Source organism: Roseateles sp., assembly GCF_036486225.1.
Classification (GTDB): domain Bacteria; phylum Pseudomonadota; class Gammaproteobacteria; order Burkholderiales; family Burkholderiaceae_C; genus Roseateles.
In genome coordinates this window covers 1-49,073 of record NZ_DASVNZ010000236.1, presented here as the reverse complement: position 1 = coordinate 49,073, position 49,073 = coordinate 1, and the positions used below count along the sequence as shown (strand labels likewise).

Genomic DNA, 49,073 nt, shown 5'->3' with positions numbered 1-49,073 from the left:
GTCGAGCCGGTGGACGCGGTCGTGGCGCCGCCGTTCTGGCGCGCCGCGCCGACCAGCGCGCCGGCGCCGTCGCTGCCGCCGCCGCAACCGGCGAGCACGCCGGCCATGACCAGGGACAGGGCCAGCGGGTGCAGGCGCAGGGCAGCGCCGGAGCGCGTCGTGGTGATCGTCATGGAATCCGTCCTTTAGACCTTTGGAGGTAGGCGGCGGATTATTCGAAGCGCTCCTCGCACGACCTGCAACCGGTGGCGCCGATTGGTAAGCGGGCGCAAGCAGGTTTCCAGGGTTTCGCGCTTTACACAGCGGACACGGGCCGCTCCGGTCGCCGGGTCGCACAACGCCTCGTTGCATTCGATACGGAACGAGCGTCGCCGATTCAGGGACAACCATGAAAGCGATTTCACCAAACGCCACAGAATCGCCGGCGATCGACCCGTGGCCGCGCGACGTCGCGCGGATCCCGGGACCGGTCCCTCAACCCCAAGGGAGCTTCCAATGACTCTGTCCGCATCGTTCCGTCGTCCGGTTCTCACCGGCCTGCTGGCCGCGCTCGCCCTGTGCGGCGTGGCGTCCAGCGCCCTCGCGCAGACCAAGGTGGTCGGCTACATCCCGGCGTGGAAGAACCTGCGCGCCGTCGCCGACCGCACCGATCTGAGCAAGCTCACCCACATCAACCTCGCCTTCGCGAATCCGTCGGCCAGCGGCGCCTTCCTCAGCAATGGCAATCCGACCTGCATGGACGCCTCCGGCGCCGACATCCAGTACGTGGTGCAGAAGGCCCGCGCGGCCGGCGCGAAGGTGCTGATCTCGGTGGCCGGCGGCGGGATCCCCGGCTGCTCCGGCAACTGGCAGACGCTGCTGCAGCCGGGCAACCGCGCGGCGACGGTCAACGGCCTGGCGCAGTTCGTCAACACCTACGGTCTGGACGGCGCCGACATCGACATCGAGGGCAGCCTGCTGACCGCCATCGACCGCGCCGGCAACTACACGCCCTTCATCCAGGCGCTGCGCGCCGCGCTGCCCGGCAAGCTGGTCACCGCGGCCACGGCGAGCTACGAAGGCGGGATGGTGCCCGTGTCCTCGATTCCGCACTTCGACTTCGTGACCATCATGTCCTACGACAACGTGGGACCGAGCTGGGGTCAGGTCGGTCAGGAGCACTCGTCCTACGCGCAGGCGCAGCGCGACGTCGCGACCTGGCAGTCGCGCGGGTTGCCAAAGGAGAAGCTGGTGCTGGGCGTGCCGTTCTACGGCTACGGCTTCAACGGCTATGCGTCGGACTACGGCTTCAACGACATCCTCAACCAGTTCGGCGCGGCGGCGGCGCAGAAAGATCTGGTCGGCACGCTGTGCGCCAGCTGCGGCTACATCACCTACAACGGCATCCCGACGATCAAGGCCAAGACGCGCCTGGGGCTGCAGCAGGGCTCGGGCGTGATGATCTGGGAGCTGGCGCAGGACGCCAACGGCGCCAACAGCCTGCTGACGGCGATCCGCTCGGAGATCGGCGGCGGCACGACGCCCCCGCCGGCGACGGGCAAGCTGATCGAGGCTGAGAGCTTCACCAGCCAGAGCGGCGTGCAGACCGAGGCCTGCAGCGAAGGCGGACGCAACGTCGGCTGGATCGACGCCGGCGATTGGATGGCCTACGCGAACGTCAACTTCCCGACCAGCGGCAGCTATCGCGTCGAGTACCGCGTCGCCAGCCCGAGCGGCGCGCGGCTGTCGCTGGATCTGAACGCCGGCAGCATCCAGCTCGGCCAGGTCACGATCCCGGCGACCGGCGGATGGCAGAACTGGACGACGGTGTCGCACACGGTGAACGTGAACGCCGGCACCTACGCGCTCGGCGTCTATGCGCCGGCGAGCGGGTGGAACCTGAACTGGGTGCGGATCACGAAGCTGTGAGCGGGCGCTGAGCTCGACCCCTTCTCCCGCAGTGCGGGAGAAGGAGTAAGAGGCCGCATGACTGCCTGGATCCCGCGCGCTGCGCGCGCCCCTCACCCCTGCCCTCTCCCGCAAGCGGGAGAGGGAATCGGTGCAGCGTGGACTTCGTGTGGCTTCCTTACCCGCAAGCGGGAGACACGGAAAGATGAGCCGGCGCTGCGAGTGGAGGCGGCCGGACTCCCTCTCCCGCTTGCGGGAGAGGGTGGGGGTGAGGGCCAGCTGACTCGGCAGTCAGAGCGCGGCCTCAGGCGTCCCGGCCGTTGTAATGCGTGACCGGAACGCTCTCCAGATCGATGCCTTCAAGGCAGCGCACGTTGATCGCCGCCATCGCGTTGCCCTTGGGATCGGTGCCTTCGGCATACGGATGGATCCCGCACACCGCGCAGAAGCGATGCTTGATCGCGTGCTTGTTGAACAGGTAGGTGGACGCCGCCGCGTCGTCGGTCTTCAAACGGAACTGCGCGCGCGGCACGAACCACAGCAGCGAGCCCTTGCGCTGGCACATCGAGCAGTTGCAGGCCATCGCGCCGTCGATCTCGCCGTCCACCTCGTAAGCCACGCGTCCGCAGTGGCAGCTTCCCTGGTAGGTCGTCATGCTGTCTCCGATGCTCGTCTGGATCGTGAAACGGCTGACCTTACCTCAGCGCCGCCTCACTTGAGCATCAGCTCCACGTCCTGTCCCGGATCCCCGCAGCCGTCCAGGCGCAGGCGCAGGAAGTCGAGGTCCAGGTGGAGGTGCTCGACCAGTTCCGGCACCGCCGTCGTCAGCGCGGCGATGCGATCGGCGTTCTGGTCGCAGGCGTCGGCGATCACCTCCGAGAGATGCAGGATCGCGGCGAGCATCGAGAAGGGTTTGACCTCCAGCGGCACGTTCGCGTCCTTGAAGGCCTCGACCAGATCGGCCGGGAAGTGCCAGTGCGCCGCCAGCGCCGCCGTCACGTCCGCATGCGTGCAGCCGAAGCGGCTGGACTCCAGCGAGAAGCGGCTGCCCGGCTCGCCCGCGTGGGCCTCCACGTCCGCGACCTGGTCCGGCTCGGTCATCGCCATCATCAGCTGCCCGGTGCGCAGCATCAGGCCGGCGAGGTAGGCGGTGTCCGCGTCGCCCTGCAGCAGCTTGGCCAGCAGCCGCGCATACCCGGCCGTGCGCATGCTGTGGCGCCAGAAGCGCTGGCGGTCCAGGCCCTTCACATCGGGGAAGGTGCCCGTCAGGCTGGCCGCCATCGCGAGGTTGCGCAGCGTCTCCAGGCCCAGCGCCATCGCCGCGTCCTGCAAGGTGCTGATCGTGTGCGACGGGCTGTAGCGCGCCGAGTTGGCCAGCCGCAGCACCTTGGCCGCGAGCGTCGAGTCCTTGCCGATCAGCTCGGCGATCTGGCCGAGCGACACGCCGTCGTCGTCCAGGCTGCGCAGCAGCTTGCGTCCGACCTCGGGCATCACCGGAAGGCTGGCGTGCCCCCCGAAGAATCGTTCCGCGCTGGAAACGGTGGTGGTGGCGGGGGTCACGCTGGCGATCGTCACATTGGCCTCCTTGGGACGCAACGGAAAGTGTGGCGACGAGTCTAAGCCGCTCAGCGACCGCGCGCCAGCGCCAGCAGTTCGACCCGGTCCAGCAACCCGATGCGGTAGCCCCGGACCGCCACGACGCCACGATCGGCGAGCTGGCGCAGCGTGCGCGACAGCGTCTCCGGCGAGATCGACAGCTGCGCCGCCACGTCCCGCTTGCGCTCGGCGAGCTGCAGCTCCTGCGCGGCCCCCGCCTGCGCGAGCAGCCAGGCGGCCACCCGACCGGTGGCGTCCTTCATCGTCAGGCCGCGGATCGCGTCCTGCGCGTCCCGCATCTGCGCGGACGAGACCCGCACCAGCGCCTCCAGCACCAGCGGCTGCGAGCGCAGCCACATCGTCGCCACCGACATCGGCCAGACCATCACCAGTGCCGAGGCGGAGACGACGCCGACGTCCTCCTCGTAGCGGCCCTCCAGCCAGGCGGTGTGCAGGTCCAGCCAGTGCGGCCCGGTCAGCGGCCCGCGCGCGGCGACCTTGCCCTCGCACAGCGCCAGCATGGCCACGGCGGCGTCGCCGCGACGGATGGCCAGCTCCCCGGCCTGGCAGCGGCGCACCTGGGTCATGCCGGCCAGCGCGGACCAGCTGTCGCCGTCCAGCAGCACGTCGCCGAGCAAAGCGCGCCAGGGGATCGGATGCGCGGGGCCGGGGATCAGGCCGGCGCTGGCGGCAGGAGAAGGGTCGGAGGTCAGAGGGGCGATCACGGGCATGCTCGGCAATTCTCGGAAAACGGGAATGCCGGACTGTCCTCGCCCTCGACGGAAATTGCCTTGAGGCGCGTCAACTTCTGATCAATCTCCCCCTCGATTCGCTCGATGGGGGGATATCTGTGAAATGCCTCGGCGGCCCTTCCGGCCTCATGGGCCTCAGCGGATCAGCAGCGCGCGGAAGTCGTTGACGTTGGTCTGCGTCGGCCCGGTGATCAGGAGATCGCCGAGCGCCTCGAACAGCGCGTAGCCGTTGTTGGCCGCCAGCAGGTCCGCCGGCTTCAGACCCAGCGCGCGAGCCCGCTCCAGGGTGCTCGGGCTGAGGAAGGCGCCGGCGTTGTCCTCGACGCCGTCGATGCCGTCGGTGTCCGCGGCCAGGCCCCAGACCTCCGGCTGCCCGTCCAGCGCGATCGCGCAGCCGAGCACGAACTCCCCGGCACGGCCGCCGCGTCCCGGCTGGGGCACCAGCGTCACCGTGGTCTCGCCGCCGGACAGGATCAGGCAGGGCTTGGCGAAGGGCTCGCCATGCCGCGCCACCGATCGCGCCAGCGCCGCGTGCACGCGACCGACCTCGCGGGACTCGCCCTCGATCTCGTCGGACAGCACGTGCGCGGTGATGCCCAGCGCGCGCGCCGCCTCGGCGGCCGCGAGCAGGCTCTGGCGCGGCGCCGCGATGATGCGCTGCTCATGGCCGTCGAAGCACTTGTCGCCGGGCTTGGGCGTTTCCCAGTCGCCGCGTTCCAGCGCGTCGACCGCGACCTGCGGCAAGGTGATGCGGTAGCGCCAGCAGATCGCCAGCGCCTCGGCGCAGGTGCTCGCGTCGGGCACCGTCGGGCCGGAGGCGATCACCTGCGGATCGTCGCCGGGCACGTCGGAGATCATCAGCGTCAGCACCTTGGCCGGCGCGCAGGCGGCGGCCAGCCGCCCGCCCTTGATCCCGCTGAGGTGCTTGCGCACGCAGTTCATCTCAACGATGTTGGCGCCGCTGGCCAGCAGCGCGCGGTTGACCGCCTGCTTGTCGGCCAGCGTCAGTCCCGGGGCCGGCAGCGGCATCAGCGCCGAACCGCCGCCCGAGATCAGGCAGATCACCTGATCGTCGGCGGTCGGGTTGAAATCCCGCACCATCTGCATCATCCGGGCCGCGGCGCGCTCGCCGGCGGCGTCGGGCACCGGGTGCGCGGCCTCGACGATCTCGATGCGGCGCGGCCGGTAGTCCGGCGGGATGTGGCCGTAGCGCGTGATCACCAGCCCGGTCGTGGGCGCGCTGGCCGGCCAGGCGGCCTCGAAGGCCTGCGCCATCGACCCGCCGCCCTTGCCCGCGCCGATCACCAGCGTCCGCCCCTTCGGAGGCGGCGGCAGGTGGCTGGCCAGGATCTTCCCCGGCAGCGCACGGTCCACCGCGACGCGGTAGAGGTGCTTCAGCAGGGCGCGGGGATCAGCGACCAGGTCGGCCGGCGAGGCGGAAGCGGCGGAAGCGTCGATGGGCTGGCTCATGACCGTCGATTGTGGAGACCTGTCCCCTCAGCCGGCGTCCGTAGTGCTACCGACCTCGTGGTTGGCCAGCACTTCCAGCGCCCGCACCAGCGCCGAGTGGTCGAGCTGGTCCCAGCCCTGCGCCGCGGCGGCCTGCATCAGCTGCGCGGTGCTGGCCGTGTTGGGCAGCGCCAGGCTCATCGCCTTGGCGCTCTGCAGCGCCAGGTTCAGGTCCTTCTGGTGCAGCGCGATCCGGAAGCCCGGGTTGAAGGTGCGCTTGATCATGCGCTCGCCGTGGACTTCGAGGATGCGGCTGGAGGCGAAGCCGCCCATCAGCGCCTCGCGCACCTTGGCCGGATCGGCGCCGGCCTTGGATGCGAAGACCAGCGCCTCGCTCACGGCGGCGATGTTCAGCGCCACGATGATCTGGTTGGCGACCTTGGTGACCTGGCCCGCGCTCGCACCGCCGACCAGCGTGATGTTCTTGCCCATCAACTCGAACAGCGGCTTGATGCGCGCGAAGGTGGCTTCCTTGCCGCCGACCATGATGGACAGCGTGCCGGCCTTGGCGCCGACCTCGCCGCCGGAGACCGGCGCGTCCAGCCACTCGGCGCCGAGTGCCTCGATGCGGGCCGCGAAGTCCTTGGTCGCGATCGGCGAGATCGAGCTCATGTCCACGACCGTCTTGCCCGCGCCCTTGCCGCCGGCGAACGCGGCGGCGATGCCGCCTTCGCCGAACAGCACGCGCTCGACGTCCGGCGTGTCCGGGACCATCGTGAAGATCACGTCGGCCTTCTCGGCCACTTCCGTCGCGCTGGCGCAGACGGTGGCGCCGGCGGCGGCCACTTCCTCACGGACCTTGCTGCGCGTCTGGACGAACAGCGGATGCCCGCCTTGCGCGAGACGCACCGCCATGGGCGCGCCCATGATGCCCAGGCCGATGAAACCGATCTTGATGCTCATTCGAATACTCCTGAATCAATCCTTGTACTTGTCGCGCAGGCCTTGCGTGGCTGAGCGGAAGAGGCCCAGGTCGCTGCCCACGGCGACGAACGTCGCGCCCATGTCGAGATAACGACGCGCATCCGCTTCGACCGGCGCGAGGATGCCGACCGGCTTCCCCGCCGCCTTGCACGCCGCGAAGATCGCGGCCATCGCCGCCTGCACGTCCGGGTGGCTCGGGTTGCCGAGATGGCCGTAGCCCGCGGCCAGGTCCTGCGGTCCGATGAAGACGCTGTCCACGCCGTCCACCGCGGCAATCTCCGCGACGGCCGCGACGCCGATGGGGCTCTCGATCTGGACGATCACGGCGATCTGCTCGTTGATGCCCTGGAAATAGCCCGGCACTGTGCCGTAGCGGTTGTTGCGCTGCGAGACCGACACGCCGCGGAAGCCCTGCGGCGGATACCGCGTGGCCTGCACCGCGTAGAGCGCCTGCTCGGCGGACTCGACGAAGGGGATCAGCAGGTTGGAGAAGCCGGCGTCCAGCAGCCGCTTGATCTCGACGGCGTGGTTGGTGCTCGGCCGCACGACCGGCGCGCTGACGCTGTCCTTGAGCGCCATCAGCTGCGGCACGAAGCTGGTGACGTCGTTGGGCGAATGCTCGCCGTCCAGCAGCAGCCAGTCGAAGCCGGCCAGGCCCAGCACCTCGGTGCTGATCGGGCTGGCCAGCGAGCACCAGCAGCCGATCAGGCGCTCGCCGGCGATCAGGCGCTGGCGCAGCGTGTTGGGGAAGGCGGAATAGGGCGTGGTCGGCGTCGGCATGACGGGCTCCTCAGGTCTGAATCAAAACGGGCATCCGCTGCCGCATCCACGCCCGCATCCCACGATGCGGCCGTCGATGCGGCCATCGGCGATCAATCGAGCTTCAGCCCGCTCTTGGCCACGACGCCCGCCCACTTCTTGCGCTCGGCGTTGAAGAAGGTGTCCATCTCGGTCGGGTTCATGGTGCTGACCTCGGCGCCCTGCGCGGCCAGGCGCGCGCGGACTTCCGGCGAGCGGATGATCGAAATCAGCGCGGCCGACAGCTTGTCGATGTTGGCCTTGGGCATGTTGGCCGGGGCGAGGATGCCCTGCCAGGTGCCGGACTCGAAGCCGGTGGCGCCCTGCTCGGCCAGCGTCGGCACGTTGGGCAGCAGCGGCACGCGGGTGGACTTGCTGACGCCGATGACCTTGAGCTTGTTCTGCTGCACGAAGGGCAGCGTCGCGAGCATGCCGTTCATCAGCACCTGCGTCTGACCGGCGATGGTGTCGGTGACGGCCTGCGAGCCGCCCTTGTACGGGATGTATTCCCACTTCGCGCCGGTCAGGCTGGCGACCTGGAAACCGGCCAGGTGCGGCGCGCTGCCCATCGCGGTGACGGCGAAGTCGATCTTGGACTTCTTGGACAGCTCGACCAGTTCCTTCAGGTTGTTGGCCGGCACCGACGGGTGGACGACCAGCATGTGCGGCGAGTAGGCCAGCATCGCCACGCCCTTCAGGTCCTTGGACGGATCGAAGTTGAGCTTGGTGTACAGCGACGGGCTGATGGCCAGCGCGCTGACGTCGCACAGCATGATGGTGTAGCCGTCGTTGGCCTTGGACGTCTGGTCGGCGCCCATGTTGCCGCTGGCGCCGGGCTTGTTCTCGACGATGACGGTCTGCTTGAGCGCTTCGCCCAGCATCGGAGAAATGATGCGGGCGATGATGTCCGAGGAACCGCCCGGGGTGTAGGGAACGATGATCTTCAGCGGCTTGCTGGGCCAGGCGGCCTGCGCGAAGGCGCTGGGGGCAACACCTGCCACCGCGGCGACGGCGGCGGCGGCGATGAGGGCACGGCGGGCGAATGTCTTGTCTTGCATGTTGTCTCTCTCCAGGTGTCGTTCGGGGGGATCGTTCAGCGGACCATGCAGGGCCGCTTGGGATCGAACTTCCAGTCGGGGATCAGGTGCTGCATGGCGATGGCGTCGTCGCGCGCGCCCAGGCCGTGCTGCAGGTAGAGCTGGTGGGCCGCTTCCACGGCCTTCATGTCGAGCGTCACGCCCAGGCCGGGCGCGGTCGGCACGGCAACCTCGCCTTCCACGATCTGCAGCGGCTTCTCGGTCAGGAACTGGCCGTCCTGCCAGATCCAGTGCGTGTCGATCGCGGTGAGCCGACCCGGCGCGGCGGCGGCGGCGTGGGTGAACATCGCCAGCGACACGTCGAAGTGGTTGTTGGAATGCGAGCCCCAGGTCAGGCCGAAGTCGCGGCAGGTCTGCGCGACGCGGACCGCGCCGGACATCGTCCAGAAGTGGGGATCGGCCAGCGGGATGTCGACGGACTGCAGGCTGAGCGCGTGGGTGAACTGGCGCCAGTCGGTGGCCACCATGTTGGTGGCCGTCGGCAGGCCGGTGGCGCGGCGGAACTCGGCCATCACCTCGCGGCCCGAGAAGCCTTCCTCGGCGCCGCAAGGGTCCTCGGCGTAGGCGAGCACGCCGCCCAGGTCGCGCAACAGGCGGATCGCATCCTTCAGCAGCCAGCCGCCGTTGGGATCCAGCGTGACGCGCGCTTCGGGGAAACGCGCCTTCAGCGCCTTGATCGCCTCGACCTCTTCCTCGCCGCGCAGCACGCCGCCCTTGAGCTTGAAGTCCTTGAAGCCGTAGCGCGCCTGCGCGGCGGCGGCCTGCTCGACGATGGTCTCCGGCGTCATCGCGACGTGGTGGCGGACCTTGAGCCAGGCGTCGGTCGTGGCGTCGCTGCCGGCCTCGTCCTCGGGCGTCTTGTAGGCCAGGCCCGTCTTCGTGCGGTCGCCGACGAAGAACAGGTAGCCCAGCATCGCGACGCTGTCGCGCTGCTTGCCTTCGCCGAGCAGCTCGCACACCGGCACGCCCAGGTGCTGGCCGAGCAGGTCCAGCAGCGCGCATTCGACGGCGGTGAGCACGTGGATGGTGGTCCGCAGGTCGAAGGTCTGCAGGCCGCGGCCGCCGCTGTCCAGGCCCTTGAACTTCTCGCGGACCTGCGCGAGCAGCGCGTTCCACTTCGCGACCGGCTGGCCGATCAGCAACTCGCCGGCTTGTTCGAGCGTCTTGCGGATGGGCTCGCCGCCGGGGATCTCGGCGATGCCGACGTGGCCGGCGTCGTCCTCGAGGATCAGCAGGTTGCGGGTGAAGAACGGCGCGTGCGCGCCGCTCAGGTTCATGAGCATGCCGTCGCGCCCGGCGACCGGGATCGCGCGGGCGGAGGTGACGATGGGACTGCTTGCGCTCACGAGAAGCTCCTGGTCAATCTGAATCAATCGGCGGTGATCTTGCGGGTCTCGATGAGCTGCTTCCAGCGCGCGAACTCGGTCTTCTGGAAGGCCTGCGCCTGGTCGGGCGTGTTGGCGACGGTCTCGATGCCGATGTCGGAGAACTTCTGCTTGACCGCCGGGTCGTGCAGCGCGGCGACGATGTCCTTCTGCAGCTGCGCGCGCACGGCGGGCGGCAGGCCCTTGGGCGCGGCGACACCTTGCCAGGAGTAGACGTCGGCGCCCTTGATGCCTGACTCGGACAGCGTGGGCACGTTGGGCAGCACGGCGGAGCGCTTGTCGCCGGTCACGGCCAGCGCGCGCAGCTTGCCGCCGAGGATGTGCGGCAGCACCGCGTTGACGTTCTGGAAGGAGGCGTCGATCTGCGCGCCCAGCAGGTCGCTGATCGCGGGGGCGCCGCCCTTGTACGGGACGTGCAGGCCGTTGGTGCCGGTCTGCAGCCAGAACAGCTCAGCGGTGAGGTGGTCGGAGGAACCGTTGCCCGACGAGGCGAAGCTCATCTTGCCGGGCTCCTTCTTGAGCGTGTCGATGACGTCCTTGACGCTCTTGAGCGGGGACGCGGCGGGCACGACCAGCACGTTGGGCGCCTGGATGGCAACGGTGAGCAGGTCGATGTCCTTGAGGGCGTCGTACTGGACGGCCTTGATCAGATGCGGCGCGATGACGAACGGGCCGAGGGAGGACACCAGCAGCGTGTAGCCGTCCGGCGCGGCGCGCTTGACCTGGGTGGTGCCCAGGGTGCCGGTGGCGCCGGGGCGGTTGTCGACGATGACGGTCTGGCCCCACTTCTTCTGCAGCTCGGCGCCCATGGCGCGGGCCAGCATGTCGGTGGAACCGCCGGCGGGGAACGGGACCACGATGGTCACCGGCCGCTCGGGGAAGCCGCTGGCGTGCGCCAGGCCGGCCGCGAAGGTGGACAGGACGGCGGCGCCGAGGGCGGCACCCACTTTGACGGCCAGGCGGCGGGTCGGAACGGTCATGGTTTGTCTCCGGGAAGGAACCGTGGAAACCGCTCTTGGTGCGCCTTCGGGACTCAGCCCGGCGGCGCCTTGGCGGCCTTGTTGTCAGTCATCATACAAGTTGAGTCGAGCGGATGACAAGGCGCGGAGTCCGCTCGGCGGATCGGGGAATACACGTATCGAAGCCAGTTCTTGGCTGCAATTTACCGAGTTGAACTATGGGGAGTTCGCGACACGCCTCGCGAGCGCCGCACCGGCGCAAGCCTACGATTTCCAGCCTGTCTGGGCCGAGGAACGGCCTGCTAGGGGATGCTGGAAATGACGATGTATCACTACACCGAATGCGGTCTCGACAACGTGTGGCTTGCCAACGGCTACAACGAAATCGACACCGCCTATGGAAAAGCCTACTCCGTGACCGCGGCGGACGAACTGCTGCGGGAGATTGCCGTCCAGGTGGCGCACAAACCCGGGCGACTCACCGGCAAGGAGTTCCGCTTCCTGCGCGTCCACCTGCGCCTGTCGCAGGCGGCAATGGCGAAGGTCCAAGGCGTCAGCGAGCAGAACGTGAGCCTGTGGGAACGGCACGGCAAGGTCCCGAGGGCGAACGACACGCTGTTGAGGTTCTACTTCTTCGCACACGCCGCCGGCGACGAAACGGTCAGGTCAGCCTTCGACCGGATCATGACCGTCGAACGGCTCGTGCGTCAGAAGATCGTGGCCACCTCAGGCCGCAAAGGCTGGAAGTTCAAGGTCGAAGAGACCAAGGAAGACTCGGGCGAACAGGCCGTCGAGGTCTGATCGCGCTGCGTCGCTCAGCGCTTGTCCTGCAGCGCAAGTGCCGCACGGCGGCGGCGCTCGCGGCTGTTGGCCAGGTGTGTCCGCATGGCGGCACGCGCGGCCTCGGTGTCGCGCGCGGCGATCGCGTCGAGGATGCTCTCGTGCTCCGCGTTCACGCGCAGCAGGTACTCGCGCTGCGCGAGCGGGTCCTCATCGCCGGCCGCCGCCAGGCTCGCGAGGCGTGCGCGGGGGATGCTCGGCGCCCCCAGCGTCGCCATCAGTTGCTCGAAGTGCGGGTTGCCGGTCGCGCGCGCGATCTCCAGGTGGAACTGGAAGTCCGCCGCCACCGCGTCGCGGCCCGCCTGCGCCGCCTCGGCGAAGGCCGACAGCGCCGCGCGCATGTTGTTCAGGTTCGCATCGCTGCGACGCTGCGCGGCCAGCGCGGCCGCCTCGGTCTCGATGCCGATGCGCAGCTCCAGCACCGCGACCACGTCGTGCAGCGTCGCCATCTGTTCGGCGCCGATCCGGAACGGACCACCCTCCCCCAGCCCCAGGACGAAGGTCCCGATGCCGTGCCGGGTCTCGACCAGCCCCGCCGCCTGCATCTTCGAGATCGCCTCCCGGACCACCGTCCGGCTGACCTCGAACTCGGCCATGATCGCCGCCTCGGTCGGCAGCTTGTCGCCGTTGGCGAGCGCACCCGCACGGATCCGGTCCTCCAGCGCGCGGACAAGGCCGAGCGCCAGCGATTTCGGACGGGAACGGGTCAACGAAGCATTCATCACGGGGTCAGTTGTACGACAACATCGACCCGGACGACAACCACGTTATCGCGGTGTCGCGCCGATGCTGCGCGTTTTCGGAAGGAAGCGGTGGGGAAGCGAAGGGGGCCGCGCTGAGTGCCTCAGGCGGCGACGTCCAGCGGGAACTTCGTGCAGCCCAGCCGTGCCGAGATGTCCCGGCTCGCCGCCTGCAGCATCGCCACGACCTCCGGCGCCTTGGCGTCGTCGTAACGGAAGGTCGGGAAGCTGACGCTCATGCCCGCGATCGGCTGGCCCAGCCGGTCGAAGATCGGCACGCCGATGCAGCGGATGTGATCGTCGAATTCCTCGCGGTCCTCGCCGAAGCCCTGCCCCTTCACCCGCTCCAGTTCGGCCTGGAAGGCCGCCGGCTCGGTGATGGTCTTGTCGCGGAAGCGCTGGAACTCGGCCCCGGCCAGCACGCGGGCGCGACGCTCCGGATGCTCCCAGGCCATCAGCACCTTGCCGATCGCCGTGCAATGCAGCGGCGCGCGCCGGCCGATGCGCGAGTACATGCCCAGCATGTGCTTCGAATCGACCTTGTGGACGTAGATGATCTCGCTGTCGATCAAGGTGCCCAGGTGCACCGTCTCGCCGGTGGCGTCGGCCAGCATCTGCATGTGGTGCTTGGACAGGTCGACCAGGTCCGGGTACTGCAGCGCCTTGGCGCCGATCTCGAAGACCTTCATCGCCAGACCGTAGCGCTCGCTGTCGGTCTCCTGGCGGACGTAGCCCAGCGTCTTCATCGTCTGCAGGAAGCGGTAGACCGTCGCCTTGGGCATGGCCAGCCGCACGGACAGTTCCGAGATACCGGTATCACTGCGTTCTGACAGGGCCTGCAGGATGGCGAACACCTTGAGCACCGCGGCCACGGATTCGGGCTGCTGCTTGCCATCGTTCAGATCGTCATCCATGCGCAAGGGTTTCCTGGAAAGGGGAGATTTCACCACAGCCGGCCCGTCCCCGCGCCCGCGCGAACCCGGGCGGGCACATCGGCCGCAACATCGATGGACAGCCGGTACGGCGGCGTCCAGCCGGACTCGCCGACGACAGCCTTGTCAGGGGTCGCGGCGCGCAGCAGGCGCACCGGATCGACGGGGTCGCCATTGAAGCGGGAGCCGCGATCCTCGAGGCGATCGCCCTTGAGCAGGCGCACGATGCGTTCGGGGCCAATACCCGGCGACGCCTCCCAGACGTTGTGCTCGCTCAACACCTGCGAGGCGATGCCTACCCCGATCGAGTAGCCGTAGGGATAGTCGCCGCCGGCCGTCGCGACGTAGAGGTTGTTGGCGACGTGCACCTGCCCGTAGCGCACGCGCGGCGTGCGTTCCTTGAGCTGCTCCCAGAGGTTGTGGTGCAGCGTCACGCGCAGGTGGCCGCGATCGTCGCGGTGCCCGTCGCTGCCGCCGATCAGCATCGTCTTGTCGTGCCGGCGGAAGAGGTTCCAGGACACGGTGACGAAGTCGGAGCGTCGGGTGATGTCGAGCAGCCCGTCGTGACGCTGCAGGCGCTGGCCCAGCGCCACCGGCTCGCGCGGATCCGGCCGCTCGCCATCGTCGAAGGCGCAGTGGTCGACCCACACCTGCGTGGCTTCGCGCAGCGAGACGGTGTCGTACTCGGAGTTCCACTCGCCGTGGCCGTTGTCGTTGGGATCCCAGGCGGGGAAGAAGTCGTAGGCATCGGAGAAACGCAGGTTGCGCAGGATCACCTGCGAGACCTTGTCCAGCATCAGCGAACCGCCGCCGAAGCCGGCGTCGGGCGTGATGCCGACGATCGTCGTGTTCGACGGCACCTTGACGACGACCTGCGCGGCCTGCTTCTTCGCCGAGCGCTTGCGCGCATCTTCGAGCGGCCCCGAGGGATCGCGGCGACCCCAGGTCGCCGGGTCGTATTGCCGGACGAAGGCGTCGAAGTCGAAGGCGGGATCGCGGAAGTCGTCCATGCCCAGGCGCCGTCCGGACGCGTCCGCGGCGAGGTCGATGCGCGCCGCGAGCGCGATCAGCTTGGGCGTGTCGCCGAGCGCGATCGCCGCGTCGAGGTCCGCGCGCGTGCGCACGACGCGGACCGCCTCCGGCTTCGCCTTCGCACCGCCGATCGTGCCGCCGTTCATCGACGCCCAGCCGTCGCCCGACGCGACCGCGTCGAATGCGGCGACCGGCACCGCGTCGGGCAGCGTGAGGTTGCGGTACTCGGCCATGCGGTTGGCGGAATCGCCGACGGCGTTGAAGGGACGTCGCGAGGTCGATGCCGACCAAGGCGCCAGATGCGGGCCGAAGAGGTTGCCACGCAGCAGCGCCTGCCCGTTCGGGATCGACGGCGACGCGCGCCATTCGCCGCGGGCGACGCCGCGGTCCCAGGCCCGGCCCAGGCTGATGCTCGCCGGCGCCACGCCGGGCTCTGCCAGCCAGCGCGAGTCCTGGATCAGGAAGCCGCGCGCCAGCGCGTTGGGCGTGCTGGGCGCGATCACGTGGCCCCCGTGGCCCGGGACTCGGCGACCGGCGCGACTGACGATGAGGCTGTGGTCGATGACCAGCGTCGCGCCGCCGAAGATGAAATCAACATCGCCGCGGATCTCCGAGCGCCGCGCGAGTACGCGCGCTTCGTCGGGTACGGCGTGCGGCCCGCGCCCGCCCGTGGATGCCGATGCGACGTTGCGCTCCGCATAGAACGTGTCTTGATGCCCGATGAGCCGGACCTGCTCCAGCTGGATCCGGTCGCCGCGCGTCATCAGCGCGACAGCCTGCGCGCCGCCGCTCTCCGCGACACCGGCCGGATAGCCCTGACCATCGCGGACGCGGTCCATCGCGTCGTTCGCGATGGTCAGGCGAGCGAGTTGAGCATCGTCGCTGAACAGCATCACACTGGCGCTTCCCGGCGTGCCATAGCTCTCGGCGTCGAGCAGCGGCATGCAACGGTGCGCCGACTCGCCTTTGGCCTTGGGCAGCGCGTTGTAGCGGCCTTCGACGATCACGACCTCGGAAGGTTCGCCCGCGCCGTACAGCGTGAACGGCGCCTTGTCCTGGATGCAGAGCGGCTCACGGTACGTGCCGGGCTTCACCAGCACGTATGCGCGCGACGGGGGCGACGTGGTCGACGTCGCCGCAGTCTTCGCGGGCAATGCATCGATCGCCGCCTGCACCGTGCGGTGCGTTCCACTCCCGTCAGCTGCGACGACGAAGGTCGGCGTCCAGCGCACCGGATCCAGCGGTGCCGGCTGCCAGTCGCCGAGGTAGCCCGCCATCGTCATCGTGGCCGCCTGTGCATCGCTGAGCTGCGGGCGTTCCTGTGCCGAAGCGCCGAGCAGCGTCATCGCGCCCACGACCGCCGCGACGACACGAGCCATCCGCATCACAGGTCCGCCAGATACAGCGCCGGTTCGCCCTCGGCGTCGGCGCTGAAGAGGACCTGCTTCTCATCCGGCGTGAAGGACGGATGCGGATGGGTGACCTGCCGGTTGCCCTTGTAGACGCGCCAGGAGCTGTCGTGCCGCGCGACGCGGCGTTCGGTGCCGGCCTTCAGGTCGAAGAGGTGCAGGAAGGGATCGGTCGCGATCTGGTGGCTGCCGGTGTCGGCAACGTCGGCCGGCGAATCGCAGCCGTCGCCGATCAGCAGCGTGCCGTCCTGGTTGCTCATCAGGTGCGAACACGGCGGCATGCGCGTCAATCGCTTCGATTCGAGCGTCACCGGATCGAGCGAGCAGATCCAGCGATCGCGCTGCCCCTTCAGGTAGGAGACGTAGATCATCGCGGAGCCGTCCGGCACCCAGAACTCGTGGGTGCAGCTCTCGCCCGGATCGTGGCGGCGGCCGCAGCGGACGTTGCGGCCATCCTCGTCGATGAACCACATGCGCGCGTCCACGAGGTCGTGCGGTCCTTCGTGGCAGTACGCAACGGTGTTGTCGTCGCCCGGCCGGTATTGCGGATGGCCCAGCCAGCCCTGCTGCTCGAGGATCACCTCGCGCGCGCCGGTCGCCAGGTCGATGCGGATCAGGCGGCAGCGCGGCTTCGCATGGAACATCTGGTGGAACTTCTGCCAGTCGCTGAGCGGGAACCAGTCGCTCGCCGCGATCTCGATGCCGACCATCTTCGTGCAGGCCGAATTCGCCACCCAGGTGCCGTAGCCGACCCAGCCCTCGGGCACGGTGTAGACGACCTCCTCGCCCAGATCCCGCATGGACAGGCGGATCAGCTGCCGCTCCGCGCGGACGAAGTAGAGATGACGATCGTCGGGGCTGAGGAAGCCGCCGAAGGTGTTCTCGCCCGGCTGGTCGGTGAGCTGCGTCGCGACCTGCGTCTTCAGGTCGAGCAGGTGGTAGTTCCAGCTCGTCCCCGGCCCGAACTCCGCGCCGAAGATCAGCTGGGATCCATCGTTGGTGAAACACTTCTGATAGAAGTAGTTGCGATGGCAGGTCACGTCGGTGGGCGTCAGCCGCGTGACGCGCGCGCCGGTGTCCGGATCCTCGCGAGTGACGAAATGGAGCTGTCGTTCGTTGGCTTTCATGATGGCTTTCACTTGATCCGTTGCAGCAAGGCCTGGCCTTCCGTGACCAAACGACGAGCGGCATCGACATCGCTGGTCTTGTTGTAGGCGACGGTCTCGAAGACCTCGCGCATGAACTTGTGCAGCCGCGCGTGCTCGAACAGCGGCGCGGGGCGCTTGAGTCGGCCCGACTCGCGCTGCACCTTGATCTGCTCGTGCGCGGCGACCTCCAGCGGCGGCAACTTGCCCGCCGCCTTCAACTGCTCGTAGGGCCCGCGCGCCGACGGCAGACCGCGCGTGCGGCCGAGCAGCGCCGCGGCCTCCGGATCCGTCAGCAGGAAGTTGACGAGCTTGGCCGCCATCTCCGCGCGGCCGTTCTTCTCCGCATGACGGCTCACCGCGTACATCACCGTGGGTCGCCCGAACATGCCGCTGTCGAGCGCGCCGGGCAGCGTCGGAAACTCGCCGAGCACCAGCTTCTGCTGCTTGTCCAGCGTGGACGCGCGCAGCGCGATGACCGAGTCCCAGGTGTAGTTGCCGGCCCAGCGGCCGACGACCCAGTCGGGCTGCTGCTCGGTCGGCTTCTCCGCGCCGCCGAGGCTGGCGCGCAGCGGCAGCGGCGTCGCGACGTGGTCGGTGACCAGCCGCTTGTAGGTGCGCACCCAGTCGAGCGCCGCCGCCTCGTTCATCGCCACGCGCGGCTGCGCGGGATCGACGTAGGCCATGCCGTGCCGCTGCTGCACCCAGGCCTGGGAGAGCAGCATCATGTCGTAGAGCTCGCCGTCGAGCGGATACGCGTTCTCGCCGAGGATCCGACGGAAAGCCGGTCCCGTGGCGAAGAGCTCGTCCCAGGTCCTGGGCAGCGCGAGGCCGGCGCGATCGAAGGCCGCCTGGTTCCACAGCATCACCCGCGCGCTGAACGAGACCGGCAGCGCGTTCAGCTTGCCGGCAACGTCGCCGTAGGCGAGGTCCTCGCGGTCGAACTGCGCGAGGTCCAGCAGGCGCCCGAACCGGTTCAGATCCGCGAAGCCGTTGCCCCGCTTGCTGAACATCGCCATCCACGCCCAGTTGATCTGCATCACCTCGGGCTCGGAGCCGCCGGCGATCTGCGTCGTCAGCCGCTCCAGGTAGCCGTTGAAGCCCATGTATTCGGCCTTCACGCGCACGCCGTGGCGGCGCTCGAAGAGCGCGAGCGCCTTCAGCGTCGCCTCGTGCCGGCCGGCGCCGCCCCACCAGGCGAAGCGCAGCACGGTGGGCTTGTCCTGCGCGCGCAGGCCCGAGGCGGTCAGCGCCGCCGTCACGCCCGCGGTCGCGGCGACCGCGGCCGATCCCGCGGCAATGCCCAGCAGCTGTCGTCGCGGCAGGCTCATGCGTAGGTCCCGGAAGTCGAGGTCGACGCCGCTGTCGACGACGTCGAGGATGCGGACGCGGCCGGCATCGTCAGCAGATTCAGCCCGCTCGTCGCGTCGAACAGATGGCACGCCGACATCTGCAGATGCAGCGTCACGGCGTCGCCTCGGGCGAGGCCGCTCAGCGCCACCGCCTGCTCGGCCGGAATGCGTGCGGAGATCGGCAGCGGGCCGAGATCCGCATGCAGATAGACCTCCGAGCCCATGTGTTCGGTGAAGCGCACCCGCGCGGAGACCGGCACGCTGTCGCCCTGTGCGCGCGGCACGAGGCCGATGTGCTCGGGCCGCAGACCGAAGGTCAACGCGGCGTCCGCCAGACGCGGCAGCGACGTGACGCCGGCCGTCTTCTCTGCGGGCAGCGGCAGCTTCGCCCCGCCGACCTCGACGGCCAGGCCGTTGTCGGTCGCGAGCAGCCGCGCCGCCAGCAGGTTCATCTCCGGCGATCCGATGAAGCCCGCCACGAAGGCATTCGCCGGCCGGTCGTACAGCGCCGTCGGCGTGTCGACCTGCTGTATCACGCCGTCCTTGAGCACGCAGATGCGCTCGCCCATCGTCATCGCCTCGACCTGGTCGTGGGTCACGTAGACCGTCGTCGCCGGCTGGCGGCTTTCGCGCAGCGTGCGGTGCAACTCGGTGAGTCGCACGCGCATCGCGGCGCGCAGCTTGGCGTCGAGGTTGGACAGCGGCTCGTCGAAGAGGAACACGTCCGGCTTCTTCACGATGGCCCGGCCCACCGCGACGCGCTGCGCCTGGCCGCCGGAGAGCTGCTTCGGATAACGGTCGAGCAGATGCTCCATCTCCAGCAGGCCCGCGGCGTGGCGCACGCGCTGGTCCAGTTCCGCCTTCGGCGTGCCGGCCAGCTTCAGGCCGAAGGCCAGGTTGTCGTAGACCTTCATGTGCGGGTACAGCGCGTAGTTCTGGAACACCATCGCGATGCCGCGCTGCTTGGGCGGCAGCGCGTTGACGGCGCGATCGCCGATGCGCAGCTCGCCGCCGGTGATGCTCTCCAGCCCCGCGATCATCCGCAGCAGCGTCGACTTCGCGCAGCCCGACGGGCCGACGAAGACCATGAACTCGCCGTCCCGCACTTCCAGGTCCACCCCGTGCACGGCCTTGAAGCCGTTGGGGTACACCTTCTCGATCTTGTTGAGGCTCAGTCTTGCCACGTCGTGTCTCCGGGTTCTCTTCTTGTGTGCGCTGGGGTCATCCCTTGACGCCGCTGGACGTCGCGCCTTCGATGAAGTGCTTCTGCGCCGCGAAGAACACCGCCACCGACGGGATCAGCGCCACCACCGAGATCGCGATCACGTTGGCCCACTCGACTTCCTCGGTCGCGCCGATGCTCATCTTCAGCGCGAGGGAGACGGGGTACTTCTCGACCGACGCGAGGTAGATCAGCGGGCCCATGAAGTCGTTCATCGTCCAGATGAACTGGAAGACGACCACGGAGATGATGGCCGGCTTAAGCAGCGGCACGATGATGTGCCAGAGCAGCTGCAGCGCGTTGCAGCCGTCGATCTGCGCGGCCTCTTCCATGTCGCGCGGGATGCCTCGCAGGAACTGCACCAGCATGAAGACGAAGAAGGTGTCCGTCGCGAAGGCCGAGGGCACGATCAGCGGCAGGTAGGAGTCCAGCCAGCCGATCTCGCGGAACACGAGGTACTGCGGCAGACGCAGCACGATCAGCGGCAGCATCATCGTGGCGATCATGATGCTGAAGAGCAGCTTGCGGCCCCAGAACTCGAAGCGCGCGAAGGCGTAGGCCACCAGCACGCAGGAGATCACCGTGACGATGATGCGCGGGATGGTGATCAGGAAGCTGTTGAGGAAGTAGGTGGCGAAGGTGTATTCGGTGCTGGTCTTCCAACCTTTGGCGTAGGCGCTGAAGTCGAGGCGGTCGGGCAGGAAACCGGCGGAGCTGAAGATCTCGGCGTTGCTCTTGAAGGAGGCGCCGATCAGCCACAGCAGCGGGTAGAGCATCACGATGGCCACCGCGCCCAGCGCGAGGTAGCGCAAGGTGCGGTTGCCGCGGTCGCGGCCGAGGATCAGGGCCGGCGCGGTGCCGCCACCGCTGCCCTCACCCCCGCCCTCTCCCGCAAGCGGGAGAGGGAGTGAAGGGGCACCGAGACCTTCGTCTCTGCGCTCTGATGCAAGCGGGAGAGGGAGTTCGGAAGAGCGGCGGCTCATCGCTTGGTCTCCTTCTCGCCGGAGTAGAAGACCCAGTACTTCGAGCTCCAGAAGGACAGCGCCGCGAGGCCGCCGACCAGCGCGAACAGCACCCACGACAGCGCCGCGCCGTAACCCAGGTTGAAGAAGCGGAAGCTCTGGTCGTAGATGTAGAGCGCCAGCACGTAGGTCGAGTGCAACGGACCGCCCTCGGTGATCATGTACGGGCCGTTGAACTCCTGGAACGCGTGCACCATCTGCATGATCACGTTGAAGAAGATCACCGGCGTGATCAGCGGGACGGTGATCTTCCAGAACTGCTGCATCTTGCTGGCGCCGTCGCACTCCGCCGCCTCGTAGAGCGAGATCGACACGTTCTGCAGCGCCGCCAGGAAGATCACCATCGCCGAGCCGAACTGCCAGGTGAACAGCAGCACGATGGTCCACATCGAGTAATGCTCGTCGGCCAGCCACGCGATCGGCTCGATGCCCAGCTTCATCAGCACCAGGTTCACCAGGCCGTTGCGCGCGAAGACGAAACGCCACAGCACCGCCACCGCGATCGAGCCGCCGAGGATGGACGGGATGTAGAACGCGGCGCGGAAGAAGTTGATGCCGCGCAGCTTGAAGTTCAGCACATGCGCGATGAACAGCGCGAAGCCCACGCGCAGCGGCACCGCCAGCAGCGCGAAGAGCAGCGTCACGCCCAGCGACTTTCGGAACAGCGGATCCGCGGTCGCGAGCTCCTCATAGTTCCGCAGTCCGACGAAGGTCGGCGGATCGATCAGGTCGTACTGCGTGAAGCTGAGCGCGAAGCTCATCACGAAGGGGAAAAGCTTGAACAGCAGCACGCCCAGCACGAATGGCAGGACGAACAGGAAGCCTAGCCTTTTGTTCTCATACATGTGCCGTGTCTCCGTCGGCGGGCGCGCGCGGTCTCTACGGACCGCGTCGCGCCGGAAGGGCGAGGTCGCGAGGCAGAGCCCTCAGCGGGCGAGCCATCCCCCGTCGACCGCGACGGTATAGCCGTTCACGTAGTCCGAGGCCTTGGAGGCGAGGAACACGACCGGTCCCGCGAGATCGTCCGGGCTGCCCCAGCGCCCGGCCGGGATGCGGTCGAGGATCGCGGCGTTGCGCGTCTCGTCCTGGCGCAGCGCGGCGGTGTTGTTGGTGGCCATGTAGCCGGGCGCGATCGCGTTGACGTTGATGCCATGCGACGCCCATTCGTTGGCCATCAGCCGGGTGATGCCCATCACGCCGCTCTTGCTGGCGGTGTACGACGGCACCCGCACGCCGCCCTGGAAGGACAGCATGGACGCGACGTTGATGATCTTGCCGCCGCCGCCCTGGGCCAGGTATTGCCGGGCCACCGCCTGCGAGAAGAAGAACACCGTCTTCAGGTTGAGGTCGACGACGTCGTCCCAGTCCTTCTCGCTGAAGCGGATGGCGTCCTCGCGGCGGATGATGCCGGCGTTGTTGACCAGGATGTCGACGCGGCCGGTCAGCGACTTGGCCTCGGCGACGAGGCCCTCGATGCAGCTGATGTCGCCCAGGTTGGCGCGCAGGTCGAGGAAGCGGCGACCCAGCCGCTCGACCTCGCTGCGCGTCTCCCCCGGATCGGACACGTTGACGCCGACGATGTGCGCGCCGGCCTGGGCCAGTGCGACCGCCATCCCCTGCCCCAGGCCGGTGTTGCAGCCCGAGACGATGGCCACGCGGCCGTCGAGTTGGAAGTTGTCCAGGATCATGTCTGTCGTTCCCTTGGTGGCGATGACGAGAGAGGCCGCGCTCAGCGCAGCGTCGTCATCGGCACGTGGTCCATGTCCTTGAACACCTGGTTCTCGCCCACCATGCCCCAGATGAAGGTGTAGGCCTGCGTGCCCACGCCCGAGTGGATGGACCAGCTCGGGCTGATGACCGCCTGCTCGTTGCGCACGACCAGGTGGCGGGTCTGCGTGGGCTCGCCCAGCATGTGGAAGACCACCGCGTCCGACTTCATGTCGAAGTAGAAGTACACCTCCATGCGGCGGTCGTGCTGGTGGCAGGGCATCGTGTTCCAGAGGCTGCCCGGCTCCAGCTGCGTCATGCCCATCAGCAGCTGGCAGGTCGGCAGCACGTCCGGCACCAGGAACTTGTGGATGGTCCGGCGGTTGCTGGTCTCGGCCGAGCCCAGCGTCTCCGGCGAGGCCTCGGCCAGCGTGACCTTGCGCGTCGGATACGCGGTGTGCGCCGGCGCGCAGTTGAAGTACAGCTTGGCGGGATTCGCGGCGTCGACGCTCTTGAACTCGACGATCTTGGCGCCCTGGCCGATGTAGAGCGCCTCGCGCGGGCCGACGTCGTACTGCGTGTCGTCGACGAAGACGCGCGCCGCGCCGCCGATGTTGATCAGGCCCAGCTCGCGCCGCTGCAGGAAGTAGTCGGTGCCGGTGTACCTGCCCAGCTCCGCCGAGAAGGTCACCGGTTTCGTCACCGGCATGATGCCGCCGACGATGATCCGGTCGATCTGGCTGTAGGTCAGCGTCGCCTCGTCGGGCTTGAACATCTCGTCGACCAGGAACTGGCGGCGCAGGCCTTCGGTGTCCAGCGTGCGGGCGTGTTCACTGTGGATGGGTTGGCGGATTTCCATGTCGTCTCCTGGCGGTTCCTGTGGCTTCACGAGCTCTGATGGGATCGCAGCGTACGGGCCTGCGGACTTTCCCGGAACTATGGTTTCCATCTAGTGAACCGCTGTTTCAATTTTTCGCGACGTCGCTATAGTTGCTCGCAACGACGGCCGAGAACCGTCCCGAATCCAGGAGACATCCCCGATGAGCAGCCCGTACTTCCTGAACGACGACGCGCCGTGGACCGAGCTCGGCGACGGCATCCGGCGCAAGATCGTCGGCCACACGCCGGAGCTGATGTCGGTGCTGGTGCAGTTCGACCGGGGCGCCATCGGCACCCCGCATGCGCACGACGCGCATGACCAGATCGCGTTCGTGATCAGCGGCTCGTTCGAATGCGACGTCGGCGGCGTGAAGCGCGTGCTCAAGCCGGGCGACGCCTTCGTCGCGCCGCGGCTGACCACGCACGGCGTCGTCGCGCTGGAGGCCGGCAGCACGCTGCTGGACCAGTTCTCGCCGCGGCGCGAGGACTACCTCTGACTTGATTCCCCAGGGTCCGCGCGCAACGCGGATCGCAGTCATCCAGCAGTACCGAGGCGGCGTCGCACTACAGCGCTTCCGTCCCCCACCCTGCCGGCGCCCTGCGTGCGCCTGCGACCGACCGATGCCGCGAGAGCGACGGGCCACGATCCCGCGCCCGCGGTCGCAGAAGAACCTTGGAGACAACGTCATGCCCCACCGTATTGGGACTCGCCTCGGGACGTCCGCAACGCTGCGTTCCACGCCTCGATTGACCCGCCTCGCCGCCTGCCTGCTCGGCACGGCCACGCTCTCGCTGCCCGCCTGGAGCCAGGACCAGGTCGCGCCCCCGGCCGCCGCCGCCTCGGCGGCCGACAAGTCGCTGGACACCGTGGTGGTCACGGGCATCCGCGCCTCGCTGGAGAGCGCGTTGAACGCCAAGCGCCAGGACAAGGGCATCGTCGACGTGATCAAGGCGGAGGACATCGCCAAGTTCCCCGACACCAACCTGGCCGAATCGCTGCAGCGCATCCCGGGCGTGGTGATCGACCGCGACGCCGGCGAGGGCCGCAACATCACCGTGCGCGGCCTGGGCGCGGACTTCACCCGCGTGCGCATCAACGGCATCGAGGCGCTGGCCACGACCGGCGGCACCGACAGCTCCGGCGGCGCGAACCGCTCGCGCGGTTTCGACTTCAACGTCTTCGCCGCCGAGCTCTTCAACACGATCACCGTGCGCAAGAGCAGCTCGGCCGAGGTGGACGAAGGCTCGCTCGGCGCGACCGTGGACCTGCAGGCCGCGCGGCCCTTCGACTTCAACAAGCGCGTGGTCGCCGCCTCGGTGAAGGCGCGCTACAACGACCTGGCGCGCGAGACCGACCCGCGCGCGGCCTTCCTGCTCAGCGACGTGTTCCTGGACAAGAAGCTCGGCGTGCTGGTCTCGGGCGCGTACTCGAAGCGGCGGCTCTTCGAGGAAGGCTTCTCGACGGTGCGCTGGGACAACGGTCCCTCGTCGGGCGGCTGGTGCTCGCCGCAAGGCGTGACCCCGGCGAATCCGACGACGACCGCCGCCAACTGCGGCCCCGCCGCGCAGGGCGTGCCGCGCCTGCCCGCCTCCGCGGGCGCGACCACCGCCTACAACGCGGCCAGCAGCGCCGACAACTTCCATCCGCGCCTGCCGCGCTACGGCCGGCTCACGCATGACCAGGACCGGCTCGGCCTGACCGGCTCGGTCCAGTTCAAGCCGACGGACAGCACGCTGCTGACCTTCGACATGCTGTACTCGAAGCTGGACGCGACGCGGCGCGAGGACTTCCTCGAAGCGATCTCGTTCAGCCGCACGGCGAGCCAGGGCGGCAAGCCGCAGACCAGCGTCGTCGAAGCGCAGTACGCGCCCAACGGCGCGCTGCAGTACGGCGTGTTCAACGGCGTCGACATCCGCGCCGAGTCGCGCTACGACGAGCTGACGACCACCTTCCGCCAACCGAGCCTGACGCTGGAACAGGACATCACCGACCACCTCAAGCTGAATGCGAAGGTGGGCCGGGCCGACTCCAAGTTCCGCAATCCGGTGCAGACGACGGTCACACTGGACGCGCTGAACGTCAACGGCTACACGCTGGACTTCCGCAACAACGACCGGCTGCCGGTGATCAAGTACCCCTTCGATCCGGCGGCGCAGAACGGCGCGCTGCAGATCGTCGGCGTGCCGCAGGTCACCACGGGCACGCAGCCGACGACGGTCACCAACACGACCACCAGCGAGATCCGCATCCGTCCGCAGGGCGCGAACAACGTCAACGACATCGCGCATCTGGACCTCGCCTGGGAAGTGATGCCGGACACGCTGACGCTGAAGGCGGGCTTCGACTACAAGAAATACAGCTTCGACACCTTCGAGTTCCGGCGCGTCAACCAGAACGACACGATCTTCTCGCCGGCGGCGGGTTCGGGCGTGCTGACCAAGATGCTGACCGGCTTCGGCCGCGGGCTCAGCCTGCCGCAAGGCACGCCGACCTCGTGGGTCATCCCCGACCTCAATGCAATCGCCTCGGCCTACGACATCTACTGCAACTGCATCAAGAGCGGTCCGGCGGGCGGCCCGGGCGACTACACGCTGTCATCGACCACCAACGGCAATGCGCGCGGCAACAACCGCGCGGTGGTGGAGAAGGACACCGGCGGCTTCCTGCAGGCGGACTTCGAAGGTCGCGTGCTGGGCCTGCGCATGCAGGGCAACGTCGGGGTGCGCTACGTCGTGACGGAACAGGACGCCACCGGCTACCTGGCCACCGGCGGCGGCACCGAGGTCGTGATCGGACAGAAGTACAAGGACTGGCTGCCGGCACTGAACGTCTCGGCCAACCTGACCAAGGACCTGATCGCGCGCTTCGCCGCGGCCAAGGTGATGGCGCGTCCGCAGCTGGGCAACCTGAACCCGGGCGGCACCATCAGCACGACGGGCACGCTGTCCATCACCACGGGCAATCCGTACCTGAAGCCCTTCCGCGCGAAGACCTTCGACGGCAGCCTGGAGTGGTACTTCGGCCGCAACGCCTTCATCGGCGTGGGTCTGTTCCAGAAGAACATCGACACCTACATCCAGAGCCTGCGCACCAACGCGCCGTACAACCAGACGGGACTGCCGATGTCGCTGCTGCCGTCCAACTTCACCGGCGAGGAAGTGTTCCAGCTCACGACGCCGATCAACACCCCCGGAGGCAAGCTGCGCGGCATCGAGCTGAACTACCAGCAGCCGTTCACCTTCCTGCCCAGCTGGGGCAAGAACTTCGGCACGGTGCTCAACTACACCTACGTGAAGTCCAAGATCACCTACCTGATCTCGCCGACCAGCAACTCCACCATCTCGGACGACCTGCTCAACATGTCGCCCAAGTCGTGGAACGCCACGCTGTACTACGACGACAACACCTTCAGCGCGCGGGTGTCGGCGTCCAAGCGCTCGTCGTTCCTGACGCGGGTGCCGGGGCAGAACAACAACGACGTCGAAGGGAAGAACGCCACGCTCAACGTGGACGCGTCGATCTCCTACAAGGTCAACGACAACCTCACCATCACCCTGGAAGGCGTCAACCTGACCAACGAGGCGAACGATCAGTTCATCTCGAGGGCGCGGAACAGCCCGGTCGTCTATCACGTGACGGGGCGGGAGTTCCTGCTGGGGGCGAGCTACAAGTTCTGAGTCTGCCTGCTTGACGGCGTGGGGTCGGGCGGTGACGCTCGACCCCATTTCCTTTCGCGGCATCGGGCAGCGCTCGCGAACGACTGCGCGAGGTCGAGCGCCGACTCTCCACGGGGCATGGGGCCTCCCTCCGGGAACCCCAAGCCCCATTCCGGTCGCATCACCACGGAGCACTCATGAAGACATCATGGCTCGCGGCGCTGGTCCTTGTGGCCGGCGCCGCACAGGCGCAGGAGACGGCATCGTCGTTGCGGGTGGTCCTCGTCGGCGATTCGACGATGGCCACGAAGAGCGGCTACGGCGATGCGCTCTGCGCGCGCTTCACACCCGAGGTCACCTGCCTCAACGTCGCCAAGGGCGGGCGCAGCACGAAGAGCTTCCGCGCCGAAGGCCTCTGGGGTCAGGTCATGACGCTGCTGCGCGATCGACCGGCCGGCCAGACCGACCTGGTGCTCATGCAGTTCGGCCACAACGACCAGCCCGGCAAGCCGGGCCGCTCCACCGACCTGCAGACGGAGTTCCCCGTCAACCTCGCCGGCTACATCACCGACGTGACGACGACCGGCGCGCGGCTGGTGATGATCACGCCGCTGACGCGCCGCAGCTTCGACGCGCAGGGCAAGCTCGAGAACAACCTGCGCCCCTGGGCCGACGCGACGATCCGTGTCAGCGCCGAGCACCAGATCCCGCTGCTCGACCTGAACGCGATCAGCCACGCGGCTGTCCAAGCGATGGGCGAGAACGAAGCCGACACGCTGGCGATGGCGCCGAAGCCGCTCGCCGCGCCCGCGCAGGCAGCGTCCGCACCGGACCGCGCCGGCGCTTCGAATCCGGTCTTCGACCGCACGCACCTCGGCGCCAAAGGCGCGCAGGTGTTCTCGGCGATGGTCGCCGAGCAACTGGTCGTCGTGATGCCCGAGCTCAAACGCTGGATGCGCTGAGCGTTCCCCTCAGAGCAGATCGGCCATCGCTTCGGCGGGAATGATCGCGCCGGGATATCCGATCACGCGTGCGGCGACTCGATTGCCATGCGTCGCCGCACTGACGGCATCGTGTCCCGAGAGCCGGCGCGCCAGGTATCCGCCGGCGAACGAGTCTCCCGCGGCCGTGGTGTCGACGACGCGCTCGACCCATTGCGTCGGCGCTTCGAGCCAACGTCCCTGGCCATCGGCCGCACGCACGAGCGTCGATGAAGCACCGCGTTTGATCAGCACCTCAGGCGCCGCCAAGGCTTTCGCATGCGCGATGGCCGCGTCGAGGTCTGGGAGATCCATGAGCGCTTGATGGTCGTCCGCCGTCACCAGCGCGATCGTGGCGAGCGAGAACACCCGCTCGAACTCGACTCGCGCCGCGTGCCGATCCGCCCACAAGCGAGGTCGGTAGTTGTTGTCGAAGACGACGTGGGCGCCGCGCTCGCGCATCGCGGCCATGAGCGCATAGAGGCGTTCACGCCCGGCGGGCGGCAGGATCGCGAGCGTGATACCGCTGAGATAAAGCGCGTCGAACTCATAGGCATGGACCTCCAGCGGCGTGCGCTCGACGTCGAAATACGCCTTCGCCGCGGCGGTGTCGCGCCAGTAGTGGAAGCTGCGCTCGCCGCGGCCGTCGACCTCGATCATGTACAGCCCCGGCATGCACCCCGCAAGGCGCCTCACCAGCCGCGTATCGACGCCCTGCTCGCGCCAACGATCGAGCAGACCGTTGCTGAGCCCGTCCTCGCCGACCGCGGTCGCGTACGCCACCTCCAGCCCTGCCGCCGCACCGCAACGGCGCAGATAGACGGCGGTGTTGAAGGTATCGCCGCCGTAGCCCAGCGTCATCGCGCCGAAGGCTTCGCCCTTGAGTTCCAGCATGCATTCGCCGATCACGGCCACGCGCTTGGTCATCGGAATCCTCTTCGCTTCTCAGTTTTGAAACGCTGTTTTGGATTCTGATTTCCAGAGGCGCCCAGCGCTACCGGAGTGACCCCTAGCGAGCCGTCATCGCGTCTTGGGCGGACGTCGCGGCAGCACCGACGCCGGCTCGACGAGCACCGTCGGCAGCACCGGCTTCACGATCTCCTTCAACTCGACCAGCACGGGCAGATCCTTCGCCTCGATCTGTACCGAATGCTCCGCAACGGGGCGTCGATCGACGACGGGTTTGGGGTGGCGGAAGAAGAACATGGCGCCCACATCGAGACGCGCCGCGAGGCTTCAACCGAGGGGTTTCCCTTGAGCGCCCAGATTCACCGCTGCTTGAACCACCGCCCCAACGCCGCCCGCTCCTCATCGGTGATGCCGGTCGCATTGTTCAGCGGCATGGTCTTCTGCACCACGACCTGCTGGTAGATCTCGGCCGCGTGCTGCTCGATCATCTGCGGCTCGTGGAACTGGACGCGCTTGGGCGCGAGCGCCGCGTTGTGGCACGCGAGGCAGCGCGCGTTGACGATGGTCTTGACCTGCTCGAAGGTCACGACGGTCGAATCGCCCAACGCCGCGGTCGCACCGGGGCCATGTGTTGCGGACGACGTAGCCGGAGCCATCGTGACGGGCACCGTCGTCGGTTGCGGCGCCAGCCACGCGACCAGGATCGCGAGCAGCATCACCACCGCCACCAGCAGCGGCCAGGCGTCGACGCCCTTGTGGCGCTTCACGAACCAGGTGCGCACCAGCGCGCCCGTGGCCATCAGCATCACCAGCACCAGCCAGTTGTGCGCGTGGCTGTAGAGCATGCCGTAGTGGTTGGACAGCATCGCGATCAGCACCGGCAGCGTGAAGTAGGTGTTGTGCACGCTGCGCTGCTTGCCGCGCTGGCCGTGGACCGGGTCCACCGGCCGCCCCGCCCGCATGTCGGCGATGACCTGCTTCTGGCCGGGGATGATCCAGAAGAAGACGTTCGCGCTCATCATCGTGGCGATCATCGCGCCCGTGATCAGGAAGGCCGCCCGACCCGCGAAGAGCTGACTCGCGCCCCATGCCGCCGCCACGACCGCCACCGCGATCAGGCCGAGCACCACGCCGTCGTTGCCGATCGAGCCGTCGGCCTTGCGGCCGAAGCGCCGGCAGATCTGGTCGTAGACGAGCCAGCCGCCAGCGAGGAAGCCGAGCGCTCCTGAGATCGCCGCCGGCGCGCTCCAGTCGAAGACGCGCTTGTCGATCAGGTAGGTGTCGGCGTTGAAGAGGTACAGCAGCGCGAAGAGCGCGAAGCCGCTCATCCACGTCCAGTAGCTCTCCCAGTAGAACCAGTGCAGGTGCTGCGGCAGGTTGGCCGGCGCGACCATGTACTTCTGCGGGTTGTAGAAGCCGCCGCCGTGCACCGCCCAGAGTTCTCCGTCCACGCCCTTGGACTTCAGGTCCTCGGCCTGCGGCTTCACCAGGTGGTTGTCCAGCCAGACGAAATAGAAGGAGGCGCCTATCCAGGCGATGGCCACGATCACGTGCAGCCAGCGCAGCAGCAGATTGGCCCAGTCAAGCAGGTAGCTGTCCATCAACGAACGTCGTGCAAGATCCGGACCACCACTGCGGGCGCTGTGAACCGGCAAGCGTCGCGCTGAGAAGATCGGGGCGCCGCGGCGACGTTGAGGGCTGAAGTGTATACAGTTTGGCCGGTGGACTGCGACGGCCGCTGGCCCTCACCCCTGCCCTCTCCCGCAAGCGGGAGAGGGCGCAAGAAGGGAGGCGCTCTTCGGTCGGCTCGGTGCATTCTCACTCCCTCTCCCGCTTGCGGGAGAGGGCGGGGGTGAGGGCCAGCAGCGGTGGAAGTACTGAAGGCGCGCTCAACTCGGCTCGGTCGGTTCTTGCATCGCCTGCGCCACCACCGACAGCGCCACCATCTCGGGTTGCTTGCCCGGAATATTGGGAATGCCGATCGGACAGGTCACATGCGCCAGCTCGGCGGGCGTGAAGCCCCGCGCTTCCAGCCGGTGCCGGAACGTCGCCCACTTGCTCTTGCTGCCGATCAGCCCGATGTACGGCAGATCCCCCGATTCACGCTGGCGTTTCAGGCAAGTGGCCAGGATGTCGAGATCCTCCGCGTGGCTAAAACTCATGATCAGCACGTGCGATCCGGCCGCCAGCGTCGGCACCGCGCCCTGCACGGGCTCGGACTGCTCCGCGCGGACGTTGTCCGGCAGCGGCTCCGGGAACATGCCTTCGCGGCTGTCGATCCAGTGCACCGTCGCCGGCAGCTTCGCCAGCAGGTCGACGATCGCCCGCCCCACGTGGCCGCCGCCGAACAGCGCGATGCGCCGCCATTCGCGCTGGTCACCGAGGCGCTCAGCCAGGCCGGCGATCGCCTGCGCATCCAGCCACTCGAAGTTCAACCACACTACGCCGCCACAGCACTGACCGAGCGATGGCCCGAGCGCGAAGCGCTGGCGCGCCTCCATGACACGCCCCGCCGCGAGCGCGGCGCGCGCCTTCGCGATCGAGTCGAATTCGAGCTGCCCGCCGCCGATCGTGTTCACGACGTCGGACGCAGTGACTGCCATCCAGGCGCCAACTTCCCGCGGACCGCTGCCCTGCAGTTCATCGACGCGCACCAGCACTGCCGGCTCGCGCGCGAGTCTCAATGCCAGCGTCTGCCAGGACCGCATGCGAGGACCTCAACTGCCCCGGTAGGTCGAATACGACCAGGGACTCGCCAGCAGCGGCACGTGATAGTGCGCGCCCGGATCGGCGATGCCGAAATCCAGCGGCACCTCGTCGAGGAAGGCCGGCTCCGGCAGCGTCACGCGCCGGCTGCGGAAATACTCGGCCACGGCGAAGACCAGCCGGTAGCGCCCGACCTGCAGCGTCTCCCCCTCGAGCAGCGGACCGTCCGCCCGCCCGTCGGCGTTCAGCGTCAGCGCCTGCAGCAGACGCGGCTCGCCGGACTCGATCCGGTACAGCCGCACGGCCATGCCGGCCGCGGGACTGCCGTGCATGGTGTCGAGGACGTGAGTCGTGAGCTTGCCCATGGTCGCCATCGGTGAAAGGAAAACTGGAGATCCAAAGTGTATACACTTCAGGACACACCGCACACCGAACGATCTTCCGATCACGACCGACCGTCTGCCCATGAACGCCCGCCCATGAACGCCCGGGACCTCGACGCCAGCGCCTCCGTCACCGGACGCATCACCGCGGCCATCACGCAGGCGATCGTCGAGCGCCGGCTGATGCCGGGCACCAAGCTGGTGGAACAGCAGCTGGCGGACATCTTCGAGTGCTCACGCACGCTGGTACGGCAGGCGTTGAACCAGCTCAGCCGCGACCGCCTCGTGCGGCTGGAGCCGGCGCGCGGCGCCTTCGTCGCGCAGCCCAGCGTCGAGGAAGCGCGACAGGTCTTCGAGGTGCGCAAGATGCTCGAAGCCGCGATGCTCGCCGACCTCTGCCAACGCATCACCCCGGCGCAGATCAAGCAGCTGCGCGCCCATCTGAAGCAGGAGCGCGAGGCCGTCGCCCGGACCGACGTCCCCGGCCGCACACGACTGCTGGCCGACTTCCACGTCGTGCTCGCCCGCATGCAAGGCAACGAGGTGCTTGCGCAGCTGCTGACCGACCTGCTCTCGCGCAGCTCGCTGATCGCGCTGATGTACCAGAGCTCCCATTCCGCCGCCGAGTCCCAGGCCGAGCACGATGCCATCGTCGACGCGCTGGAAGCCCGCGACAAGCGCGCGGCGCTGAAGCTGCTCGACGCCCACCTCGGCAACGTCGAGGCCAACCTGCGGCTCGATCCGCGCGTGCAGGACCTGAAGTCGGTCCTGCAACGCTGATCCCCTGCCCTCCTCCGGCACGTCCACCCGACACCTCCATGAAGTTCCTCCCATGAAGCCCGTCGTCTCCCCCGGTTACCCCCGCGACCTCGTCGGCTATGGCGAACACCCGCCGCATGCGCAGTGGCCCGGCCAGGCGCGCATCGCCGTGCAGTTCGTCCTCAACTACGAGGAAGGCGGCGAGAACGCCGTGCTGCACGGCGACGCCGGCAGCGAGCAGTTCCTGTCCGAGATGTTCAACCCACCGGCCTTCCCCGCGCGCCACCTGAGCATGGAAGGCATCTACGAATACGGCTCGCGCGCCGGCGTATGGCGGCTGCTGCGCGAATTCGAGAAACGCGCGCTGCCGCTGACCGTCTTCGGCGTGTCGATGGCGCTGGAGCGGCATCCGGAACTGACGAAGGCCTTCGTCGAGCTGAACCATGAGATCGCCTGTCACGGCTGGCGATGGATCCATTACCAGGGCGTCGACGAAGCCGTCGAGCGCCAGCACATGGACATCGGCATGGACATCATCCAGCAGCTGACCGGCGAACGCCCGTCGGGCTGGTACACCGGCCGCGACAGCCCGCACACGCGCCGGCTGGTGGCCGACTTCGGCGGCTTCGAGTACGACAGCGACTATTACGGCGACGACCTGCCGTTCTGGCTCAACGTCCGCAAGACCGACGGCGCGCTGACGCCGCACCTGGTCGTGCCGTACACGCTGGACTGCAACGACATGCGCTTCGCGCTGCCGCAGGGCTTCAGCCATGGGGACGAGTTCTTCGAATACCTGCGCGACACCTTCGACGTGCTCTACGCCGAGGGCGCCGAGGCGCCCAAGATGATGAGCATCGGCATGCACTGCCGGCTGCTCGGCCGGCCAGGCCGCATGCGGGCGCTGCAGCGCTTCCTCGACCACGTCGAGAAACACGACCGCGTCTGGATCGCCCGCCGCGTCGACATCGCCCGCCACTGGCGCGCCACGCATCCGTTCGATGCGGACAAGGCCTTCGTCTGGGGCTGAAACGCTGGACTTCCGATGAGCCACTCCTCCCCCACCCTGGCGCCCTCGCCGACCTTGTCCCTCGCCACGCTGAACGGCGCGAGCGAGGACGGATTCATCTCGCTGCTGGACGGCGTCTATGAACACTCGCCGTGGATCGCGCAGCGCGCCTTCGCCGTGCGCCCCGCGGGCGGCTTCGCGAGCCTCGCCGCGCTGAAGCATGCAATGGCCACCGTCGTGCGCGAGGCCGCGCTCGACGAGCAGCTCGGCCTGATCCGCGCGCACCCGGAACTCGCCGGCAAGGCGATGGTCGCGAAGTCGCTCACCGCGGAATCGACGAACGAGCAGAGCCAGGCCGGCCTCACCAGTTGCACGCCGGAAGAGTTCGCGCGGCTGCAGCAGCTGAACGCCGATTACAACGCGCGCTTCGGCTGGCCCTTCATCCTCGCGGTGCGCGGCCCGCGCGGCGACGGCCTGTCGCGGCAGCAGATCATCGACACCTTCGCGCGGCGTCTGAACGGACACCCGGACATCGAGCGCGCCGAGTGCCTGCGCAACATCCACCGCATCGCGGAGATCCGGCTCAACGACAAGTTCGGCATCGTGCCGACGCTCGGCAACCAGGTCTGGGACTGGGCGGAGTCGCTCGCGCGGTTCTCCGATCCCGGCTTCGCGGAGAACGGTCAGCTCACCGTTCTCTACCTGACCGAGGCCCACCGCGCCGCGGCGGCGCAACTCGCGGACTGGATGCGCGAGTGCGGGTTCGACGAGGTCGGCATCGATGCCGTCGGGAACGTCGTCGGCGTGTATCACGGCGAGGCTGATGGCCAGACTGAGGAGCCGCCGCGGCTCCTCACCGGCAGCCACTACGACACCGTCCGCAACGGCGGCAAGTACGACGGGCGGCTCGGCATCCTTGTGCCGATGGCCTGCGTGCGCGAGCTCAAGCGGCAAGGTCGCCGGCTCAAGCACGGCATCGAGGTGATCGGCTTCTCCGAAGAGGAAGGCCAGCGCTACAAGGCGACCTTCCTCGGCTCCAGCGCGCTGGTGGGGCGCTTCGATCCAGCGTGGCTCGATCAGGCCGACGCGGACGGCGTCGTGCTGCGCGACCTGATGCGCGACGCCGGACTGCCCGGCACGATGGAGGCGATCCAGGCGCTCAAGCGGGATCCCGCGCGTTATCTCGGCTTCGTCGAGGTCCACATCGAGCAGGGGCCGGTGCTCAACGAGCTCGACCTGCCGCTGGGCATCGTCACCTCGATCAACGGCAGCCTGCGCTACGTCGGCGAAGTGCGCGGGCTCGCCTCGCACGCCGGCACGACGCCGATGGACCGTCGGCGCGACGCCGCCGCTGCGGTGGCGGAGTTGATCCTCTACGTCGAGGAACGCGCGGGCGCGGTGCCCGAGGTCGTCGGCACCGTCGGACAGTTGCAGGTGCCCAATGGATCGATCAACGTGATCCCGGGCCGATGCCGATTCAGCCTCGACCTGCGCGCGACCACCGACGCCGCGCGCGATGCGCTCGACGCGGACGTGCGCGCGCGTCTCGCCGAGATCTGCGAGCGCCGCGGCGTCAGCTTCACGCTGGAGCGCACCGAAGCCGCCGCCGCCGCGCCCAGCGATGCGGCGTGGCAGTCGCGCTGGGAATCAGCTGTCGACGCGCTCGGCCTGCCGGTGCACCGGATGCCCTCCGGCGCCGGCCACGACGCGATGAAGCTCCATCAGGCGATGCCCCAGGCCATGCTGTTCCAACGCGGACTGAACCTGGGCATCAGCCACAACCCGCTCGAAGCGATCAGCAACGACGACACCGAACTCTGCGTGCAGGCCTTCCTCGCGCTGCTCGACGGACTCTGAACTCCGCCCGATCTTCCGGACCCGACACTTCATGACCGCTTCCTCCCAACCCGCGCCGCAGACCGCGTTCCAGACCTCGTACGACGCGCTCGACGCGTGGATCGACGCCCACTTCGACGAACAGGTCCGCTATCTCCAGGCGCTGGTGCGCGTGCCCACGGACACGCCGCCGGGCAACAACGCGCCGCATGCCGAGCGCACGTCCGAGCTGCTCGCCGAGATGGGCTACGTCGCGGAGAAGCACGCCGTGCCGCAGGCGCAGGTGCGCGAGTACGGCCTTGAATCGCTGACCAACCTGATCGTGCGCCGTCGCTTCGGCGCGGATGACGGCGGCTCCAGCACTGGCAGTGCGGGTCCCGTGATCGCGCTGAATGCGCACGGCGACGTGGTCCCGCCCGGCGACGGCTGGACGCACAATCCCTACGGCGGCGAAGTCGTCGGTGGCCAGCTCTTCGGGCGCGCGTCCGCCGTCAGCAAGAGCGACTTCTCGACCTACACCTTCGCGCTGCGCGCGTTGGAGGCGCTGGCCGCGCAAGGCGCCGCGCTGAAGGGCGGCGTCGAGCTGCATTTCACCTACGACGAGGAATTCGGCGGAGAGCTCGGCCCTGGCTGGTTGCTGCAGCAAGGGCTGACCAAGCCCGATCTGCTGCTGGCCGCCGGCTTCAGCTACCAGGTCGTCACCGCGCACAACGGCTGCCTGCAGATGGAGGTGACGGTCCACGGCAAGATGGCGCATGCCGCCATCCCCGACACCGGCATCGACGCGCTGCAGGGCGCGGTCGTGATCCTGAACGCGCTGTATGCCCGCAACCTCGCCTATCGCGAGGTCACCTCGAAGGTCGAGGGCATCAAGCATCCGTACCTGAACGTCGGCCGCATCGAGGGCGGCACCAACACCAACGTCGTGCCGGGCAAGGTCACGCTGAAGCTGGATCGCCGGATGATCCCGGAAGAGGATCCCGTCGTCGTCGAGGCGGAGATCCGCGACACGATCGCGAAGGCGGCGGCCTCGTTCCCGGGGATCACGGTCGACGTGAAGCGCTTGCTGCTCGCGCGCGCGCTCCAGCCGCTGCCGGGCAACCGGCCGCTGGTCGAGGCGCTGCAGCGGCACGGCGAGGCGGTGTTCGGCGAGCCGATCCCGACCTCGGGCACGCCGCTCTACACCGACGTGCGTCTCTACGGCGAGCACGGCATCCCCGCAGCGATCTACGGTGCCGGACCACGCACCGTGCTGGAATCGCATGCCAAGCGCTCGGACGAGCGCGTCGAGCTGGAGGATCTGCGCCGGGCGACGAAGGTCGTCGCGCGCGCGCTGTTCGATCTGTTGCAGCCCCGCTGAGGACCCGCCGGCGCGGCGCGCCTAGAATCCGCCGCGTCATGCGTCTGCATTCCCCCACCGCCTTCATCCGCTGGATGACCGTCCTGGTCTTCTGGCTGGCGGCGCTGCTGCCGGCGGCGTCCATGGCGGCGCAGGCCTTGAACGGGGATCTGGCGCCGTGGACGCAGATCTGCCGGTCCAGCGTGGTGGGCCCGCGCGCCGCCGAGCTGCGTGCGGGGTTGGCGGACAGTGGCGTTGATGATCAGGACCACGCGCTGTTCCAGCACTGTGCGTTCTGCCACTTGCACCAGGATGCGGTGCCGCTGCCACCGGTGCCTGCGGTGCTGCCGCTGCGCACCGAGCTGCGTCACGGCCTGCCGGAGCGTTTCTACAGCGCGACGGTCACGGCCCATGCCTGGCGCAGCGCGCCCGCGAGAGCGCCTCCTCTGACGGTCTGAAGCCTGTCGCACCGGCCTGACGCCGGTGCTCCTTCATTTCCGTTGGAGTTCCTTTCCATGCACAGCATTTCCCGTGCGCGTCGGCTTCGAGCCGGCGCGCTGACGGTGATCGCGTCCGCTTGCGCGGCCGCCTTCACCACCGTGTCCGCCGCCGAGGATGTCGCCAAGGACGCCGCCGTCGACACCGCCGTCCTCTCCCCGGCCCTGCCTCCCGCTCGCGCCCAGTCCCTGGGCATCGTCCGTGTCGACGGCGCCGCGCCGACCTCGCTGCCGAGCCGCATTCCCACCACGATGGAGGGCGTCACCGGCGAGGCGATCGCCCGCGACATCAACGCCACCGACGCCGAGGACGCGCTCAAGTACCTGCCCAGCCTGCTGGTGCGCAAGCGCTACATCGGCGACTACAACCACGCCGTGCTGTCGACACGCGCCTCCGGCACCGGCAACAGCGCGCGGTCGCTGGTCTACGCGGACGGCATCCTGCTGTCCAACCTGCTCGGCAACGGCGCGACCTTCGCGCCGCGCTGGGGACTCGTTTCGCCGGAAGAGATCGCGCGTGTCGACGTGATGTACGGGCCGTTCTCGGCGGCGTACTCGGGCAATGCGGTCGGAGCCGTCGTCGACTACCAGACGCGGATGCCGACCCGGTTCGAAGCGCATGCGCGGGTGGGCTACAGCCATCAGCCCAATGACCTCTACGGCCACAAGCGCGACTACGACGCGAAGCAGGCCAGCGCGTCGATCGGCAGCGCGGAAGGGGCGTTCTCGTGGTGGCTGCACGCCGGCCGCACCGACAGCGAAGGACAGCCTCAGACCTTTGCGACACGGACTTTGAGTTCGTCGGCCCCCGTGGCTGGCGCCGTGCCGGTCACCGGCGCGGTCGCGGGCCTCAACCGGAGCAACCAGCCGTGGCTGCTGCTCGGCAGCGGCACGCAGTACGACACGGTGCAGGACCAGGCGAAGCTGAAGCTCGCCTACGACATCGATCCCGGGCTGCGCGCCATGTACGTCTTCGGGCTGTGGAGCAACGACTCGGACGGGCGCTCGCAGAGCTTCCTGACCGATGCCAACGGGCGGACGATCGACCATCGCTCCGGCGGCGGCATCACGCAGCCGGTCAGCATTGGCGGCAAGGGCTACTCGCTCAGCGCGAGCGACTTCCCGCAAACGCGCGATGAACTCGAGCACCGCATGCATGCGGTCTCGCTGAAGCGCCGCGTGCGCGACGGGCTCGGCTGGGAGGTGTCGGGCAGCTTGTACGACTACCTCGCCGACCGTTCGCGCGCCTACGCGCCGACGAGCGCCGCGCCCAACGCGGGTCGGCTCACCGATCAGGCGGGCACCGGCTGGAACACCTTGTCCGGCAAGCTCACCTGGACACCGGACGGCAGCGATCACACGATCGACGCGGGCGTGTCGCAGGAGCGCTATCGGCTGCGCACGCGTGTCTCCGCGCTCACGGACTGGCGGTCGGGCGATGCCAGCGCCTTGACCTCGCGCTTCGACGGCGAGACGCGGGTGCGCGCCGTCTTCGCGCAGGACGCCTGGGCCTTCGCCCCCGACTGGACGGCGGTGCTCGGCCTGCGCGGCGAGCACTGGCAATCGTTCGACGGCGTCACGCAGTCCACCACGAACCTGCAGAACCATCCGTCACGCGCGCAGACCGCGTGGTCGCCGAAGGCGGCGTTGTCGTACGGGTTGAGCGAGCAGTGGGTCATCAAGGCCAGCACCGGCCGCGCGATGCGCTTCCCGACGGTCAGCGAGCTGTTCCAGGGCGGCTTCAACGCGGCGGGGCAGTTCATCAACAACGACCCCAACCTGAAGGCGGAGCGCAGCTGGACCAGCGAACTCAGCGCCGAATGGACCGGGCAGGATCGCGATGCGCTGCGGGTGACGCTCTTCCACGAGGACAGCCGCGATGCGCTGTACTCGCAGCTGAACGTCGCGACCAATGCGAACACGGTACAGAACATCGATCGCATCCGGACGCGCGGGGTCGAGCTCAGCGGCACCGCAGGTCTGCCCCAGCGCGTGAGCCTGACCGGCAGCGTGACCTTCGCCGATTCGATCATCCTGGCCAACGCCGGCTACGCGACGGTGCCGGGCGACACGATCGGCAAGTGGCAGCCGCGCGTGCCGCGCTGGCGCGCCACGATGCTCGCGCAGTGGCAGGCCCGCGACGACCTGAGCCTGAGCCTGGGCGCGCGCTACAGCGGCAAGCAGTTCAGCACGCTCGACAACAGCGACGTCAACGGCTTCGCCTACATGGCGGCGAGCAAGTACTTCACTGTCGACGTGCGGGCGCAGTGGAAGATCGACCGGCAGTGGACCCTCGCCGCCGGCGTCGACAACCTCAACAACTACCAGTACTGGAACTTCCACCCGTATCCGGGGAGGACGTTCCAGGTGGAGGCGAGGTGGGACTATTGAGTCCGCCTCTCCGGCAGTTCGGCCTCGGGCCACTGCCGTGCCGCATGGATCACACGACGAATGATCAGATGCGGCGGCGGTGACTGGTAGAGCACCTTGTAACTGCGCTTGATCGGTAAGACCCGCACGTTCTGATTCCTCGTGCGGGTACCGATACCCGGCTGGCTGGACAGCAGCCTGAACTTGCGGATGAACTCCTTGGCCATCTTTTCGGCGGCAAAGGGGTCGTCCGCCTTGATACGACTGAGGATCTCAAACAGGTCTTGACGCGCCTGCCTCGTGATCGCCGCGCTCAAGACCGCGCCGGAAGATCTTGCGACCCGTCCGTTCCGAATTGGTCCTCGATCTCCCGTTCCACCTGTACCAGGGGCAGGTCATGCCCAAGGAAAGTGGACGCCAGCGACTCGCGCACGAGGCGATATTCGTGCGCTTCCACGTTGTCGGGATCGAAGAACTCCGGGCTATTGATGAAGATCGCTTCTTCGAGCAGCCATGCCACGTGCTCGTCCATCGAGAGGTTCGACGCTGCCGCTCCTGCCTCGAGCTTTTGCATCAACTCAGCAGTGATGCTCACCGTCAACGGGATGGTCTCGGAATCAGGCTCGGACTCGGACATAGGAGGCGTGAAGTAGATCGGATCCACGAGGGCATTCATTCTGCACCTGCACTTTCCAATGAAGGGGGATGCAGGATTCTGAGAAGCAGTTGGACCCGCCGGAATCGAGCCAGAGCCCAAAACGACTCGGACAAGTCGGTCGATCGCGAAAGACGATCACTTTGAGCCAGCCCCGGCGGCGACACGGCGTCGCGGTTCGTCCACCCCGTAGTTCCCCGCCCTGACCAAAGGCACCCCACGGACCGCGGGGCACAATCCCCGCGCACCGCCCCGCACGGCCACGAGCCGCGCGGGCGGCTTCCCGACTCCAGGAGCACATCGCATGCATACCCGCCTCTCGTTGACCGCCGCGCTGGCGGTCGGGCTCGTCGCCGGCACGGCCGCCACCGCACAGACCGCCACGGCCCCTGCTGCCGCCGCCGCGACCACCGCGTCTCCCTCGACCTCGCAAGGCCTGACCTACCCGGTCACCCGCAAGGTCGACCAGACCGACAACTACCACGGCACCACCGTCGCCGACCCGTACCGTTGGCTCGAGGACGACAACAGCGCCGACACCAAGGCCTGGGTCCAGGCCGAGAACGCGGTCACCGACAAGTTCCTCGCCGCGATGCCGCAGCGCCTGCCCGCGCGCAAGCTCTACACCGACCTCTACAACTTCGAGAAGTTCGGCGTCCCCTACAAGGAAGGCGGCCGCTACTTCTGGACCCGCAACAACGGCCTGCAGCAGCAGGCGGTGCTCTACACCGCCCGCAGCCTGAAGGACACGCCCCAGATCGCGCTCGACCCCAACACCCTGTCCAAGGACGGCACCGTCGCCCTGACCGGCAGCGTCGTGTCCCGCGACGGCCGCCTGATGGCCTACGGCACCGCCGGCGCCGGCTCCGACTGGCAGACCTGGAAGGTCCGCGACCTCGACGCCGGCAAGGACCTGGACGACACCATCGAATGGGTGAAGTTCTCCGGCGCGTCCTGGACGCCCGACGGCAAGGGCTTCTTCTACTCGCGCTACGACGCGCCCAAGGAAGGCGCGGCGCTCACCGGCGCCAACTACTTCCAGAAGGTCTACTACCACCGCCTGGGCACGCCGCAGTCCGCCGACACCTTGGTGATCGAGAACCCCGCCGAGAAGGAATGGGGCTTCAACGTCGACGTCACCGACGACGGCCGCCTGGCGCTGATCAACGTCTGGAAGGGGTCCGCCCGCAAGAACGGGCTGATGGTGCTGCCGCTGGACGGCAAGGGCGACAAGAGCGGTTACAGCGGCGCCAAGCCGGTGCCGCTGACCGTCAGCTTCGACGCCGAGTACGCGCCCGTCGTGCTCGACGGCCAGCGCCTGATCGTCAAGACCGACAAGGACGCGCCGCGCGGCCGCCTGATCGCGATCGACCTCGACAAGGACTGGCAGGCCAAGGACCAGAAGACGTGGACCACGCTGGTGCCCGAGACCAAGGACGCGCTGACCGCCGCCAGCGGCGTCGGCGGCCAGCTGGTGCTGAGCTACCTGCAGGACGCCGCCACGCTGGTGCGCGTGCACGCCCCGAGCGGCAAGCATGTGCGCGACATCGCGTTGCCCGGCGTCGGCACCGCCGCCGGCTTCGGCGGCAAGTGGAACGACCCCGAGACCTTCTTCAGCTACACCAGCCTGACCACCCCGGGCGAGATCTGGCGCCTGGATGCGAAGACCGGCAAGGCCGAGCTGTTCAAGCGCACGCAGACCGCGTTCGAGGCCGACCAGTTCGAGAGCAAGCGCGTCTTCGTCACCAGCAAGGACGGCACCAAGCTGCCGATCTTCATCGCCCACCGCAAGGGCCTGAAGCTGGACGGCACCAATCCGACGCTGCTCTACGGCTACGGCGGCTTCAACGTGCCGATGACGCCGGGCTACGGCGTCACCGCCGCGACCTGGATGAAGATGGGCGGCGTGTATGTGCTGGCCGTGCTGCGCGGCGGCGGCGAGTACGGCGCCGCCTGGCACGAGGCCGGCACCAAGGGCAAGAAGCAGAACGTCTTCGACGACTTCATCGCCGCCGGCGAGTACCTCGTGGCCAGCAAGTACACGCAGCCCGCGAAGCTCGCCATCAACGGCGGCTCCAACGGCGGCCTGCTGGTCGGCGCGGTCGTGAACCAGCGCCCGGACCTGTTCGGCGCCGCGGTGCCGCAGGTCGGCGTGATGGACATGCTGCGCTTCCACAAGTTCACCATCGGCTGGGCGTGGACCTCGGACTACGGCAGCTCGGAGAACGCCGCCGACTTCCAGTGGCTCAAGGCCTACTCGCCGCTGCACACGATCAAGAGCGGCGCGCGTTACCCGGCCATCCTGGTGACCACCGGCGACCATGACGACCGCGTCGTTCCGGCCCACAGCTTCAAGTACACCGCGACGTTGCAGGCCGCCGACACCGGCCCCGCGCCCAAGCTGATCCGCATCGAGACGCAGGCCGGCCATGGCGCCGGCAAGCCGACCTCCAAGATCATCGAGGAGCGGGCGGACATCCTGGCCTTCATCGCCAACACCTTCGGGATGGACGTCAAGTGAGCTGAGGGCGACCCCGCCCTGCCGCGGCGCGCCTTGGCGCGCCGCCCCGAAGCCCGGCCGTCGACGACGCGCCGGGCTTTCCACCTTCTGGCCGGACGGTCCCGGGCCCGGCATTCGCCGTGGGGTCGGAAAAGGGCGTGAAATCCGGCCAGATGTCTGGCCGGATTTGCACCCTGTTCTTGTCGTCTCGGAATCTCTGGCAAACGCGATGATGCGAAGCATGACGACACGCCGAACGCCCGCCAGCCCGCAGTCCACGCGCCCGCGTCCCTGCCCGCGACCCCGCCAGGCCAGGCCCTTCCCGGCGCAGTCGCTTCACGGCGACTGAGTCCTCCACGATCCTCGCGCCCAGGCCGCGGCCCTCCACGGGTCGCCCGATGGCCGGCGCGCATGCGCTTCACATTCGCCACGCCGCAGCACCACGCCCCCAGCAGTCGGGGTGTCCAGGCGGCGTCACAGCGCCCTTGCCCGGCCCTTCCACGAGGGGCTGGGCTTTTTTTCGCCAGCATGGCGTCAGCAGCAGAACTCGAAGGCGGTCATCCAGCAACTGAACAGTTCGATATCAACGAGAACCGTTCATGACATTCCCCTCACTCTCATCCACCTCGCAGCACGCCGCCCTCTCCACCGCCTCCGCTGACGAGGACTTCGTCCTGATCGGGGGCGCGGACGTCGGCCTCCCCACAGATCCGGACGCGAGCGCCGATCTGAAGCATGGCCGTCGGACCTACGTCCTGGGACGACTCGATCGGATGCGTTGGGAGTTCAAGAGCAAGGCGATGGACGCCGCCACGTACCTGGACCGGCTGCTCGACATGCTGGGCGACAGCGATCTGAGCGACGATAACAAGGCGGCAGCCCCCTACCTCCAGGCACTCCGGGATCTGAAATCCAGCATGCCCCGGCTGGGACTGTTCGGCGCAAAACCTTGGCCGGAGGCGATGGTCGCCACAGCGCTGGCGAGCACGCGACCGGCCGCGCCCAGGCACATGCGGGAACTCGAGGACCCGGCGCGCGCGGCCGAGATCCGACGCTGGAACTCGCGCGTGACCCAGTTCGTCGAACACGGGCTCATCCGGCGAGACCGCCGCGATGGACTCCTGATGGACACGACTGCGCGGGCAGCCTCCGGCAAGCCGGCCATCGGACAGTGCGCGCCGGACCAGGCCGCCATGATCCGGTCGACGCTCAAGGACGCCCTCGACGTGGCATTGCTGAAATCCGCGACGGTGGAGAACATCCTGCGGCACCTGCCCGCGTCGGGCCATGAGGCCGATGTCCCCGCCCCGGCCTCGATCGCGGTGGGCAAGTTGAGCGGCGACGACGCGCAGCCTGTGTGGCAGCTCGTCAGGAGCGCTTCCGGCTTCGAAGCCGCGGTCCCTCGCCAGGCGCCACATCCGCGCGGCCGGACCGATGACTTCGCCACGACTCAGCGTTTCTCCAAGGCGTAAGCACGCACATGGTCGCCGGGCTTGGTCCCGGTGGACCCGTGCCCGCCCGCGATGACCAGCAGGTACTGCCGCCCGTCCGCGCCCAGATAGGTCATCGGTGTGGCCTGGCCGCCGGCGGGCAGCCGGCCTTCCCACAGCACGCGGCCGTCATTGACGTCGTAGGCACGCACGTAGTCGTCCATGCTGCCCGACAGGAAGGCCACGCCGCCCGCCGTCATCAGCGGTCCGCCCAGGCTGGGCACGCCCAGCCTGAACGGCACGGGGAGCGGGGACAGGTCTCGCACCGTGCCGTTGCGGTGCCGCCAGACCACCTTGCCCTCGTTCAGATCGACGCCGGCCACCGTGCCCCACGGCGGCGCCTGGCACGGGATGCCCAGCGGCGAGGTGAAGGGCTTCATCTTCGCGGCGAACGGCGCGCCGAAGTTCTCGTTGAGCGCCGGCAGCGCGCCCTTGGGCGGCCCGCCGTCCTGCACCAGCAGCGAGGTGTCGTCGCGGCGCGGCACCAGCGTCGAGGTGAAGCCCAGCACCGCCGGCGTCGTGAACGCGATGCCGCGCACCGGATCGACCGCGATGCTGCCCCAGTTGAAGACGCCGAAGTTGCCCGGGTTGATCAGCGAGCCCTGCTCCGACGGCGGCGTGAAGCGGCCTTCATAGCGCAGCTTGTGGAAGGCGATGCGGCACCAGAGCTGGTCGAACATCGAGACGCCCCACATGTCGCGCTCGCGCAGCTCCGGCGGGTTGAAGGAGATGGCCGACACCGGCTGCGTCGGCGCGCTGAAGTCGCCCGCCGCCGCGCCCTGCGGGGCCGGCGTCTCGGTCACCGGGAACACCGGCTTGCCGTCGCGCCGGTCCAGCACGAAGAGCTCGCCCTGCTTGGTCGGCTGCACCAGCGCGGGCACGCGCTGGCCCTTCACCGTCAGGTCCACCAGCACCGGCTGCGCCGGCACGTCGTAGTCCCAGAGGTCGTGATGCACCGTCTGGAAGACCCAGCGCAGGCGCCCCGTCGCGAGGTCGAGCGCCACCACCGACGACGAGTGCTTCTCCACCGCCGCGGAGCGCTTGCCGCCCCACTGGTCAGGCGGCTGGTTGCCCATCGGCAGGTAGACCAGACCGAGCGCCTCGTCGACGCTGGCCACCGACCAGCTGTTCGGGGAATTGGCCGCGTAGGACTGGCCGGCCGTGAGCGGGGCGGTGGCGTCCGGGTTCGCGGAATCCCAGTTCCAGACCAGCGCGCCGGTCTCGACGTCGTAGGCGCGGATCACGCCGGACTGTTCCTTCGTCGACGCGTTGTCGAGCACCGTGCCGCCGACGATCACGAGCTTGCGCGTCACCACGACCGGCGAGGTCGAGTAGTACGCGCCCGGCTGGGCGTTCGGCATGCCGGCCATCAGGTTCACCGCGCCTTGCTGTCCGAACGAGGGACAGGTCTTGCCGGTCGCCGGATCCAGCGCGATCAGACGCGCGTCGGCCGTCGGCATGAAGAGCTTGGCCGCGCAGGCCGCGGGCTGGGCGCCCGCCGCGGCCATCGCATCCGGCGGCGGCTGGTAGGACAGGCCGCGGCAGGTCAGATGCTGCAGCGCCAGCTGTCCGCGCACCTGCGGATCGAAGCGCCAGAGTTCCCGGCCCGTCATCGCATCCAGCGCCAGCACCGTCTGGTGCGGAGTGCAGAGGAACAGGCGCTCGCCGACCTTCAGCGGCGTGACTTCGAAGGTCGTTTCCACCGGATCGCCGGGCCGGCCGCGGACGTCGCCGGTGCGGAAGTCCCAGGCCAGCTTGAGTTCGCCCACATTGGCCGGCGTGATCTGCGCCAGCGGCGACCAGCGCTGGCCGAAGCCGGTGCGACCGTAGGCGTGCCACTCCCCGTCCGGCACGGACGCCGCCCCCGACGCCGGCACGCCCGGCGGACGAGCCGCGCCGTTGGCCGGCATCGTGCCTTCAACGGCATGGAGATCGCGCGTCCAGGACGTCACCGCGAGGACCACGAAGATCCCGAGCACCGCCGCGAGCGCGAGCGCCGGCGGGCTGCGCCACGCGACACGCCGCAGATCGTCGACAGGCAGGTGGCGACGCATCGTCGGCACCAGCGCCAGCAGCACGGCGCCGATCACGAAGGGCACGCCGATGCGCGCCGCCAGCGGCCACCAGTCCAGGCCCACCTCCCACAAGCTCCACACGAGCGTGGCGAGGAAGTACAGCGCGTAGCCGAAGACCGCCTCCCGCAGCCGCCCCCACATCAAGGCGCCGATGACCGCCCAGGCCAGACCCGACAACGCGTAGTACCAGCTGCCGCCCAGCGACGCCAGCAGCCCGCCCGCGGCGAGCATGACGAACCCCAGGATCAGCAGCGCGGCGCCCAGGACGCGGGCCAGCCAGGGGACAGGGGCGGGAGAAGGAGCGAGGACGGTCGACATGCCGGGTGTTTGGCAATCGACATGCCGGTTGCCCCCGTCGTCTGTGGACAAGTCCTGGGAAAAGCTGAGTGCGGCGCACCCAAGCCGTTGATCCGTCAGGCCCTTTGTTCGTCTGCTGCAGTTTTGAGCAGCGCGTGACCCTTCACGTCGGCCTCACGGCCCGCTCATATCGGCTCATGCCGCTTCGAGTTTGCCTTCGACGCGCAGCAGCGTCTCCAGCGCCTGGCTGCGCAGGCCGTAGAAGCGCTTGATCTCGTCGAGCTGCGCCAGCAGTTCCGCACGCCGCGCCGGGGTCGGGTCTTGCGGGCGCTTCACCGCCAGCACCATCTTGTTCTTGCTGGTGTGCTCCAGCGCGATGAACTCGATCACCTGCGTGTCGTAGCCCATCAGTTCCAGCAGCAGGGCCCGCAGCGAGTCGGTCACCATCTCCGCCTCCTGGCCGAGGTGGATGCCGTGCTGCAGCAGCGGCCGCAGCGCGGCCGGCGTCGTCATCTGCGGACGGATCTCCTTGTGGCAGCAGGGGGCGCACATGATGATGCGCGCGCCGCTGCGCAGGCCGAAGTGCATCGCGTAGTCGGTCGCGATGTCGCAGGCGTGCAGCGCGACCATCACGTCCAGCGGCTGGTCGCCGCGCTCGCGCACGTCGCCGTGTTCGAAGCTCAGGCCCTCGAGCCCGTGCCGCGCCGCCGCCGCATTGCCCAGCGCCACCATGTCCTGCTTGAGCTCGACGCCCTGCACCCGCGGCGCCAGGCCTTGCGCGCGCAGCCAGTCGTGCATCGCGAAGGTCAGGTAACCCTTGCCGGAGCCGAAATCGGCGACCCGCACCGGACGTTGCGTTTCCTGTGGCGCATCCAGGCCGGCCTTGCGCACGGCCGCGCCGAAGATCTCGATGAATTTGTTGATCTGCTTCCACTTGCGCGCCATCGCGGGCACCAGCGCGGGCTGGCCCTTGAGCTCGTGCGTGACGCCGAGGTCGCGCCAGAACGGGCGGTCGGCGGACAGCTCGCGCGGTTTGGCGCGGTCGTGTCCGCCCGGCGTCGCGGCCTCGCCCGCACCGGTGTCGTCGTCCGCCGCCGAGGCCCCGGCGCCGCCCTTCTTCCCGACCTGCAGCAGCGGCTTGCCCTTGCGGCTGAAGCGCAGTTGCACCTCCTCGCCGAGGGTGTCCAGGTGCGCCTGCTGGAAGTCGCTGCCCAGCAGCCCGTCGATCAGCGCGAGGCCCTCGTCGAGCGGGTGGTTCTTCGTGACGTCCTTGGTCTTGTGGCGCCACAGGAAACTCAGCGCGCGCTCGCCGCGCAGCTCGATGTCACGCACCGTCAGCCGTTCGATGCTGGTGTCCTCACCCTCGTGGCGGCCCAGCAGCAGGCGCTGGAAGCGGCGTTCCGCCAAGGCCGTACGCAGCAGGCGCAGGAAGCGCTGACGCTCGTCGGGGGTGGGCGTGGTGTCGAGGGGCGGGGTGAACAAGGGACTTCCGGAGGGCATGGGACGGATTGTCCCGCCAATCGGATGTCCCGTCGGATGTCCCGTCGGCGGCCCCGGTCGGACCTCCCGATCCCAGGCCCCCGTCGACGTCCCCAGTCATTCCGGGCGGTCGAGCACCAGCAGCCAGTGACCCTCGCCGATGTCCGCATCGTCCCCGGCCGTCAGCGTGAAACTCAGCCGCTGTCGCGTCTCGCCCGCGCGCGGCGCGATCGTCAGCGAGGACGGCGGCGCGCCCGCGCGACGGCGCAGCGCCTCGCGGTGCAGCCAGGCCAGCACTTCCGGCGGCAGCCGGGCGTGCTCCGCCCACGGCGGCGGAAAGTGGGCGGCCATGAGCGCCCGGGCCTGCGGCGTCTGCCAGGTGCAGTGGCCGTCGCGCTCGCGCACCGCCATGCGCGCCGTCGGCCGGCGCGGCTCGACGGGCACGGCCATCGGCGCCGGCGACATCAGGCCCTCGATCCGCTGCAGCAGGTCGCTCATCCGGACCGGCTTGAGCAGGCACTCCGAGGCGCCGGCCTCCAGCAAGGCCTCCACCGGCTGCTGGCTGCGCGGACGGCTCAGCGTCAGCACCGGCACCGCGCTCGCGGCCAGGCGCCGCAGCAAGGTCAACGGGCCGTCGCCGGGCAGTTCGGGCAGTTCCATGTCCATGATCACCAGGGCGGGGCCGGCGCTCAATCCATCGATGGCGGCCAGCGCGTCGGCGGCGCGCAGCAGTTCATAACCACTCTCCTCGAGCACCGCCGCCAGCGGCTGAACCGCCAGCGCCTGAACGACCAGCAGGCGCGGTCGTGCCGAGGCGGGCGGGCGGGTCGGATCGGGCGGCGGCATCGATGGCATGCGCTTCACCATACAAGTCCCGTGCCCGGCGCTCAAGCCGAAGCGGCGAACTCCGGGGCGTTCGCCCCCGTCCCGCGGCGATCGACGCCG

The 49,073-nt window shown here is 68.7% G+C and carries 42 protein-coding genes; 13 read left to right on the top strand and 29 right to left on the bottom strand.

The features are described 5' to 3' along the window. Positions 1-495 precede the first annotated feature (495 nt). Positions 496-1,908, top strand: a complete 1,413-nt coding sequence (locus VF536_RS16160; RefSeq protein WP_331615891.1) for a carbohydrate-binding protein — start codon at positions 496-498, stop codon at positions 1,906-1,908. Between the two features lie 283 nt (positions 1,909-2,191). Here the strand turns inward: VF536_RS16160 and VF536_RS16155 are convergent, their stop codons facing one another. The 9 genes from VF536_RS16155 to VF536_RS16115 all read right to left on the bottom strand — a co-directional run bounded on the left by VF536_RS16155 (position 2,192) and on the right by VF536_RS16115 (position 10,928). Next, complete coding sequence (locus tag VF536_RS16155) at positions 2,192-2,542, bottom strand: GFA family protein (protein ID WP_331615890.1); 351 nt, start codon at positions 2,540-2,542, stop codon at positions 2,192-2,194. Between the two features lie 56 nt (positions 2,543-2,598). Then, entirely contained in the window at positions 2,599-3,462 is an 864-nt protein-coding gene (locus VF536_RS16150) for an HDOD domain-containing protein (protein ID WP_331615889.1), read from the bottom strand. Positions 3,463-3,512: 50 nt separating this feature from the next. After that, positions 3,513-4,214: a Crp/Fnr family transcriptional regulator gene (locus tag VF536_RS16145; protein ID WP_331615888.1), complete on the bottom strand. Its 702-nt coding sequence runs from the start codon at positions 4,212-4,214 to the stop codon at positions 3,513-3,515. 156 nt (positions 4,215-4,370) lie between these two features. Further along, a complete protein-coding gene (locus VF536_RS16140) occupies positions 4,371-5,705 on the bottom strand; it encodes a glycerate kinase (protein ID WP_331615887.1) in 1,335 nt (444 codons plus the stop codon). A gap of 27 nt (positions 5,706-5,732) precedes the next feature. After that, positions 5,733-6,647 carry a 2-hydroxy-3-oxopropionate reductase gene (glxR, locus tag VF536_RS16135; protein WP_331615886.1) on the bottom strand — a complete coding sequence of 305 codons (915 nt, stop codon included), beginning with the start codon at positions 6,645-6,647 and terminating at the stop codon, positions 5,733-5,735. 15 nt (positions 6,648-6,662) lie between these two features. Continuing rightward, on the bottom strand, positions 6,663-7,448 hold the full coding sequence (gene garL / locus VF536_RS16130; RefSeq protein ID WP_331615885.1) for a 2-dehydro-3-deoxyglucarate aldolase: 786 nt from the start codon (positions 7,446-7,448) through the stop codon (positions 6,663-6,665). A gap of 92 nt (positions 7,449-7,540) precedes the next feature. Continuing rightward, entirely contained in the window at positions 7,541-8,524 is a 984-nt protein-coding gene (locus tag VF536_RS16125; protein WP_331615884.1) for a tripartite tricarboxylate transporter substrate binding protein, read from the bottom strand. A gap of 35 nt (positions 8,525-8,559) precedes the next feature. Continuing rightward, on the bottom strand, positions 8,560-9,846 hold the full coding sequence (locus VF536_RS16120; protein WP_414710392.1) for an enolase C-terminal domain-like protein: 1,287 nt from the start codon (positions 9,844-9,846) through the stop codon (positions 8,560-8,562). 86 nt (positions 9,847-9,932) lie between these two features. Then, entirely contained in the window at positions 9,933-10,928 is a 996-nt protein-coding gene (locus VF536_RS16115) for a tripartite tricarboxylate transporter substrate binding protein (protein ID WP_331615882.1), read from the bottom strand. A gap of 288 nt (positions 10,929-11,216) precedes the next feature. Between VF536_RS16115 and VF536_RS16110 the strand changes: the two genes are divergently transcribed. Further along, positions 11,217-11,708 carry a hypothetical protein gene (locus tag VF536_RS16110; RefSeq protein WP_331615881.1) on the top strand — a complete coding sequence of 164 codons (492 nt, stop codon included), beginning with the start codon at positions 11,217-11,219 and terminating at the stop codon, positions 11,706-11,708. Positions 11,709-11,722: 14 nt separating this feature from the next. Here the strand turns inward: VF536_RS16110 and VF536_RS16105 are convergent, their stop codons facing one another. The 10 genes from VF536_RS16105 to kduI form a co-directional block, all read right to left on the bottom strand. Next, a complete protein-coding gene (locus VF536_RS16105) occupies positions 11,723-12,469 on the bottom strand; it encodes a FadR/GntR family transcriptional regulator (protein WP_331615880.1) in 747 nt (248 codons plus the stop codon). A 122-nt stretch (positions 12,470-12,591) separates the two neighbouring features. Next, complete coding sequence (gene kdgR / locus VF536_RS16100; RefSeq protein ID WP_331615879.1) at positions 12,592-13,401, bottom strand: DNA-binding transcriptional regulator KdgR; 810 nt, start codon at positions 13,399-13,401, stop codon at positions 12,592-12,594. Between the two features lie 29 nt (positions 13,402-13,430). After that, on the bottom strand, positions 13,431-15,830 hold the full coding sequence (locus tag VF536_RS16095) for a hypothetical protein (RefSeq protein ID WP_331615878.1): 2,400 nt from the start codon (positions 15,828-15,830) through the stop codon (positions 13,431-13,433). 5 nt (positions 15,831-15,835) lie between these two features. Further along, complete coding sequence (locus tag VF536_RS16090) at positions 15,836-16,987, bottom strand: oligogalacturonate lyase family protein (RefSeq protein WP_331615877.1); 1,152 nt, start codon at positions 16,985-16,987, stop codon at positions 15,836-15,838. Positions 16,988-16,995: 8 nt separating this feature from the next. Beyond that, entirely contained in the window at positions 16,996-18,336 is a 1,341-nt protein-coding gene (locus VF536_RS16085; RefSeq protein WP_331615876.1) for an ABC transporter substrate-binding protein, read from the bottom strand. Beyond that, entirely contained in the window at positions 18,333-19,541 is a 1,209-nt protein-coding gene (locus VF536_RS16080) for a sn-glycerol-3-phosphate ABC transporter ATP-binding protein UgpC (protein WP_331615875.1), read from the bottom strand. The genes VF536_RS16085 and VF536_RS16080 overlap by 4 nt, the downstream gene beginning before the upstream one ends. Before the next feature lie 37 nt (positions 19,542-19,578). Further along, a complete protein-coding gene (locus tag VF536_RS16075; RefSeq protein WP_331615874.1) occupies positions 19,579-20,562 on the bottom strand; it encodes a carbohydrate ABC transporter permease in 984 nt (327 codons plus the stop codon). Beyond that, positions 20,559-21,446, bottom strand: coding sequence for a sugar ABC transporter permease (locus VF536_RS16070; protein WP_331615873.1), 888 nt, complete (start codon positions 21,444-21,446; stop codon positions 20,559-20,561). The genes VF536_RS16075 and VF536_RS16070 overlap by 4 nt, the downstream gene beginning before the upstream one ends. A gap of 81 nt (positions 21,447-21,527) precedes the next feature. Beyond that, positions 21,528-22,289: a 2-dehydro-3-deoxy-D-gluconate 5-dehydrogenase KduD gene (kduD, locus tag VF536_RS16065; protein WP_088403267.1), complete on the bottom strand. Its 762-nt coding sequence runs from the start codon at positions 22,287-22,289 to the stop codon at positions 21,528-21,530. Between the two features lie 41 nt (positions 22,290-22,330). Next, positions 22,331-23,167, bottom strand: coding sequence for a 5-dehydro-4-deoxy-D-glucuronate isomerase (gene kduI, locus VF536_RS16060; protein WP_331615872.1), 837 nt, complete (start codon positions 23,165-23,167; stop codon positions 22,331-22,333). 181 nt (positions 23,168-23,348) lie between these two features. Here kduI and VF536_RS16055 point away from each other — a divergent pair, with 181 nt between their 5' ends. From VF536_RS16055 to VF536_RS16045, 3 genes are all read left to right on the top strand, one after another. Next, a complete protein-coding gene (locus VF536_RS16055; protein WP_331615871.1) occupies positions 23,349-23,684 on the top strand; it encodes a cupin domain-containing protein in 336 nt (111 codons plus the stop codon). 250 nt (positions 23,685-23,934) lie between these two features. Further along, the gene (locus tag VF536_RS16050; RefSeq protein WP_331615870.1) at positions 23,935-26,865 is read left to right on the top strand and encodes a TonB-dependent receptor; all 2,931 of its coding nucleotides are present in this window, start codon (positions 23,935-23,937) and stop codon (positions 26,863-26,865) included. Positions 26,866-27,041: 176 nt separating this feature from the next. Continuing rightward, complete coding sequence (locus VF536_RS16045) at positions 27,042-27,806, top strand: rhamnogalacturonan acetylesterase (protein WP_331615869.1); 765 nt, start codon at positions 27,042-27,044, stop codon at positions 27,804-27,806. Between the two features lie 9 nt (positions 27,807-27,815). Here VF536_RS16045 and VF536_RS16040 read toward each other — a convergent pair whose 3' ends face one another. From VF536_RS16040 to uraH, 5 genes are all read right to left on the bottom strand, one after another. Further along, entirely contained in the window at positions 27,816-28,739 is a 924-nt protein-coding gene (locus VF536_RS16040; RefSeq protein ID WP_331615868.1) for a sugar kinase, read from the bottom strand. Positions 28,740-28,844: 105 nt separating this feature from the next. Further along, positions 28,845-29,030 (bottom strand): hypothetical protein, encoded by a 186-nt coding sequence (locus VF536_RS16035; RefSeq protein WP_331615867.1) that lies wholly within the window; start codon positions 29,028-29,030, stop codon positions 28,845-28,847. 62 nt (positions 29,031-29,092) lie between these two features. Then, positions 29,093-30,334, bottom strand: a complete 1,242-nt coding sequence (locus VF536_RS16030; protein WP_331615866.1) for a urate hydroxylase PuuD — start codon at positions 30,332-30,334, stop codon at positions 29,093-29,095. Positions 30,335-30,622: 288 nt separating this feature from the next. Beyond that, positions 30,623-31,441 (bottom strand): xanthine dehydrogenase accessory protein XdhC, encoded by an 819-nt coding sequence (gene xdhC, locus VF536_RS16025; protein WP_331615865.1) that lies wholly within the window; start codon positions 31,439-31,441, stop codon positions 30,623-30,625. A 9-nt stretch (positions 31,442-31,450) separates the two neighbouring features. After that, positions 31,451-31,804 (bottom strand): hydroxyisourate hydrolase, encoded by a 354-nt coding sequence (gene uraH, locus VF536_RS16020; RefSeq protein WP_331615864.1) that lies wholly within the window; start codon positions 31,802-31,804, stop codon positions 31,451-31,453. Between the two features lie 114 nt (positions 31,805-31,918). Between uraH and VF536_RS16015 the strand changes: the two genes are divergently transcribed. Genes VF536_RS16015 through VF536_RS15990 form a run of 6 tightly spaced genes read left to right on the top strand, consistent with a single transcriptional unit; the run spans position 31,919 to position 39,653 of the window. Beyond that, the gene (locus VF536_RS16015; protein ID WP_331615863.1) at positions 31,919-32,602 is read left to right on the top strand and encodes a GntR family transcriptional regulator; all 684 of its coding nucleotides are present in this window, start codon (positions 31,919-31,921) and stop codon (positions 32,600-32,602) included. Positions 32,603-32,654: 52 nt separating this feature from the next. Continuing rightward, positions 32,655-33,611 carry an allantoinase PuuE gene (puuE, locus tag VF536_RS16010; protein ID WP_331615862.1) on the top strand — a complete coding sequence of 319 codons (957 nt, stop codon included), beginning with the start codon at positions 32,655-32,657 and terminating at the stop codon, positions 33,609-33,611. Between the two features lie 15 nt (positions 33,612-33,626). Beyond that, entirely contained in the window at positions 33,627-35,447 is a 1,821-nt protein-coding gene (gene uraD, locus VF536_RS16005) for a 2-oxo-4-hydroxy-4-carboxy-5-ureidoimidazoline decarboxylase (protein WP_331615861.1), read from the top strand. 31 nt (positions 35,448-35,478) lie between these two features. Continuing rightward, the gene (locus VF536_RS16000) at positions 35,479-36,786 is read left to right on the top strand and encodes a M20 family metallopeptidase (RefSeq protein WP_331615860.1); all 1,308 of its coding nucleotides are present in this window, start codon (positions 35,479-35,481) and stop codon (positions 36,784-36,786) included. A 38-nt stretch (positions 36,787-36,824) separates the two neighbouring features. After that, complete coding sequence (locus tag VF536_RS15995; RefSeq protein ID WP_331615859.1) at positions 36,825-37,223, top strand: DUF2946 domain-containing protein; 399 nt, start codon at positions 36,825-36,827, stop codon at positions 37,221-37,223. A 57-nt stretch (positions 37,224-37,280) separates the two neighbouring features. Then, on the top strand, positions 37,281-39,653 hold the full coding sequence (locus VF536_RS15990) for a TonB-dependent receptor (protein WP_331615858.1): 2,373 nt from the start codon (positions 37,281-37,283) through the stop codon (positions 39,651-39,653). On the opposite strand, the gene VF536_RS15985 is transcribed toward VF536_RS15990, so the two are convergent. Continuing rightward, complete coding sequence (locus VF536_RS15985; RefSeq protein ID WP_331615857.1) at positions 39,647-39,949, bottom strand: type II toxin-antitoxin system RelE/ParE family toxin; 303 nt, start codon at positions 39,947-39,949, stop codon at positions 39,647-39,649. The two genes, VF536_RS15990 and VF536_RS15985, sit on opposite strands and share 7 nt — an antisense overlap. Continuing rightward, a complete protein-coding gene (locus VF536_RS15980) occupies positions 39,946-40,296 on the bottom strand; it encodes a hypothetical protein (RefSeq protein WP_331615856.1) in 351 nt (116 codons plus the stop codon). Before VF536_RS15980 ends, VF536_RS15985 begins: the two co-directional genes overlap by 4 nt. 295 nt (positions 40,297-40,591) lie before the next feature. Between VF536_RS15980 and VF536_RS15975 the strand changes: the two genes are divergently transcribed. Next, on the top strand, positions 40,592-42,808 hold the full coding sequence (locus tag VF536_RS15975; protein WP_331615855.1) for a prolyl oligopeptidase family serine peptidase: 2,217 nt from the start codon (positions 40,592-40,594) through the stop codon (positions 42,806-42,808). A gap of 779 nt (positions 42,809-43,587) precedes the next feature. Beyond that, positions 43,588-44,259 (top strand): hypothetical protein, encoded by a 672-nt coding sequence (locus tag VF536_RS15970; protein ID WP_331615854.1) that lies wholly within the window; start codon positions 43,588-43,590, stop codon positions 44,257-44,259. On the opposite strand, the gene VF536_RS15965 is transcribed toward VF536_RS15970, so the two are convergent. From VF536_RS15965 to VF536_RS15955, 3 genes are all read right to left on the bottom strand, one after another. Continuing rightward, on the bottom strand, positions 44,238-46,670 hold the full coding sequence (locus VF536_RS15965; protein WP_331615853.1) for a membrane-bound PQQ-dependent dehydrogenase, glucose/quinate/shikimate family: 2,433 nt from the start codon (positions 46,668-46,670) through the stop codon (positions 44,238-44,240). The two genes, VF536_RS15970 and VF536_RS15965, sit on opposite strands and share 22 nt — an antisense overlap. A gap of 174 nt (positions 46,671-46,844) precedes the next feature. Further along, positions 46,845-48,131: an SAM-dependent methyltransferase gene (locus VF536_RS15960; RefSeq protein WP_331615852.1), complete on the bottom strand. Its 1,287-nt coding sequence runs from the start codon at positions 48,129-48,131 to the stop codon at positions 46,845-46,847. Positions 48,132-48,245: 114 nt separating this feature from the next. Beyond that, positions 48,246-48,983 (bottom strand): response regulator, encoded by a 738-nt coding sequence (locus VF536_RS15955; RefSeq protein ID WP_331615851.1) that lies wholly within the window; start codon positions 48,981-48,983, stop codon positions 48,246-48,248. Positions 48,984-49,073 lie beyond the last annotated feature (90 nt).

Excerpts from the sequence above, each read along its gene's own strand:
- VF536_RS16030 (WP_331615866.1), bottom strand. The coding sequence starts at position 30,334 with ATGGACAGCTACCTGCTTGACTGGGCCAATCTGCTGCTGCGCTGGCTG.
- VF536_RS16095 (WP_331615878.1), bottom strand. The coding sequence starts at position 15,830 with ATGGCTCGTGTCGTCGCGGCGGTCGTGGGCGCGATGACGCTGCTCGGC.
- VF536_RS15975 (WP_331615855.1), top strand. The coding sequence starts at position 40,592 with ATGCATACCCGCCTCTCGTTGACCGCCGCGCTGGCGGTCGGGCTCGTC.
- VF536_RS16105 (WP_331615880.1), bottom strand. The coding sequence starts at position 12,469 with ATGAATGCTTCGTTGACCCGTTCCCGTCCGAAATCGCTGGCGCTCGGC.
- kdgR (WP_331615879.1), bottom strand. The coding sequence starts at position 13,401 with ATGGATGACGATCTGAACGATGGCAAGCAGCAGCCCGAATCCGTGGCC.
- VF536_RS16125 (WP_331615884.1), bottom strand. The coding sequence starts at position 8,524 with ATGCAAGACAAGACATTCGCCCGCCGTGCCCTCATCGCCGCCGCCGCC.
- puuE (WP_331615862.1), top strand. The coding sequence starts at position 32,655 with ATGAAGCCCGTCGTCTCCCCCGGTTACCCCCGCGACCTCGTCGGCTAT.
- VF536_RS16110 (WP_331615881.1), top strand. The coding sequence starts at position 11,217 with ATGCTGGAAATGACGATGTATCACTACACCGAATGCGGTCTCGACAAC.
- VF536_RS16115 (WP_331615882.1), bottom strand. The coding sequence starts at position 10,928 with ATGACCGTTCCGACCCGCCGCCTGGCCGTCAAAGTGGGTGCCGCCCTC.
- VF536_RS15965 (WP_331615853.1), bottom strand. The coding sequence starts at position 46,670 with ATGTCGACCGTCCTCGCTCCTTCTCCCGCCCCTGTCCCCTGGCTGGCC.
- VF536_RS16075 (WP_331615874.1), bottom strand. The coding sequence starts at position 20,562 with ATGAGCCGCCGCTCTTCCGAACTCCCTCTCCCGCTTGCATCAGAGCGC.
- VF536_RS16145 (WP_331615888.1), bottom strand. The coding sequence starts at position 4,214 with ATGCCCGTGATCGCCCCTCTGACCTCCGACCCTTCTCCTGCCGCCAGC.
- VF536_RS15970 (WP_331615854.1), top strand. The coding sequence starts at position 43,588 with ATGGACGCCGCCACGTACCTGGACCGGCTGCTCGACATGCTGGGCGAC.
- VF536_RS16055 (WP_331615871.1), top strand. The coding sequence starts at position 23,349 with ATGAGCAGCCCGTACTTCCTGAACGACGACGCGCCGTGGACCGAGCTC.
- xdhC (WP_331615865.1), bottom strand. The coding sequence starts at position 31,441 with ATGCGGTCCTGGCAGACGCTGGCATTGAGACTCGCGCGCGAGCCGGCA.
- uraD (WP_331615861.1), top strand. The coding sequence starts at position 33,627 with ATGAGCCACTCCTCCCCCACCCTGGCGCCCTCGCCGACCTTGTCCCTC.
- VF536_RS16085 (WP_331615876.1), bottom strand. The coding sequence starts at position 18,336 with ATGAGCCTGCCGCGACGACAGCTGCTGGGCATTGCCGCGGGATCGGCC.
- kduI (WP_331615872.1), bottom strand. The coding sequence starts at position 23,167 with ATGGAAATCCGCCAACCCATCCACAGTGAACACGCCCGCACGCTGGAC.
- VF536_RS16120 (WP_414710392.1), bottom strand. The coding sequence starts at position 9,846 with ATGCTCATGAACCTGAGCGGCGCGCACGCGCCGTTCTTCACCCGCAAC.
- VF536_RS16045 (WP_331615869.1), top strand. The coding sequence starts at position 27,042 with ATGAAGACATCATGGCTCGCGGCGCTGGTCCTTGTGGCCGGCGCCGCA.
- VF536_RS15995 (WP_331615859.1), top strand. The coding sequence starts at position 36,825 with ATGCGTCTGCATTCCCCCACCGCCTTCATCCGCTGGATGACCGTCCTG.
- uraH (WP_331615864.1), bottom strand. The coding sequence starts at position 31,804 with ATGGGCAAGCTCACGACTCACGTCCTCGACACCATGCACGGCAGTCCC.
- VF536_RS16155 (WP_331615890.1), bottom strand. The coding sequence starts at position 2,542 with ATGACGACCTACCAGGGAAGCTGCCACTGCGGACGCGTGGCTTACGAG.
- VF536_RS15990 (WP_331615858.1), top strand. The coding sequence starts at position 37,281 with ATGCACAGCATTTCCCGTGCGCGTCGGCTTCGAGCCGGCGCGCTGACG.
- kduD (WP_088403267.1), bottom strand. The coding sequence starts at position 22,289 with ATGATCCTGGACAACTTCCAACTCGACGGCCGCGTGGCCATCGTCTCG.
- VF536_RS16160 (WP_331615891.1), top strand. The coding sequence starts at position 496 with ATGACTCTGTCCGCATCGTTCCGTCGTCCGGTTCTCACCGGCCTGCTG.
- VF536_RS16140 (WP_331615887.1), bottom strand. The coding sequence starts at position 5,705 with ATGAGCCAGCCCATCGACGCTTCCGCCGCTTCCGCCTCGCCGGCCGAC.
- garL (WP_331615885.1), bottom strand. The coding sequence starts at position 7,448 with ATGCCGACGCCGACCACGCCCTATTCCGCCTTCCCCAACACGCTGCGC.
- VF536_RS16090 (WP_331615877.1), bottom strand. The coding sequence starts at position 16,987 with ATGAAAGCCAACGAACGACAGCTCCATTTCGTCACTCGCGAGGATCCG.
- glxR (WP_331615886.1), bottom strand. The coding sequence starts at position 6,647 with ATGAGCATCAAGATCGGTTTCATCGGCCTGGGCATCATGGGCGCGCCC.
- VF536_RS16035 (WP_331615867.1), bottom strand. The coding sequence starts at position 29,030 with ATGTTCTTCTTCCGCCACCCCAAACCCGTCGTCGATCGACGCCCCGTT.
- VF536_RS16070 (WP_331615873.1), bottom strand. The coding sequence starts at position 21,446 with ATGTATGAGAACAAAAGGCTAGGCTTCCTGTTCGTCCTGCCATTCGTG.
- VF536_RS15955 (WP_331615851.1), bottom strand. The coding sequence starts at position 48,983 with ATGCCATCGATGCCGCCGCCCGATCCGACCCGCCCGCCCGCCTCGGCA.
- VF536_RS16015 (WP_331615863.1), top strand. The coding sequence starts at position 31,919 with ATGAACGCCCGGGACCTCGACGCCAGCGCCTCCGTCACCGGACGCATC.
- VF536_RS16000 (WP_331615860.1), top strand. The coding sequence starts at position 35,479 with ATGACCGCTTCCTCCCAACCCGCGCCGCAGACCGCGTTCCAGACCTCG.